At 54.3% G+C, this 57,671-nt stretch carries 51 protein-coding genes (1 of these 51 running past the window's edge); 18 read left to right on the top strand and 33 right to left on the bottom strand.

The features are described from left to right. Positions 1 to 1,375 carry the 5' portion of an RNA polymerase factor sigma-54 gene (gene rpoN, locus VKV29_RS12835; RefSeq protein WP_324201710.1) on the bottom strand. It extends 17 nt beyond the left edge of the window, so only the first 1,375 of its 1,392 coding nucleotides appear in the window; its start codon is at positions 1,373 to 1,375; the stop codon falls past the left edge of the window. Between the two features lie 223 nt (positions 1,376 to 1,598). Beyond that, positions 1,599 to 3,593 (bottom strand): TIGR03960 family B12-binding radical SAM protein, encoded by a 1,995-nt coding sequence (locus VKV29_RS12830; protein WP_324201709.1) that lies wholly within the window; start codon positions 3,591 to 3,593, stop codon positions 1,599 to 1,601. A gap of 173 nt (positions 3,594 to 3,766) precedes the next feature. On the opposite strand from VKV29_RS12830, the gene VKV29_RS12825 reads away from it, so the two are divergent. Further along, positions 3,767 to 4,882: a site-specific DNA-methyltransferase gene (locus VKV29_RS12825; RefSeq protein ID WP_324201708.1), complete on the top strand. Its 1,116-nt coding sequence runs from the start codon at positions 3,767 to 3,769 to the stop codon at positions 4,880 to 4,882. Between the two features lie 57 nt (positions 4,883 to 4,939). Here the strand turns inward: VKV29_RS12825 and VKV29_RS12820 are convergent, their stop codons facing one another. After that, positions 4,940 to 6,223 (bottom strand): alginate export family protein, encoded by a 1,284-nt coding sequence (locus tag VKV29_RS12820; RefSeq protein ID WP_324201707.1) that lies wholly within the window; start codon positions 6,221 to 6,223, stop codon positions 4,940 to 4,942. A gap of 432 nt (positions 6,224 to 6,655) precedes the next feature. On the opposite strand from VKV29_RS12820, the gene VKV29_RS12815 reads away from it, so the two are divergent. From VKV29_RS12815 to VKV29_RS12800, 4 genes are all read left to right on the top strand, one after another. Further along, a complete protein-coding gene (locus tag VKV29_RS12815) occupies positions 6,656 to 8,203 on the top strand; it encodes a circularly permuted type 2 ATP-grasp protein (protein ID WP_324201706.1) in 1,548 nt (515 codons plus the stop codon). Positions 8,204 to 8,205: 2 nt separating this feature from the next. Next, on the top strand, positions 8,206 to 9,162 hold the full coding sequence (locus tag VKV29_RS12810) for an alpha-E domain-containing protein (RefSeq protein WP_324201705.1): 957 nt from the start codon (positions 8,206 to 8,208) through the stop codon (positions 9,160 to 9,162). Positions 9,163 to 9,261: 99 nt separating this feature from the next. Next, positions 9,262 to 10,149: a transglutaminase family protein gene (locus VKV29_RS12805; protein ID WP_324201704.1), complete on the top strand. Its 888-nt coding sequence runs from the start codon at positions 9,262 to 9,264 to the stop codon at positions 10,147 to 10,149. Beyond that, a complete protein-coding gene (locus VKV29_RS12800; protein WP_324201703.1) occupies positions 10,146 to 10,484 on the top strand; it encodes a P-II family nitrogen regulator in 339 nt (112 codons plus the stop codon). The genes VKV29_RS12805 and VKV29_RS12800 overlap by 4 nt, the downstream gene beginning before the upstream one ends. Positions 10,485 to 10,488: 4 nt before the next feature. On the opposite strand, the gene VKV29_RS12795 is transcribed toward VKV29_RS12800, so the two are convergent. After that, a complete protein-coding gene (locus tag VKV29_RS12795; protein ID WP_324201702.1) occupies positions 10,489 to 12,522 on the bottom strand; it encodes a DUF6785 family protein in 2,034 nt (677 codons plus the stop codon). Positions 12,523 to 12,816: 294 nt separating this feature from the next. Here VKV29_RS12795 and VKV29_RS12790 point away from each other — a divergent pair, with 294 nt between their 5' ends. The 7 genes from VKV29_RS12790 (at position 12,817) to mazG (ending at position 18,676) form a co-directional block, all read left to right on the top strand. Beyond that, positions 12,817 to 13,776 (top strand): P-loop NTPase, encoded by a 960-nt coding sequence (locus tag VKV29_RS12790; protein ID WP_324201701.1) that lies wholly within the window; start codon positions 12,817 to 12,819, stop codon positions 13,774 to 13,776. Positions 13,777 to 13,934: 158 nt separating this feature from the next. Further along, positions 13,935 to 14,207, top strand: coding sequence for a hypothetical protein (locus tag VKV29_RS12785; RefSeq protein WP_324201700.1), 273 nt, complete (start codon positions 13,935 to 13,937; stop codon positions 14,205 to 14,207). Positions 14,208 to 14,284: 77 nt separating this feature from the next. After that, a complete protein-coding gene (locus tag VKV29_RS12780; RefSeq protein ID WP_324201699.1) occupies positions 14,285 to 15,055 on the top strand; it encodes a FliA/WhiG family RNA polymerase sigma factor in 771 nt (256 codons plus the stop codon). A 44-nt stretch (positions 15,056 to 15,099) separates the two neighbouring features. Next, positions 15,100 to 15,369, top strand: a complete 270-nt coding sequence (locus VKV29_RS12775) for a hypothetical protein (protein ID WP_324201698.1) — start codon at positions 15,100 to 15,102, stop codon at positions 15,367 to 15,369. 74 nt (positions 15,370 to 15,443) lie between these two features. After that, positions 15,444 to 15,962 (top strand): hypothetical protein, encoded by a 519-nt coding sequence (locus VKV29_RS12770; RefSeq protein ID WP_324201697.1) that lies wholly within the window; start codon positions 15,444 to 15,446, stop codon positions 15,960 to 15,962. A 60-nt stretch (positions 15,963 to 16,022) separates the two neighbouring features. Beyond that, entirely contained in the window at positions 16,023 to 17,141 is a 1,119-nt protein-coding gene (locus VKV29_RS12765) for a peptidylprolyl isomerase (protein WP_324201696.1), read from the top strand. A gap of 11 nt (positions 17,142 to 17,152) precedes the next feature. Then, the gene (gene mazG, locus VKV29_RS12760) at positions 17,153 to 18,676 is read left to right on the top strand and encodes a nucleoside triphosphate pyrophosphohydrolase (protein ID WP_324201695.1); all 1,524 of its coding nucleotides are present in this window, start codon (positions 17,153 to 17,155) and stop codon (positions 18,674 to 18,676) included. Here mazG and VKV29_RS12755 read toward each other — a convergent pair. Further along, a complete protein-coding gene (locus VKV29_RS12755) occupies positions 18,673 to 19,680 on the bottom strand; it encodes a KpsF/GutQ family sugar-phosphate isomerase (RefSeq protein ID WP_324201694.1) in 1,008 nt (335 codons plus the stop codon). The genes mazG and VKV29_RS12755 overlap by 4 nt on opposite strands. A 224-nt stretch (positions 19,681 to 19,904) precedes the next feature. On the opposite strand from VKV29_RS12755, the gene VKV29_RS12750 reads away from it, so the two are divergent. The 5 genes from VKV29_RS12750 to VKV29_RS12730 all read left to right on the top strand — a co-directional run bounded on the left by VKV29_RS12750 (position 19,905) and on the right by VKV29_RS12730 (position 26,294). Beyond that, on the top strand, positions 19,905 to 22,364 hold the full coding sequence (locus tag VKV29_RS12750) for an HDIG domain-containing metalloprotein (protein WP_324201693.1): 2,460 nt from the start codon (positions 19,905 to 19,907) through the stop codon (positions 22,362 to 22,364). Next, the gene (gene ybeY / locus VKV29_RS12745; RefSeq protein ID WP_324201692.1) at positions 22,246 to 22,701 is read left to right on the top strand and encodes an rRNA maturation RNase YbeY; all 456 of its coding nucleotides are present in this window, start codon (positions 22,246 to 22,248) and stop codon (positions 22,699 to 22,701) included. Before VKV29_RS12750 ends, ybeY begins: the two co-directional genes overlap by 119 nt. Further along, positions 22,698 to 23,717: a diacylglycerol kinase gene (locus VKV29_RS12740; protein WP_324201691.1), complete on the top strand. Its 1,020-nt coding sequence runs from the start codon at positions 22,698 to 22,700 to the stop codon at positions 23,715 to 23,717. The genes ybeY and VKV29_RS12740 overlap by 4 nt, the downstream gene beginning before the upstream one ends. An 86-nt stretch (positions 23,718 to 23,803) precedes the next feature. Then, a complete protein-coding gene (locus tag VKV29_RS12735; protein ID WP_324201690.1) occupies positions 23,804 to 25,321 on the top strand; it encodes a hemolysin family protein in 1,518 nt (505 codons plus the stop codon). A gap of 4 nt (positions 25,322 to 25,325) precedes the next feature. Continuing rightward, a complete protein-coding gene (locus VKV29_RS12730) occupies positions 25,326 to 26,294 on the top strand; it encodes a tyrosine recombinase (protein ID WP_324201689.1) in 969 nt (322 codons plus the stop codon). Between the two features lie 69 nt (positions 26,295 to 26,363). Here the strand turns inward: VKV29_RS12730 and VKV29_RS12725 are convergent, their stop codons facing one another. The 18 genes from VKV29_RS12725 to VKV29_RS12640 form a co-directional block, all read right to left on the bottom strand. Continuing rightward, complete coding sequence (locus tag VKV29_RS12725) at positions 26,364 to 27,515, bottom strand: IscS subfamily cysteine desulfurase (RefSeq protein WP_324201688.1); 1,152 nt, start codon at positions 27,513 to 27,515, stop codon at positions 26,364 to 26,366. A gap of 103 nt (positions 27,516 to 27,618) precedes the next feature. Continuing rightward, positions 27,619 to 28,731, bottom strand: coding sequence for a cell division protein FtsZ (ftsZ, locus tag VKV29_RS12720; RefSeq protein WP_324201687.1), 1,113 nt, complete (start codon positions 28,729 to 28,731; stop codon positions 27,619 to 27,621). Between the two features lie 68 nt (positions 28,732 to 28,799). Continuing rightward, positions 28,800 to 30,035 carry a cell division protein FtsA gene (ftsA, locus tag VKV29_RS12715; RefSeq protein WP_324201686.1) on the bottom strand — a complete coding sequence of 412 codons (1,236 nt, stop codon included), beginning with the start codon at positions 30,033 to 30,035 and terminating at the stop codon, positions 28,800 to 28,802. Between the two features lie 25 nt (positions 30,036 to 30,060). Further along, positions 30,061 to 30,519, bottom strand: coding sequence for a small basic family protein (locus VKV29_RS12710; protein ID WP_324201685.1), 459 nt, complete (start codon positions 30,517 to 30,519; stop codon positions 30,061 to 30,063). Further along, a complete protein-coding gene (locus VKV29_RS12705; RefSeq protein WP_324201684.1) occupies positions 30,516 to 31,289 on the bottom strand; it encodes a DUF881 domain-containing protein in 774 nt (257 codons plus the stop codon). Before VKV29_RS12705 ends, VKV29_RS12710 begins: the two co-directional genes overlap by 4 nt. After that, positions 31,286 to 32,134 (bottom strand): cell division protein FtsQ/DivIB, encoded by an 849-nt coding sequence (locus VKV29_RS12700; RefSeq protein WP_324201683.1) that lies wholly within the window; start codon positions 32,132 to 32,134, stop codon positions 31,286 to 31,288. Before VKV29_RS12700 ends, VKV29_RS12705 begins: the two co-directional genes overlap by 4 nt. After that, positions 32,124 to 33,212 carry a D-alanine--D-alanine ligase gene (locus tag VKV29_RS12695; RefSeq protein ID WP_324201682.1) on the bottom strand — a complete coding sequence of 363 codons (1,089 nt, stop codon included), beginning with the start codon at positions 33,210 to 33,212 and terminating at the stop codon, positions 32,124 to 32,126. The genes VKV29_RS12700 and VKV29_RS12695 overlap by 11 nt, the downstream gene beginning before the upstream one ends. After that, entirely contained in the window at positions 33,209 to 34,627 is a 1,419-nt protein-coding gene (gene murC / locus VKV29_RS12690) for a UDP-N-acetylmuramate--L-alanine ligase (protein ID WP_324201681.1), read from the bottom strand. The genes VKV29_RS12695 and murC overlap by 4 nt, the downstream gene beginning before the upstream one ends. Positions 34,628 to 34,640: 13 nt before the next feature. Next, positions 34,641 to 35,786: an undecaprenyldiphospho-muramoylpentapeptide beta-N-acetylglucosaminyltransferase gene (murG, locus tag VKV29_RS12685; protein ID WP_324201680.1), complete on the bottom strand. Its 1,146-nt coding sequence runs from the start codon at positions 35,784 to 35,786 to the stop codon at positions 34,641 to 34,643. Beyond that, positions 35,783 to 36,988, bottom strand: a complete 1,206-nt coding sequence (locus VKV29_RS12680) for a putative peptidoglycan glycosyltransferase FtsW (protein ID WP_324201679.1) — start codon at positions 36,986 to 36,988, stop codon at positions 35,783 to 35,785. Before VKV29_RS12680 ends, murG begins: the two co-directional genes overlap by 4 nt. Further along, the gene (gene murD / locus VKV29_RS12675) at positions 36,985 to 38,412 is read right to left on the bottom strand and encodes a UDP-N-acetylmuramoyl-L-alanine--D-glutamate ligase (RefSeq protein WP_324201678.1); all 1,428 of its coding nucleotides are present in this window, start codon (positions 38,410 to 38,412) and stop codon (positions 36,985 to 36,987) included. The genes VKV29_RS12680 and murD overlap by 4 nt, the downstream gene beginning before the upstream one ends. A 2-nt stretch (positions 38,413 to 38,414) precedes the next feature. Next, positions 38,415 to 39,443 (bottom strand): phospho-N-acetylmuramoyl-pentapeptide-transferase, encoded by a 1,029-nt coding sequence (gene mraY, locus VKV29_RS12670; RefSeq protein WP_324201677.1) that lies wholly within the window; start codon positions 39,441 to 39,443, stop codon positions 38,415 to 38,417. Further along, positions 39,436 to 40,845 (bottom strand): UDP-N-acetylmuramoyl-tripeptide--D-alanyl-D-alanine ligase, encoded by a 1,410-nt coding sequence (locus VKV29_RS12665; RefSeq protein ID WP_324201676.1) that lies wholly within the window; start codon positions 40,843 to 40,845, stop codon positions 39,436 to 39,438. Before VKV29_RS12665 ends, mraY begins: the two co-directional genes overlap by 8 nt. Further along, entirely contained in the window at positions 40,846 to 42,390 is a 1,545-nt protein-coding gene (locus VKV29_RS12660) for a UDP-N-acetylmuramoyl-L-alanyl-D-glutamate--2,6-diaminopimelate ligase (protein ID WP_324201675.1), read from the bottom strand. 136 nt (positions 42,391 to 42,526) lie between these two features. Continuing rightward, entirely contained in the window at positions 42,527 to 44,428 is a 1,902-nt protein-coding gene (locus tag VKV29_RS12655) for a penicillin-binding protein 2 (RefSeq protein WP_324201674.1), read from the bottom strand. Between the two features lie 2 nt (positions 44,429 to 44,430). Then, entirely contained in the window at positions 44,431 to 44,808 is a 378-nt protein-coding gene (locus tag VKV29_RS12650; protein ID WP_324201673.1) for a hypothetical protein, read from the bottom strand. Positions 44,809 to 44,822: 14 nt separating this feature from the next. After that, complete coding sequence (gene rsmH, locus VKV29_RS12645) at positions 44,823 to 45,806, bottom strand: 16S rRNA (cytosine(1402)-N(4))-methyltransferase RsmH (RefSeq protein WP_343217374.1); 984 nt, start codon at positions 45,804 to 45,806, stop codon at positions 44,823 to 44,825. A gap of 7 nt (positions 45,807 to 45,813) precedes the next feature. Further along, positions 45,814 to 46,356, bottom strand: a complete 543-nt coding sequence (locus VKV29_RS12640) for a division/cell wall cluster transcriptional repressor MraZ (protein WP_324201671.1) — start codon at positions 46,354 to 46,356, stop codon at positions 45,814 to 45,816. 202 nt (positions 46,357 to 46,558) lie between these two features. Between VKV29_RS12640 and VKV29_RS12635 the strand changes: the two genes are divergently transcribed. Continuing rightward, positions 46,559 to 46,849, top strand: a complete 291-nt coding sequence (locus VKV29_RS12635; RefSeq protein ID WP_324201670.1) for a hypothetical protein — start codon at positions 46,559 to 46,561, stop codon at positions 46,847 to 46,849. Positions 46,850 to 47,822: 973 nt separating this feature from the next. On the opposite strand, the gene VKV29_RS12630 is transcribed toward VKV29_RS12635, so the two are convergent. The 10 genes from VKV29_RS12630 to VKV29_RS12590 all read right to left on the bottom strand — a co-directional run. Further along, positions 47,823 to 49,121: a hypothetical protein gene (locus tag VKV29_RS12630; RefSeq protein WP_324201669.1), complete on the bottom strand. Its 1,299-nt coding sequence runs from the start codon at positions 49,119 to 49,121 to the stop codon at positions 47,823 to 47,825. Positions 49,122 to 49,421: 300 nt separating this feature from the next. Continuing rightward, on the bottom strand, positions 49,422 to 50,819 hold the full coding sequence (locus VKV29_RS12625) for a hypothetical protein (protein WP_324201668.1): 1,398 nt from the start codon (positions 50,817 to 50,819) through the stop codon (positions 49,422 to 49,424). Between the two features lie 15 nt (positions 50,820 to 50,834). Continuing rightward, positions 50,835 to 51,620: an RHS repeat-associated core domain-containing protein gene (locus VKV29_RS15325; RefSeq protein WP_343217373.1), complete on the bottom strand. Its 786-nt coding sequence runs from the start codon at positions 51,618 to 51,620 to the stop codon at positions 50,835 to 50,837. 28 nt (positions 51,621 to 51,648) lie between these two features. After that, positions 51,649 to 53,070, bottom strand: a complete 1,422-nt coding sequence (locus tag VKV29_RS12620; RefSeq protein WP_324201667.1) for a hypothetical protein — start codon at positions 53,068 to 53,070, stop codon at positions 51,649 to 51,651. Further along, a complete protein-coding gene (locus VKV29_RS12615; RefSeq protein ID WP_324201666.1) occupies positions 53,034 to 53,849 on the bottom strand; it encodes an RHS repeat-associated core domain-containing protein in 816 nt (271 codons plus the stop codon). Before VKV29_RS12615 ends, VKV29_RS12620 begins: the two co-directional genes overlap by 37 nt. Positions 53,850 to 54,017: 168 nt before the next feature. Further along, positions 54,018 to 54,458 (bottom strand): hypothetical protein, encoded by a 441-nt coding sequence (locus tag VKV29_RS12610; RefSeq protein WP_324201665.1) that lies wholly within the window; start codon positions 54,456 to 54,458, stop codon positions 54,018 to 54,020. Positions 54,459 to 54,480: 22 nt separating this feature from the next. Then, complete coding sequence (locus VKV29_RS12605) at positions 54,481 to 55,275, bottom strand: hypothetical protein (RefSeq protein ID WP_324201664.1); 795 nt, start codon at positions 55,273 to 55,275, stop codon at positions 54,481 to 54,483. Positions 55,276 to 55,371: 96 nt separating this feature from the next. Then, positions 55,372 to 55,842, bottom strand: coding sequence for a hypothetical protein (locus VKV29_RS12600; protein WP_324201663.1), 471 nt, complete (start codon positions 55,840 to 55,842; stop codon positions 55,372 to 55,374). Next, entirely contained in the window at positions 55,823 to 56,263 is a 441-nt protein-coding gene (locus tag VKV29_RS12595; RefSeq protein WP_324201662.1) for a hypothetical protein, read from the bottom strand. The genes VKV29_RS12600 and VKV29_RS12595 overlap by 20 nt, the downstream gene beginning before the upstream one ends. Positions 56,264 to 56,767: 504 nt before the next feature. Next, positions 56,768 to 57,671 (bottom strand): RHS repeat-associated core domain-containing protein (locus VKV29_RS12590; protein ID WP_324201661.1); only part of this gene is annotated, 904 nt, incomplete at its 5' end.

Here is a 57,671-nt window from a genome sequence, read left to right as displayed (position 1 = left end):
GAAGATGAGAGGGAAGAATGCGGCACTGCTCTCGGTACTTTACCACGGTTCGACGTGCCACATCGAAGCCCATGGCGCAGAGCTTTTCGGTTAAATCGAGATCGGTTAAGGGTGCCTTTGGGTCTTCCTCGGCAACAAGCTGCCGAAGGGCGGTTTTAACCACGAGGGAGTAGTCGAAGAAGATATTAAAAGGATGGATTTCGAGGTTAGGCAGACGCACGTACTTATTGAAAGTGGCGCGACTGACCACAGAGGGATGTACACCCAGTTTTTCGGCAACCGTGTTGCGGGTGAGAGGGCGTAGAAACTGAATTTGTCCGGTCTCGATGAAGGCGGTTTGGCAAAGGACAAGCTCACGGGTAATGGCGCGCAAAATTTTATGGCAGTTGCGCAGGCTCTCTATGAAGAGGTTGGCCCTCCGAACGTATTCACGCACTTGGTTGATGGGTTCCGATACGATACGATCTCCTTGATACTTCTCATATGCCTCTTGCCAGACCGGGCTAATGCGAAGGTTTTCTGGCGCGTAGCCGGCGATCTCGATTTGGAAACCGGTTTCGGTGCGGTAGATAAGCACATCTGGCCGGATGGTCGCTTCACCGAAGGGGCGGCACCAAAGCGCGCCAAAGCGGGCGGCAGGGTAGGGGGTAAGGCGATTGGTGATAAAATCTATGGCGGCTTGCACCGTTTTGCGTGGAAGAAGCAGGTGACGGCAAATGCGGTGATGGTGATGACCCACAAACTCCTCAAAGCATTCGCTAAGGATGCGATAGGCGGTTTGTGTTGTCTCCCAAGCGGGTGTGTTGGGGGGGGTGTCGGGCAGAATATGCTGTATCTGGAGGAGCAGACACTCTTGTAGGCTTCGTGCGGCGATGCCCGGCGGGTCTAGGGTTTGGAGTTGGGCTAAGACCTTTTCGACCATGCTTTTGGAGACTTTGAGGTCATGGGCGATGCTTTCAATCGGTTCGGTCAGCAGACCGTTGTCGTCAATGTTGCCGATGATGTAGTCGGCCACGGCCTGTTCTTCGGAAGAGAGCGGAAGCAGATGCAGTTGGTTGGTGAGATGGTCGCGTAGTTCGATGGGAGCTTGATGGCTGGCGACGGAGTTTTCGGAATCTTGTAGTGAGAGAAAGGGGTCTATACGCTCTTTCGGGTCAGGTCGGTGAACCTCCTCTTCGGTATAGGGCCTCTCTTCTTCGTTGCCTGTAGGTTCGAGAGATTCTGTAAGTTCGAGGGCAGGGTTTTCCAAAAGCTCGTTCTCGACGCTTAGCAACCGCTCCTGCACATTAAGCTGCAGAAGTTTTTGTGTAAGAAAAACTTTGGGATCGATCTTTTGGGCTTGAACCTGCTTTTGTTCGTTCTGCAAAAACGCCATAACGAGCCTCTCTTCTCCTTTTAGGCAGCTCGGACAGGCAAAAGAAATCACGGTGAATTATCGGACTTTGGTAAGTACGGCTTCAGCGCGTGAACGTTTCGGTTGTGTTGATGAAACACTTATGATTATAGCGCTATGTCGAAAAAATGTAAAGCGCACTGACTTGACAGAATGAAGACCCGCTCTCCTCACCGCAGGAGGTTCACGTGGAGAGCGGGCGCTGCTATCGCGTTGTTAGCGGGATGATGGGTAAGGCATTTGGCACAAACGCTCGGTTCTCTCGCTTTGCCTTGCCACTTTCGATGTAAGACCTGTCGCAGGCGCCACAGAAGGTGCAGGGAGCCGTGTGACAGTCGGCGGTTAGTTGGGCCGAGCGTGCGCGTTTGTCCTCTGCACGTAGATAGGCCTTGGAGACGCCACAATCAATATGGTCCCACGGCAGGGTTTCCTCATAATCTTTGTGCCGGTTCGCGTAGAAACGCAGGTCAATGCCGGCATCTGCAAAGGCCTGCTTCCATCGTTCATAGTCGAGATACTCATCCCAAGCGTCGAACACCTGACCACGCCGCCAGGCCAACTCGATGGCATCGGCCACACGCCGATCTCCTAAGGAGAGCACGGCCTCTAGTTGTGCGCTTGCCGCCTCATTGGGACGATAGGAGATGGCGCGGTCTTTCAGTGAGCGTTTCAGCATGCGCTGTTTTCTATCTATCTCCTCAAGCGAATCTTGCCCATGCCATTGGAAGGGGGTAAAAGGTTTGGGCACAAAAGCCGACACGCCGATAGTGATGGTCGGGTTCTTCACGCCGTTTTTGCGGGCGATCTCGGCACATTTATGGGCTAGTTCCCCGATGGCTAAAACATCCTCATCGGTTTCGGTAGGTAGCGAGATCATGAAATAGAGCTTAATACGCTGCCAGCCGTTTTGGAAGGCCGTCTCGCAGGCAGCGAAGAGGTCTTTTTCGGTAACGCCTTTGTTCACAACGTCGCGCATTCGCTGGGAGCCGGCTTCCGGGGCGAAGGTCAACCCCGTTTTACGAACCTTGTTGATCTCTTGCACCAGCTTTACACAGTCGCGGTCGGCACGCAGAGAAGGCAGCGAGACACCAACCCGGCTACCGGCATACTTATCTATCAGCGACTGAACGACCTCTTCCACACGGCTGTAGTCGGCGGTGGAGAGGGAGACTAGGGAGATATCTTCATGACCGGTGTTCTTTACCAACTCCTCGGCAAGTTGCATCAGCTTTTCTGGGCTTTTTTCGCGCACCGGCCGGGTGATCATGCCGGCTTGACAGAATCGGCAGCCTCGGGTGCAGCCTCGCATGACCTCCAAAGAGATGCGGTCGTGCACCACCTCGATATAGGGGATGATGGGTTTGGTAGGATACTCAAGAGCGTCCACATCCTTTACCCACACTCGTTCAACTTTTGCGGGCACATCTGGGTGCAGGCGTCGGATGGCTAGGAGATGCGGCATGGTGTCACCGAGTCGCTCTGCCTCTTCGGCCGAGAGGCCTTTGCTTTCAAGGCGTGCCAGCCTGGCCTCTTCGCTTTCGTATTCGGGTTCATAGAAGCGCGGCGCATAGCAGCCCGGAATCTGGGCAAGCTGCAGGAGAAGCTCCTCCCGCGAAAGATGGCGATAGCGTTTAAAGCTGGTTACGAGTTGCTGAAGAACCTCTTCCGCCTCTCCGATAACAAAGAGGTCTATAAAGGGGGCCATCGGCTCTGGGTTAAAGGCGCAGTGCCCGCCGGCGATGATGATGGGGTAGGGTTTTCCATTGGGTTGGAGCCTATCTCTGTCGCGAGAACGCACGGGAATGCCGCCGAGGTCCAGCATGTTGAGCACGTTGGTGTAAGAGAGTTCATAGGAGAGGGCAAACCCGATGAAGTCGTAGTCTGAGAGGGGTGTGCGGGTCTCCAAAGTGTAAAGAGGCAGCCCTACCGCACGCATTTCGCGCTCCATGTCGGGCCAAGGGGCGTAGACGCGCTCGCAAACACAGTCCTGCCGTTTATTAAGGAGGTGGTAAATAATACTGCAGGCGAGGTTGCTCATGCCGATTTCGTAGGCGTCGGGGAAGGCAATGGCAAATTTTACGTCAACGGTGCTGTGGTCTTTTACAATGCTGTTCAATTCCCCGCCGGTGTAGCGACCGGGTTTACTGACACGCGGTAAAATATCCTCCAACACGACATCTATCTGCTCGCGAGTCCACATCGCCAAAATCCCTCCTGTGCTCCAACCATTCTACAGGGTGGTTTTAGTATACTATGCGATTCGGATTCTGTCAAAGAAAGGTGTAAGCGCGGTGGATTGCTCGAAAGCGTGTGGTCATCGTGAAATCTATCGCAACATTCTAGGCTACTTTTTGTGCATTCAAGGAGATGGGAATGTCATCTGTTAAGCGGGAAGAGACTATCTCTGCCGACTTGCCCCTTAATCAGGTTCTCTTAGGCGACTGCTTGGAAGTTCTACCGAAATTGCCCCCTCATTCCATAGACCTTATCTTCGCCGATCCGCCTTATAACCTTCAGCTGCGGCAGGAGCTTTGGCGCCCCAATCAGACACCGGTTGCCGGGGTTAACGACGAGTGGGACAGATTTGCCAACTTTGATGATTACGATGCCTTCACAACACAATGGTTAAGTGCGTGTAGGAGGGTACTGAAAGAGACGGGCACCCTTTGGGTGATCGGTTCCTATCATAACATCTACCGTGTTGGCAAGATCATGATGGATTTAGGCTTTTGGATTTTGAACGATGTTATTTGGCACAAAACGAACCCGATGCCGAATTTCCGGGGCGCAAGGTTTCAGAATGCGACCGAAATACTGCTTTGGGCTAAGAGATCGCGGGAAGCACGCGGCTATACGTTTCAGTACCAGGCCATGAAGAATCTGAATGAAGGCAAGCAGATGCAGAATGTATGGCATCTGCCCCTATGTACCGGCGCCGAGCGGTTGCGAACGGAGGGAAAGAAGGCGCACTCGACACAAAAGCCCCAGGCGTTGCTCTACCGAGTGATCTTGGCATCGAGCAGGCCAGGGGATGTTGTGCTAGACCCGTTTTTCGGCACCGGCACAACGGGGGTTGTTGCGAAGCGTCTGGGACGTCACTTTATAGGCATTGAGCGTGACCCAGAGTATGTGAGACTGGCATGGGAGCGCTTAACGAACACGCCCGCCTGCGACGATCGGGAGTTGCTGATAACCCCTTCAAAACGCGCTGCGCCGCGGGTGGCCTTTGGGCAGCTTGTGGAGGCGGGGTACCTTTCGGTGGGAACGTCGCTTTATTCCCAAGATAGAAAGATCGTGGCCTATGTAAAAGCCGATTCGCTGTTGAAATGGGGCGACAAAGAAGGCTCCATTCACCAGATCGCCGCTGCTGCAGAGGGAAAGCCGGCCTGTAACGGATGGGAATATTGGCATTATGAAAACGAAAATGGGGAACTGATAAGTATTGATGCATTACGAGCACGCTACAGAGCTGAAAGCGGGCTGGAATAAAAAAAGACCCTCCTTGGCTTCTTTGGGGGAGCCAAGGAGGGTGAGCTTCTCTGGTTGTTAGAAACGGTAGGTGGGCTGCACGTAGAACCAGTTGACTTCATGAGACTGCGTTGGATCAAGCGTTTTGATGTAGTGCCCTGGCCAGAAGTGGCTGTAGCCGATAGAGAGACCGAGGTAGGCGCTTACCCGATAGTCGGCAACGATATCTACTTCCGAACCGATGTCTCTGCCGGCTGCGCCGGTGGGGCTCCAAAGAGGTTTGCCATTGCTGCCTTTTACCGGTGCGCCGTTCACGCCGTACCAGTAGTCCCGGCCATCGGCGAGGGAGAGAAAGTGGCCATCCACCGAAAGGGTAAGGCGTTTCGTAGCTGCAAACCCCATGCCCATATGCCAATGGCGCATGTTGCGCCAGCCCATGTAGTCTAGAATGCCCGATTTGCCGTGCGTAGAGGGAAAGAGTTGATCGAACGTTTCGTAATGGGCTGGGTCGGTGGGACTGCCACCACTGGCGAAGTCGTGTTCTACAACGAAATGGAGGGCTGCAGGCCCGGGAAAAGTGTAGGTGGCTACAGCGGCGTAAGCCCACGCGCCAATGGCTTTGCCCCCGAAGTGGCCGAACTGAAATGCCGGCTCGATGGTGATGTGCGTGTGGGGAATCAGATCGATGACCGGTCGAGCGCCCAAAGTAAAAACGCTGAGGTTCGCCCCTGCAACGCGATCGTTTTTAAGCAGGACGTAGAGGTCGGAGCTAAGTTTGGGTAGAAACTTCTCCACGCCATAGACCCCGTAGAGCGTAGGCACTGTGGTAACGCCATTAGCAAAACCGGTTTTGCCGAAGAAGAGGTCGGTGGTCTGGCGTGTGCTTTTAAAGGTGAACCGAGCGGCGTCGAAGGTGCGTCCGTAGTTATTCCATTCTGGGGAGGCGATGAGGCGGCCATCACCAAAGGCCAGCACTTGGCGTCCTAATCTCCATTGATAGCGGCCTTTGCCGCCCTGAGCGTAGCCTTGAAAGACGTCGAAGTCGTTGACAACGGCGATATGGCCGCTGTTTGTAGTATTGCCCCAACTATATTGCGGTTGAAGAAAGAGGGTAAGACCGGATGGGTCGCTCCATCCGAAACCGAGGCGAAGGCGGCTGATCCACTCTTGGTTGTAGGCAGTGTTGCCGGTACTGACGATAGCGCTGTTGCTTTCATCGTTGCGGATGCGCCATTCAGGGCTAAAGGAGAATCCGTGTCCATTCGATGGCACTACCGTTTGCGAAGAAGCGTTTATTACAAAAAAATTAGCGACAACTACGGTACAGAGCAGTACAAACATCTTTTGACGAAAAAAACGCATAGAGTCTCTCCTGATGTGAGTTTATTTGGGAATAGATTCGCTTAGAAGACGGGTTACTTCCACGGGCACAAGGCGTTATCGAGTTTGAACCGCGTGGGAGCACCGCCGCCTATTCCATTGTAACACAGTTATAACGGAGTGTCAACGATTTATAGACAATTTTTTGCGCATAGACAGATTGCTTCCTCACCATGTGAGAATTGTATGCGGAAAGCACCTTTCGTGGGCGTGGAGATCATCCAATGAAGACTTTTGTAGAGCGGTGTCTTCCTGCAACAGAAGCAGGAAGTTCGAGGGTAAAGGGTAAAATGATGTCTAGTTTCTGCCCTCTCTTGGTAGTAGAAGAGAAGGTTTGGGCGCGTCACTCATCTGTATATCGGAACTTTGCGGCGCAACGACGGGCCGACGTATGTTGAGGAGATTTTCGGTCCTATGTCGCTCTTTGATGGCTACACAATTGAAGAAGGTTATGACGAGATGTTTGAGCCGGATGGACATCCGCGCTCTCACTATCGGCAGCTCTTTTTGCGTCTTTCCCAAATGTCTTTAGAGGAGTATCGGCGTAGGTGTCGCCTGGCCGAGCGCATTTTTATGGAGCAGGGGATTACCTTTACTGTCTACGGCGATGAGAGCGGTTGCGAACGGCCTTTCCCGCTCGACCTAATCCCGCGAATCATCCCCTCTCAGGAATGGGCGGTACTTGAAAAAGGGCTGACTCAACGCATCGTGGCGCTCAACCTCTTTTTGCAGGATGTATATCACGATCAAAAAATCCTGCATGATCATGTGGTGCCTTGGGAGTTAGTGCTGAGTGCCACCTTTTTTCGCAGGGAGTTTTTAGGAGCTAACCCGCCGGGGGGCATCTACGTACATATCTGCGGTACGGATATCCTTCGCGATGCCGATGGGCGCTATCTTGTACTTGAAGACAATCTTCGTTGTCCGTCGGGTGTCTCCTACGTTTTGCAGAACCGAACCACGCTGACTAGGGTGTTCCCCCAGCTTTTTCAGGATTATGCCGTGCGCTCCATAGACCACTACACTACCCAACTGCTTGAAAACCTTAGGGAACTCGCCCCCGCAGAATGCAAGGAGAACCCGTGTGTGGTTCTTCTGACCCCAGGCCCTTACAACAGCGCCTACTTTGAACATGCTTTCCTTGCGCAGCAGCTAGGGATCGCGTTGGTGGAAGGGCGAGACCTTTTTGTGGAAGATAACTGTGTGTTTATGAAAACCACGCGCGGGCCACAGCGGGTGGATGTGATCTATCGGCGTGTGGATGACGACTTCCTTGACCCGTTGGTTTTCCGACCGGATTCGTTGCTTGGTGTTCCCGGCCTGGTAAATGCTCATCGCGCGGGTAATGTGGCTTTGGCAAACTCGATAGGCACCGGTGTTGCCGACGACAAGGTGATCTATGCTTACGTGCCGCGCATCATTCGCTACTATCTGCAGGAAGACCCGATTCTTCCTAACGTCGAGACCTATGTGGCCTATGAAGACCTACAGCGGAAACATATCCTGGCGCATTTAGACACGCTCGTCGTCAAAGCGGCCAACGAGTCGGGCGGCTACGGCATGCTGATCGGCCCGCAGGCGACTGCGCAGGAGCGAGAGGAGTTTGCACGCAAGATAGAGGCGAACCCGCGTAACTACATTGCCCAGCCTCTGGTGCGTTTTTCAAGTGTGCCTACCTTTATTGATGACCATTTCGAGGGGCGGCATGTGGACTTGCGGCCTTATATTCTCTATGGCCGTAAAGGCGTTACCGTGATTCCGGGAGGCCTCACCCGGGTGGCATTGCGTAAAGGCTCGTTCGTGGTCAACAGCTCGCAAGGCGGAGGCAGTAAGGATACGTGGGTTTTAGCCGGTGAACATCGAGGAGAGAGGCCTCCGGTGGAGGATTTAGGCAGGCCGGCATTTTTAGGCCAACGGCAGCGAGCGTGGTCTTCACCAAAACGGGGCGGGGAGGCGCAGTGACGATGTTGTGTCGAGAGGCGGATGCCTGCTTTTGGATAGGACGCTATGTAGAACGTGCAGAGGCCACGGCACGCATGGTGGATGTGCACTATTCTACCGCTCTAGAGATGAGTTCGCCAACACAGGCTGAGACGCTGCATTGGGAGACCCTGCTGGCCATTGCCGGCAGCACAGAGGCCTACGCAGCCCGATATACCGGGCAGCACGACCGCGACGTGCTGCACTTTTTCGCTTTCGATGTGGAGAATCCCAACTCCATCCTTTCCTGTTGGGAGCGGGCACGCCACAGTGCGCGCGTGGTACGCGAACAGCTCTCCTCCGAGATGTGGGAGAGCCTTAACGCCGCCTATCTTAGAATGCGCGAATGGAATGTGGAGAAACTGCTGGCCGACTCGCCTCACGTCTTCTTTCAGATGGTGAAGGATGCCTCGCACCTCTTTCAGGGCATTTTAAACCGGACGATGCTAATGGATGAAGCGCGTGATTGGCTTGATGCGGGGCGTTTTTTAGAACGTGCCTCCCAAACACCGCGGCTGCTCGATATAAAGTACAAGGAGTTACTTGGAGATCGCTCGCCGACACTAGAAGTGACGCTCGATATCCATCAATGGATCGCCGTGCTGAAGTCGGTAAGCGCTTTTGAGATGTACCGAAAGGTGCACCAGGAGGGCATTCGCCCGGAAGGGGTGGTGGATTTTCTCGTGTTCGACATCCGTTTCCCCGCCTCGGTACGTCATGGCATCGCGCGTGTGGAGGGATGTTTGCGCCGCATTGGTGGGAACCCACAAGCCGAGCCGCGCAATGAAGCCGAGCTGCGTGTAGGGCGCCTCCTTGCCGATCTCACCTATAGTCGCGCTAAAGAGATCGTGGCGGCCGGACTTCATTCCTTTTTGAACGATGTGCAGCGCCGATGTGCCGAGATAGGTGAGGCGATTTCTATGCAGTATCTTGCGTATTAGGACGGGAAAGGAGAGCCTACTGAGAAGTGAGATGAGACACTTAAGGGAAAGCAGACTTTACGGCGAGATATCCGCCTAATCAAAGCCTTTTAGAAAATTATGCAACTGTGTGTACGTCATACTACGCGCTATGCCTATCCGGCGGCGGTGAGAGATAGTTATAACGAGCTTCGGTTGATGCCCGTGAGCGATAACAATCAGACCTGTCGGACCTTCGAGCTTGACATAGAGCCTAAAGCGCGCATTTTTAGCTACGAGCTGCCAAGCGGTACGGTGCACCATTTCAACATCCGTGCCCCACATAACGCGCTGACCATTCGGGCTTATTCAGAAGTTACTACACATATTCAAGACCCTTTTGTAGGGCTTCAGATGCACGAGGATGACAGCGAGTTCTATGCCCGCGAGGGGGTACGGCAGCGTTTTTATGACTATCTGTCACCAACTCCATTAGTTCCTTTGACGCCGGAGACCGATCGCATTGCACAGCTTGCCAGACGACAGGCCGGCGGGCCGGCAACGGCCACCTTTCTTATCGCCCTCATCCGCCTGTTGCATCGGGTGTTAGAGTATGCGCCCGGCTCTACACGTGTTGATACCCCTATTCAACAGGTGCTGCAACAGAAGCGCGGCGTCTGCCAAGACTTTGCTCACCTCATGTTGGCCATATGTCGTCGGCAGCGCATTCCCTCGCGCTATGTGAGCGGCTATATCTATACCGGAAGTGGAACGAAAGAGAGCGGGTGGTCAGAAGAGAAACATCTCATCGGCGGCGATGCTATGCACGCTTGGGTGGAATGCCTTCTGCCCGATGGAGCTTGGCATGGGTTCGACCCAACCAACAACCTGGTGGTGAACGGGCATTACATTAAGGTGCATCATGGTAGAGACTATTACGATGTTTCACCGATACGCGGAGTGTATCATGGGCCGGCCGATCATCAGATGGAGACGAGCGTGCGGGTGTGGTTGGAGGAGGAGAGTTGAAGAGAATAGAGGCCATTATTCGCCCTAGTCGGTTGGATGCGGTGAAGATCGCACTAGGCGAGATTGGGGTTACGGGCATGTCGGTGCAGGATGTGCGCGGGAGCGGACGGCAACAGGGGCACCGTGAGAGCTATAGGGGCGCGGAATACGCCATCCCTTTGCCCATTAAGGTGAAGCTGGAGATCGTTGCCCGTGATGAGGAGGTCGAAACGATTGTGGAGACCATCTTGCGTCACGCCCGTACGGGTGAGCCGGGAGATGGCAAAATTTTTATTCTGCCGGCCGACGATGCGGTGCGTATTCGCACAGAAGAGCGGGGCGAAGAGGCCATCTGATTCACTACGGCCAGGGGAAGGTGGGAGTGGGTGTAAAGCGGTTGAAGATGGCCGGTGCGGTGAAGAGGATGGCCATAATGAACTCGCCCAACACGGCCCCCAGAAAAAGAGGGCGCAGGCGTGCGTAGAGTTTCATGCCTCCATAGCGAATGATAAGCGATTTTAAAACCCACGCCACAAGACACGGAAACCAGAACACCATCATCGTCCAACTGCCGGAGAGCGCGTAGCCAAGGGGATGAAAGGGAAACCAAGGTAGACGGCTGCGCAACGCTACGATCAGCACCGTTACCAAGATTCCTATCCCAAAGTTAAGTATGTCGAAGAACTGAATGTTGGGATTGGTATGGTTCATGGTAGAGGCGGCGTCGGTAAAAGCCCAAACCGGATTACCCTGATATACATAGCTATACATCTGCACAGCACCATAGGTATAAGGCAGATGGATGCTGTAGTAGCCGGAGACGAGCAGCGCTGTGACAAACGCAAGCACGAAAACCGGTACAAGAGTTCGGCGGCGCACATATAAACCATCGGCAAGCTTCATCGAGTCGAGAAAACCGGTGAGAATCAGGCCGCGTTGGTCACGCAGCATAACGGCATCGAGGAAGGCGAGGGAGGTGAGATTAGCCGGGCCTAAGTTGCGTAGGTCGCCTACCATTCGGTAGATGTCGGTGGGACGAAAGCAGGTTTCGGTCATCAACATGCCGGCCTCAGAGGTGCTACGCGCCATGACGAGGGCGATAACGAATATGCCTACTCCCAGCTCAAAAAGAGCGAGCCAATAGCTCATTCCCAGCAGGTGCAGCCATAGTGCAAGCAGCAACACGCTGCCCACGAGGCCGAATGTAGCAAAGCGGTTAGGCAACAGTTCATTCTCTTCGCCCGGCAGACGGGCGGGCCGCTTCCAGGCCCACAAGGCGCCCCAGATGGCTCGAAGATAGGGGCGTGCCGTGTAGATCATATAGCCTACGAGGGTGAGATAACATCCTATAAACTGGTAGCCTTGGTAGGTTTTGCAGCCGTACATGGGCATGGTGGGGAACTGATAGCCGAAGCGGGCACCGAGAACGTCCTCCAGTCGGGTTAGCAGAAAAAAGAACCAGAGGGAAAAGAGCAGGTCGGAGGGCAAGAGGTAGAAAAAGCCGATGGCCATGAACGAGATGTAGACGTGAAAAAAGCCGATGGCGCTGTTGTAAGGCGGCTGAGAAAAGAGCAGGCTGTTGAGATCGATATCGGTGGTGATATCGGGTACAGCGGGGGCGTATTGATGCAGTCCTTTTAGGCCGAACACGAAAGCAGGGATGGCGAAGCCCAGCCACATAAGGCGGTTTTTCAGGAAACTCGGTTGAGTACTACCCCCTATAGTGATATTTTCCCCCCGAATCATCTCTAAGGGAAGTTGCGCCAGTGGGAAGGTGAGACGCTCGTTATCGGTCCATTGGCGCCTTAGGAGGGCAGCGAGACAAAGGAAGGCGGTAAAAAGCAGGCCTACGAATACTCCCCAGGCCACCAGCGGAACGGCCCAAAGCGCCCAAGGAATGTGCTCTCCGGGGCGCAGGCCATCGAAGAAACGGGCGGCAACAAACTGTTTTGGAGGGCCCTTCGGATCCCACGGCACCGCCCATTTCGGAATCCATTTAAAAAACATGTTCGCCCACCCGTTTGTGGGAGAAGCAAAGTAGTTTGGCACCACAAGCAGAGGAATAAGCTTTTCCATAAGGCCGCGCGAGGAAACCATGGAGGCCAGCAACATCATGACATAGATGGTATAGAGTTCATGTTGTGCTAAGCCGAGACGCTCCGAAAATTTGCGGAGAACGGCCTGTAGGCCTAAAATCAGGGCTAACATGCCCACTACGACGGGGGGAAGTTGCAGGTAGCCGATCTGAATTTTCCCGACGACGAGCTCGGCATAGCAAACAAGCACACAGGTAATCCCCACACACACAAGCCCGATGAGAAGCGCTTTCAAGCTAAGGGCACTGCGCGTGGATGTCTCTATGGATTGCGAACGATTGCTTGGCGAAACCGCCATACATTCCTCCAGGAGAGCCGAGTTCTATGTTAGGGGCCGAAGCAGCAACCAAAGGTATGGTCTTGAGCCGTGCTCATTATGTTTCGTATTAGCTGGCTCTGTCAAGTCAAAGCGAAGTCCTCTGGACAGTGCCCTAAAAAAGCTCTCTTGATCCTACATTTCCGCGCCGATAATGCCGATAATTTGGGAAGACTATAGCTTCTTAACGGGCGCCTATACAGGGGCCCGTCATGGGGTTCGGCACCACGTTCAGAAACTCGAACCAGGTAAATTCATCGCAGGAGACGCTCACCTATGCTAGACCAAGCGCATGGACTTCGGGCTTTGGCAAGTCAAAATCGGGATGAGAGAGCGGGGGCTAGAGAGCCATCTCTTACCGAGAAGAGCACCGAGACGTTTGCGCAGGCCGTTGTCACCCCTCCCGCGCGTGTGCGCAAAGCGCGCGTTATCGCGGTGACGAGCGGCAAGGGAGGGGTAGGCAAAACGAACTTCTCCTCCAATCTCTCGCTCGCTTTGGCCGAAACCGGCAATCGCGTGATCGTTGTGGATGCCGATCTCGGCTTGGCTAATCTTCATGTAGTTCTGGGCGTCTATCCGCAATATAATTTAGAGCATGTGACGCATGGCGATCGGTCGTTGCGCGAGGTGCTTTGCCCCGGTCCTAACGGCATTCGGATTGTGGCCGGCGCCTCCGGATTGGCCGAACTCGCCGATCTCGACGCCATTCGTCGCGAAGCGCTGATTGAAAGCCTCGGAGAGCTGGATGCGCTAGCAGACATCGTGCTTATAGACACAGGTGCCGGCTTGGCTCGAAACGTTCTCGCTTTCCTGTGCGCTGCCGGAGAGGTGTTGGTGGTTACCACGCCGGAGCCAACGGCCCTGACCGACGCCTACGCAATTATCAAAACGGTCTATCACGAAAACCCGCAGTCGCGCCTCATGCTGGCAGTCAATATGGCCCAGAACGAAGCGGAAGCCCGTTCCGCACAGGAGCGCCTCGTGACCATCACCCGCCGTTTTCTGGGAACAGAGGTGGTATCTCTTGGAAGCGTTCCCCACGATCCTGCCGTGGGGCAAGCCGTTCGAAACGGCAAGCCGTTTCTGTTGAGCTATCCCTCCTCGCCGGCAGCACGCGCCGTGCGAAAGATAGCGCATCAGCTTACCTACTCTGCCCCGGCACCGACGGAAGTAGAAGGGGTGGGCGGACTTCTGAATCGCATGCAGCGTTTCTTCAGTAAACATCTCGGACGTTAAGCTCGCCGGGTAAGCAGGAGTCCGAACGATTACAAAGAAAAGATTCATAGATACAACCGAATGAAGGGGTATCTATTTCCAAAATTTCATCTACAGGGATAAGGCGTGTGAAGTCGTTGATATCCCAACTACCAACCATATTAGGCGCATTTTCCGCCATGTTAGTCTCTTTTTTAAGTCTGCTAAATGGCACATCACCGGGAACCTGCCTTGCTCGTTCGGCGGCAGCGTTTCTCGTGTTCGCCGGTTTCGGCCTTGTGCTGCGCTATGCGCTCACCGAAGGGACGCGAGATGGGATATTAGGAACCGCTCTGCTCGAGGAAGGGAGGGAGGAGGCGGAGCCTAAGCTCGATGTCATCGTGCCCGGCACGACGGTGGCGGACTTGCTGGGCGTTAAGGCGGAAAATCAGGGGGAAGGAAATTCTAAATAACCGATACAAAAGCGAAGCCGGGGTGCCGTGCGCAGAAGTTCCGACGTAAGCGGCTTCGGAATGAAGGAGTGAACCCGATGAGACCAGAGGATGTTCAAAGAGATTGGTACCGTTTCAAAGAGTTTCAAGATGAAAACGCTCGCGCGCGTTTAATACAGCATTTCGCCTACTTGGTTAAAATCACGGCGGGGCGCGTAATAACGAATCTGCCGCCCAGTCTAGATCGAGAAGACCTTGTGAGCGCGGGAGCTTTAGGCCTTATTAAAGCAGTAGATCAGTACGATCCCTCGCGGCAAGTGAAGTTTGAAACCTATGCCATTGCCCTTATTCGTGGTGCTATTCTCGAAATGCTTCGCGAGGACGACTGGGTGCCGCGTTCGGCCCGTGAGCGCATCAAGATGCTGGAACGAACTTACACCCTTTTAGAAGCACGGCTTGGGCGCCCGGCCACAGAAGAGGAAGTTGCAGCGGAACTGCATATGGAGATGGATGAGTTCCACAAGCTGCTCATCGAGGCGGGGCGATCTTCGTTGCTTTCTTTGGAGGAGGTTCTCGTTGGCAGTGAAAACGGAGAGAACCTTCATCTCTCCGACGTCATCCAAGATGAGCGCCTTTTGCCCTCCGCCGAGGCGGAGTTACAGGAACGCAAGCATATGCTTGGTAAGGCGATAGATCGTCTGCCGGAACGGGAGCGCTTGGTGATATCCCTTTACTACTATGAAGGGTTGACGTTTAAGGAGATCGGGCGTATCCTTTCGATCTCCGAATCCAGGGTTTATCAGCTGCATACCCAGGCGGTCGTGCGATTGCAGGGGTATCTGCAGCGGGATAAGGAGCTTTTTCACTGACTACCACCGTTCTTCTCGGCGGGCGTCGGTGAAGGAGGTAACAAATGGATCAAAGCGATTTACTTTCTATCCACCGCATCGAAAACACAGAAAGCATTCGCGAGGTGGGGCGGGAACCGCGTCAACACCCTTCTCCTGAACAGCATCAGGAGAAACCATCGAAGAAGCAGGAAGAGAATGCTGCAACCGAGGAGGACGTGGTGGAGCTGAGTGCCGATGCGCTTGCGGTAACAGCCGCTGCAACGGATACAACAGTCGTTCAAGAAGAGACCTCTGTTCTTACCGAAACTCCTCATATAGACATCGTCACCTAGTAACCGGCTACAAAAGAGATGTTTTTCGACGCCGTTTTGTGCCATATTATTCGTATTGAGAAAGGATGTGCCATATGGAGTGGCAGGCCCTAGGCTTTGCTCTGCAAATCCTCATGCTCACTGTGGGATGGGTTCTGTTTCAAAAGGCTCGTGCCGAGCTTTCCGTCCGCGCCATCGAGGCTCCTGTGCTTTCAGAGCTGAAGGGCCTACAACGGAATGTGAACCGGCTCATCGAGCAGCTTGAGGAGGCGTCGTTAGAGGCCTCGGTTCGTCTAGAGCGAAGTTGCGAAGAGGCGCGCGAGCTACTAGCCTCCTTAGAACGTCAGATAAAACGGTATGAGGAGCTTGAGGAGCCGATAGCTACTCCGACGCAGAGGAGCGGCAGACCCAAATCTAAAGAAGGAACGGTGAACAACGAACTCAAGAGCGCTTCAACCGAATCGGTGCCAAAGCGCTCTAAAACCGTCTCGCCAAAAGAGGCTATCTATGCCTTAGCGGAAAAGGGTGTCCCACCGGCTGCCATTGCTCGTGAAGTGGGCGTCTCCGAGGGCGAGGTGGAAACGTTGCTAGGGCTGAAACTTGTCCATCGCTGAGAAACCACTCCGAACGGCCATCTTTTTCTAAAAATCCTTTATTAAGGAGACATTCTACCTTTGGCTTCCGTTTCCTTTCGGCAAGGCCAACGCCTTGCGCGTTATGGCCGGCGTCCTTCTCTTCGTCAGGTGGCCGGAACTCTGTGCATCCTTTTGCTACCCCTGTTGGCAGGCTGCCAAGGCGACAGTATTATCGCTCAGGTGGGCAACCAGAGCATTAGCGTGAAACGCTATTACGACACCCTTGAAAATCTCACCCAGGCCGATTTCAGCAACGCTCCCGATCTACAGGCCGGGCCTTTGGCGCTGCTGTATCTCATTCGCGAAACGGCTATTCAACAGCTTGCACAACAAAAGGGGTTCGTTCCGCCGGACGATTTTATAGACCGAATTTTAGAGTATCAACGTGAAAAAGACCCCAACCTCGACGACAACATTCGCCGTGGCTTGATTCCAGAAAATCAGCTAAAAAAGCAGCTCACGCTCCTTTACGAGATTCTCACCATCGGCGCCGATACCGACCATGTGGATGAGGCCCAACTGAAGCAGATGTATAACCGCGAAAAAAGTCAACTCGATCTGCCGGAGCGCTTTGTTGCCCGAATGCTTGTGGTGAAAGATGAGCAGGACGGCATTGAAACACTGAATCGGTTGAAAGCCACAGGGAATTTCGCGGTGGAAGCTCAGCGAGAGCACGCTGCTGCGCCCTTCGATGGCGAAGAGGTAACTTTAAGCGCACAACAGGTGAAGCAACAGCAGCCGCAACTTTATGATGTTCTTGAAAAACTCTCTCCCGGCCAGTTCGCCGACGCGCCGGTTCCTCTCAAACAACCGGGTTCCCCAACACCCCTTTATGTGTTGGTACAGCTTACCCATAAGATGCCCGCCAAGTCCATGAGTTACGAACAGGTGCGCCCGTTGCTGGTGGAACAGTACCTTCAACAGGCCTTCCCTCAATACCAGCAGCATTTTTACCAGGTTCTGACAGACTATCTGAAGGGACTTTTGGCCCAAAATAAGATCATCATCTACAATCAGCGTTATGCCGGCATCGTGCTGGTACGCCTGAATCAAATTCTGAATCAGCCTCCACCTATGCCGAACGCGCCCGTGCCTTCACCGTCGGTTCCTACACCTCAGGCACCAAGGAGCAGTGCTCCACCCCAGAACGCTCCATAGGGGAGCCGAGCATGGTAACCATGGTAACGGTGATCGGTTTGGGGCCGGGCGATCCCGATCTCATCTCGCGCGGGGCCGAACAGGCCCTGCGCGAGGCTGCGGCACAAGGCGCTCTCTATCTGCGTACCGGCCGTCATCCCTGCGTGGCCACTCTAAAGGAGTGGGGGCTTACGTTTGAGACCTTCGATAGCATTTACGATTCGGCTACAAGCTTTGAGGAGGTCTACCAGGCCATTGTCAACAGGCTGTTAGAGCGCGTTCATACAGAGCATGCGGTGGCCTATGCCGTTCCAGGGCATCCGTTGCTTGGTGAAGAGAGCGTGCGCCTGCTGCTCGAACGGCTCGATGCCGAAGGCATCGCCTATCGCATTGTCTCATCCTGCAGCTTCATTGAGGCCGTGTTAGCGGCAGCGCATCTCCCCTTAGCGGAAGGATGCGATGTGCGAGATGCCCTCTCTTTGCAGCTCGATGACGCGGTGAGCCGTGAAGGCTATCCACTAGGGGGACGTATAGACACCTCTCGAGGGCTACTGCTGTTTCAGGTGTTCGATAGGGCCTCTGCCTCTCATGCGAAACTGGCGCTCATGCGCTTCTATCCCGACGATTGGCAGGTATTGCTTGTGCGCAATGCCGGAGTAGCCGCCATGGAGAGCGTTCAGGCCATACCGCTTTATCAACTCGACCGCCTCTCCATCGATCACCTAACTGCCGTCTATGTGCCGCCGCTTCCTCCGCAGTTACGCCCTAAGGACTTCTATGCGCTGGTGGGAGTGATGGCGCGATTGCGGGCACCTGACGGATGCCCTTGGGACCGCGAGCAGACGCACGCTACATTGAAGCGATATTTCGTCGAAGAGACCTATGAGGTGCTTGAAGCAATAGATGCCAACGACCCCAATGCCCTCTGTGAGGAGCTGGGCGACGCCCTACTGCAGGCGGTTTTTCATGCCCAACTCGCCCGTGAAGAGGGGCTATTCACCATTGATGATGTTACGGCCCATGTTGTAGAGAAGCTGGTGCGTCGCCATCCACACGTTTTCGGAACGACGGAGGTCGCCGATAGCGCGGAGGTGCTGCGTAATTGGGAGCGCATTAAGCAGGCGGAAAAAAGTGAGAATGTCTCACAGCCAAACTCTATTCTCGACGGCATTCCCAAAGGGTTGCCGGCCTTAATGTACGCCATGGAGCTGAGCAAGCGAGTTGTAAAAGTGGGGTTTGAATGGCCGAGCCTTGAGGCGGTACTTGAAAAAGTAGATGAAGAGTGGGCCGAGCTAAAGCGGGAGTTGGCAGTTGCAGAACCCGATCGGGCACGGGTAGCTGCCGAGTTAGGCAATCTGCTATTTACCTTGGTGCAGGTGGCGCGTAAACAGAACCTCGATGCCGAAGAGGCACTGCGAACCATGTTGCGACGGTTTGAGACGCGGTTTCGTTATATGGAGCGACGTGCTGCCGAGATGGGCTGCTCGCTGAAAGAGATGACGCTCGACGAACTCGATGCTTTATGGGAAGAGGCAAAACGCCAGGAACCTCTCTAAAGTCCTGCTTTAACGAGATCGTTTACCCGTAATAGCCCGAGGCAGACGCCTTCCGCAGTGAGAACGGGAGCGACCGATATAGGACGGGGCCGCTGGGTCATCTTTTGGAGAGCCTCATAGGCGAGTTGATCGGGGGCAAGGGTTAAAATGGGGTTTGGGTTCATCATGTCCGCTGCCTTTAAGTTGAAACTCTCTTGCTGATGCTTTAAAAAGGCCTGGCGGAAGTCCGATTCGGCGATCAACCCAAGCAGGTGGTTGGTATCATCGAGCACGCACACGGCTCCCATATGCCCTGCGGTAAGCTCGCAGACAACCTCTTGGAACGAGGCGCCTGGTGCCACATGGGGCAGGGCACTGCCGTCGGGGGGCAGCAAATCTTGGACACGTAAGGTGAGGCGACGCCCAAGGCGCCCTCCGGGGTGATTACGAGCGTACTCCTCCGGGCTTAGATGGCGACGACGTTGAAGCGCCATGGCAAGCGCGTCGCTAAGGGCAAGTGCCGCGAGGACACTTGTGGTGGGGGCGAGGTTCAGCGGGCATATCTCGCGCTCCACCGAGGCATCGAGTGCGGCATGCGCATGGCGTGCAAGCGTGGAATGAAGGTTCCCTGTGATGGCGATAAGGGGTATATCGCGTGCTCGCAGCAACGGGAGGAGGGTGAGCAGCTCTTCACTTTCACCACTGTTGCTAAATGCGATCACCACATCTTCATTAGTTACAAGCCCTAAGTCGCCGTGGAGAGCCTCGGTGGGATGGAGAAACACAGCAGGCTGCCCGATGGAGGTGAGCGTGGCGGCAAGTTTGCGGGCGATAATGCCCGATTTACCGACACCGGTGGTGATCACCTTCCCGCGGCAGGTCTCTAGTAGGGAAAGCGCCTGGGCAAAGGCCTCTCCGATGCGGTCGGCAAGGCGGCGCACCGCCTCCGACTCCACATGCAGCGCCTCCCTCGCGAACTGAAGAGCCTCATTCTCTTCCTGTGAAAACCTTTTTTCTCGTTGCATACTCTTCATTGTACCTCGATGCACTGCCCACACGCAGCCACACTTGACGGAATTTGTTGCGCATAGTATAATGCCCTTATGTACGATAGGTGCGATTCGATGCTGCATGCCCGGCCTAGGAGCCGGTTGCTACATCGAGCGACGGGGGCTACCGAAAATAGACGTAGGATGTGCACGTCTTAGCCTTCTGCGAGGGGCGTATAAGTGTATAAGCCCGATTGCCTATGATAAAACCTTTTAAAAAACTACTGCATTCACGGCCGTTTCTCGCGTTTCGTGAGCGCCAAGAGAATCAGGAACGACACCTGACCCGTATCTTCTCGCCCCTCCTGATCGTTGGCACCATCCTCCTTTTGACGCTTCTGCTGGCCTATCAGCCGGGGGCAGGGCATATCTACCTGCGTGTCGGCGAGGTAAGCCCGCGAGAAATACGCGCCGGCCGCAGCGTGTTCTATGTGGATACTACAAAAACGCGTCGTCTCCAGGAGGCGGCGGCGGAAGCCGTTCACCCCGTTTTCGACCCCGACGACAAGGCCAATGTGCAGGCGCTGCGCACGGTTGCCCAGCTCTTTGAACGAATGCAGGCAGAACGCGCTGCTCTTCAAGCACATAGCCCTATTCGTGCCATAGACCTTCATAACGCGGTGGTCTCTTCTCAATTCACCTCCCTACTGCCTCCCGATGCCTTGCGGCGTATGCTTACGCTGCCAGAGCCTGTGTTTCAGCGGCTGCAACAGGTAACAAACCATCTTGTAAGCGCTGCGATGGAGCGAGAGATACGCGACCAAGGGCAGGACTTAAAAGATGCCATTGCGCAGACTAGTGAGGCCCTCGACAACGCTCTGCCCGACGCCCAAGATCGCGTGATAGCCCGCATGGTCATCGAGCACGCTCTTCGGCCCAATCTGCATTTCGACGCGCGCAAAACCGAGCAGGCACGTGAGGCCGCCATACATTCCGTGCGACCTTATATTGACCGCGTTTTCATGGGCGATCGCATTCTGGCGCCGGGCGAGATCGTTACCCAGCAGGCGTTAGATAAGCTCACCGCGCTCGGTTTGGTGAACCCGCGCGAGGAGTTGGCCACGAATGTTGCAATTGCCGTTTTGACAGTCCTCATGGTTCTATCCATTAACTACTATATCGCCGTAAACCTGCCCCAGGTCTACAGGAATCGCAGGCGCATGGCGCTGCTGTGGACGATCGTTGTGCTGGCCGTGTTCGGTTTAAAGGCGGGAGCGGTGCTGTTCGGTATGACCGTGTCGAACGGTCAGCCCGGCTATCTCAGTATCGCCAGCGTAACGGCAATGGGCATGCTGGTCTGTGCCCTTATTGATATGAACTTGGCCGTGTTATTGGTGGCCGTGATGGCGGCGTTGACAGGCATTTTGATGAATCATGAGGTGCGCTTCACGGTGATGACGTTGGTAAGTGGACTGGTTGGAATTATGGGCGTTCAGGTGACGAAGCGCAAAAACCGGCTTCTCATGCTGCTCCTCATATTGGCCATCGTGAACGTGGCCATGGTGTGGTTGTTGGGAATGCTCTTCGACGACGAACCGGCGGATATGCTTCGTGGCACTTTATGGGCGGTTATTTTAACCGCGCCGGTGGCTACCTTCCTCTATTGGATAGGCACGTTGGCCCTTGAAAAACCTTTTGGCCTATTAACCCCTTCCCTCCTCATGGAGCTTTCCTCTACCGATCATCCTCTATTGCAGAAACTTTGTACGTTGGCTCCAGGCACCTATGCCCACAGCATGATGGTCGGTACGTTGGCAGAGGCGGCAGCGAGAGCCATAGGGGCTGACGCTCTGCTGTGTCGGATCGGGGGGTACTATCACGATATCGGAAAAATGGATCACCCCGAGTTCTTCGTGGAGAACCAACGGCGTGAGAACGTTCATAGCCGTTTAAGCCCCTCTTTATCGGCGATTATCATCATAGCCCATGTGCGTGACGGAGTGAAGATCGCTAAAGCGGCAAGGCTTCCGCAGGAGATATGCGACATTATCGAGCAGCATCACGGCACGACGCTCATCAGCTATTTTTATCATCGTGCTCTCATGGACAATGGGGGGGGAGATGAGATGCCTCCCGGTTTCGAAAAACGATTCCGTTACCCAGGCCCCAAACCGCAGACACGAGAGGCCGCCATTGTCATGATGGCGGATTCGGTGGAAGCAGCAGCGCGTAGTCTGGAAAACCCCGACCCAGAACAACTGCATCGACTCGTGGAGGAGATACTCCATAATAAGGCCGAGGACGGGCAGTTCGACGAATGCCCCCTAACCTTTCGGGATATGCGCCTAATTTCCGATGCTTTTTTGAGAATCCTTCAAGCCATTTGTCATCGTCGCGTACCCTATCCCAATCAAGGCTCTGCCCCTGCAAAGCCAGACGCACTCGTAACTTTTGATGCAAACCTTCCCATTGAACAGGAGATCGAGAGAAAGGACGTTAGCTCTTCATTGCTGCTAGAACCCTACATAGATACCGAAGCATCGGTGCTTTCCTCGATCGTCCCTGAAGCAGCGGAGGCCGAACTAGAAACCTATGCCCATCATGATTTGTCGCAACTATCCCAAGAGAGTTCCGACGCTACCGCTTCGACGCGCCGTTCGTCAACTCCTTCAAAGCGAAGGAAGGAGCCGCGCCGAGGTGAGCATTCTGCTGACAAATGATGCAGAAGTGCATCAACTCAACCTCTTGTATCGAGGCAAAGACTCTCCCACCGATGTGCTCTCCTTTGGCCAGCACACCGAGCCTGATCCGACGTCTGTAACATCTGCCGATGATCTTCCTCTGCTGCTAGGCGACGTCGTTATCTCTGTGGATACGGCCCTTCGTCAGGCGCAACAGCATCGTATCGCTCTCGCCGATGAACTAGCGCTCTTGGCAGTGCACGGCACACTTCATCTCCTCGGTTATGAGGACGAAACGGAGCAAGGTGCCGCTATCATGCGCCATAAAGAGCGCGAGATACTGGGGGTCTCCTTAGACCCTGTGGAGAAGTTATGAGCCAGGAAAAAATGGAGACATCGCCGGGGTCTTCTATAGATCGGGAGCTTACCGCACCAAAGCGCCGCTCTCGGCCTAAACGTATAGATGGTTCTGACCAGGTTGAGCCGGTAAAAGAGCCTCTATCGCTTCTGCGATCGCTTCTCAGCTACTTCGAAAGCGATAATAGACCCGTCTCGCAGCGCGCAGGCGCCTTCGTCGGTTTTCGCAATGCACAAGACGGCATTTTGCACTGCTTCCGTACCCAGCGGAACATGCGAATTCACTTTATCGTGCTCGTGGCCGTGCTACTTTCGGGATTGCTGCTTAATTTCGATAACCGCGACATGCTTGTGCTGCTGTTTGCCATTACGCTGGTTATCGTATCGGAGATGTTCAATACCGCCGTCGAGATCATCGTGGATATGGTGACCGAGCACTATAACCCTGCAGCGAAGTTAGCAAAGGATGTGGCCGCCGGGGCGGTGCTGCTGTCTGCTATGAACGCTATCATTGCCGGGGTTCTTATCTTCTTCGGTCAGAAGAAGCTGGTGCAGATTCAGGAACAGATGCGTCAGAACACGGGTCCCGACATCGTACAGGTAGTTGTTATTGGGGTCGTAGCACTCGCGTTATTGGTCATCATCTCCAAGCTGCTAAGTAACACCGGCTCCCCCTGGCATGGAGGTATCATCAGCGGCCACACGGCTCTGGGCTTTCTTCTGGCCATGACCATCTTCTTTACCGCTGCCAACTCCTATATTGCCGTCCTTGCCGTGTTGTTGGCCGTACTCATCGCGCATAGCCGTGTAGAGGCAGGGGTTCATTCCGTGAGAGAGGTCATTCTTGGTGCGGTTATTGCCATTTTTCTTACCTCCCTGGTCTTTCGACTTATGCCGCTCGTTCGTAGCTGGACAATGCATCGGGTAACGTCGTCTACCGCAGCGGTACACAGCGTAGGGAGAGCCTCAGACCAGCTTTCACAGACACCGCACAAAGCAAATGAGCGCGCTTTAGACCCGGCTTCGAGCCATTAACCATGCTTGCCATGAACCGCAAAAAGAGACATCGTTCTAGACGACCATCTGAAACAGAGGGTCCGAGTTCGCAGCCCCGAACCGGCGTGCGCTGGATATGGGGCGTCGTGGTGGGAATGGTGCTTGTAGGGGCAACTCAGGCGCTACTTGCCCGTCCAAATGCTCGTCTTACGGTCTCTTCTTTGCCGGCTGCAACGGCGCCGAGACCCTCACAAATGCTTATTGCGCTTTGTATTGCGTTTCTGCTCATTCTGGTGAACGGCCTGTTTGCCATGGCGGAATACGCTCTCATTATGGTGCGCAAAACCCGGCTGCATCAGCTCGCAGATGAAGGGCTGCGTAGCGCCCAGTTGGCGCTTAAGATGACATCGGGAGAACAGCTCACGCGGCTTATGGCCACCATACAGATCGGGGTTACGGTGGTCGCCACACTCTCCTCCGGCTTGGCCGCCAGTAGCACGGTGGAACCCTTAGCCGCCTGGTTGCGAGCGCATCTGCCTACGATGTTTACCCTATATGCCGGCACCATTGCCCTGTTGGTTGTTACCTTGCCTGTGGCGGTGCTAACGCTCGTTATAGGGGAGGTTGCACCGAAGAGTTTAGGCCTGCAGTATGCGGAGCGCATTGCGCTGGTGGCGGTCTATCCGCTTAGTTGGCTGCAGACTCTGCTTGTGCCAGCCGTCTCATTGCTCACCGCCCTCTCTAACCTTGTGCTAAAGCCCTTTGGTGGGACGGCCAGCTTCTCGCCTCCGGCGATCAACGAAGAGGAGATCAAACTGTTGGTGGAAGCCAGCGAAAAGCAGGGGGTTCTTGAAGCTGAAGAGACCGAGATGATCGAATCGATCCTCGATTTCGGCGATACGCCTGTGCGTAAGGTGATGACCCCACGCATTGACATTACGGCCTTTGAGATAGGAGGATCGCTATCAGAACTTGTTCGCCTTATCGGAGAGTCGGGGCATTCGCGTATTCCGATCTATGAAGGCGATATGGATAACATTATCGGCATCGTGCATGCGAAGGATTTGCTGGGTCTCGCCGTAAGCACGGAGGCAGGTGAGGCGGATATACGGCGCATCATGCGCCCTGCCTATTTCATTCCGGAGACCAAGAAGATAGGTGAGTTGCTATCGGAGTTTCGCAGAAGCCGCCAGCAGATCGCCATTGTGCGCGATGAATATGGGGTCACGTCTGGATTGGTCACCATCGAAGACCTGCTTGAGGAGATTGTGGGCGATATTCAGGATGAGTACGATACGGAAGAGCCGATGGTTACTGAGATTGATAACCGCACCTATCTTCTCGACGGGCGCATGAGCCTGGAAGACATCAACGAGCGGTTCGAGCTTCATCTCCCTGAGGAGGAGGCCGATACCATTGGCGGGTTTGTATTTGCGCTTTTGGGGCGGCAGGCACAGGCGGGCGAAGAGGTGGTTTACGAGGATATTCGATTCTGCGTGGAAGCCACCGATGGGCGACGCATTACCAAAGTGAAAATGGAGCTGCCTATGCCACACCAAGCGGAGCAAGAAGAGGTGGATGACGAGCAGGCAGTGGTGAGCGATAAGACACAGGAAGAAAAACCAAGCGGTTTGGAGAGATAAAGCTATGCCAAATGAGTTGCACAGCTATGTGGAGGATTTTCTGAGCTATATTGCGCGAGAACGTGGCTTTTCGCAAAACACAGTGGCAGGCTATCGTACGGATCTAGGGCAGTTTCTCCTCTTAGCCATGCAACGCGGTGCCCGCACAGTAGGAGATCTCACAGAGACGCACGTGCTAGCCTGGATTGCGCAGATGCTGGAACAAAGGTTTTCTGAAAACAGCATTGCGCGAAAGCTTGGGGCTTTACACTCTTTCGCACGCTATTTGGTGGTAGCCGGTGCCCGCAAAGACGATTTTATGGCCAACATCCCTAGCCGAAAACGCCCGGCACGGTTGCCACGTGCGCTTTCGATGGATAGTGTGGAGCGGTTGCTGCATATTCCAGACCCTCAAGACCCGCGTTCCCTGCGCGATCAGGCGCTTTGTGAACTGCTTTACGCTACCGGCCTAAGGGTATCCGAGCTTTGCGCACTTACCGTTGACGATGTAGACTGGGAGTCGGGCATGATCCGTTGTTACGGAAAGGGGCGCAAGGAGCGACTTGTGCCTATGGGGAAGACGGCGGCCGATTATCTGGCGCTCTATTTGGAAAAGAGACGACAGGTGTTGCAGACCGGCCAAGAGCCTGTTCCTCGCGAGCGTAAACGGGGCCGACCACGCGCTACCGGAATCGGGTTGAAGGAAGCGGCAAGCCCCTACCTTTTTCCGAATCAACGTGGCGGAATGTTAACCCGTGTGCAGGTACGGCTGATATTACGCGAGCGGGCTACCAAAGCGGAGATTCATGAGCCGGTTTCCCCGCATGTTATCCGTCACTCTTTCGCCACGCATCTGTTGTCGCAAGGGGCCGATCTGCGCACCATTCAGGAGCTTTTGGGGCATCGCCAAATCACCACTACCGAAATCTATACCCACGTCAGCAATCTTCGGCTGAAAGAGGTCTACAAGCAGAAGCACCCACGGGCAAAGTAAAAAACTACTTTTTATTGACAAATTCTTCTGCTAATAATAAACGCATAAAAGAAATGGCTCGATAGTTGATCAGTTCCGCCTGAGCCGATGAACAACGGAGAGATAGGCCTCGGCGGCGTGGTCTATCTCGTCTACGGTGTTGTGACGGCCAATGCTAAAGCGAATGCCGCTCGCAGCAAGAGAACGCGGAAGTCCGAGGGCTAGAAGAACGTGAGAAGGCTCGATGGAGCCGGAGGAGCAGGCGGCTCCGCTGGAGACGGCAATGCCGAGACGGTCGAGATTCATCAGCAGGGTTGCACCCTCGATGCCTTCCACGGAAACGTTAAGAAGGCCTGGAAGGCGGTAGTGCCGATGGCCATTTATACGGAGGTCTGGGCACCCCTCCAAGAGTTTCTGTTGGAGCCTATCGCGAAGCGTGGCAATGGCTACAGCATCTTTTTGACGCCGCGCCCTCGCAAGTTCTGCCGCTCTGCCAAAGCCAACAAGGGCCGCTACATTCTCGGTACCGGCTCGTTTTTCCCTTTCCTGTGCCCCGCCATAGAGGATGGGGGTTACTTTAAGCCCCTGACGAATGTAGAGGGCACCGGCTCCTTTAGGGCCGTAGAGCTTGTGGGCGCTAAGGGAAAGGAGGTCGCAATTCAGTTCTCGTACGTGGATGGGCAGAAGCCCCGCTGTTTGTACGGCATCTGTATGGAAAAGCGCTCCCCGCTCATGTGCGATTGCGGCTATCTTGGCAATGGGCTGAATCGTTCCGATCTCGTTATTGGCGTGCATTATGGAGACAAGTGTCGTAGAGTCTGTGATGGCATCGGCGACGGCCTGAGGTTCTACCACCCCATCCGAGTTTACCGGCACCATCGTCACCCGATAGCCTAGCGTCTCCAAAAAGTGAGCGGAATGGAGCACGGCATGGTGTTCAATGGCGGAGACCACAAGATGATTTTTGGAGGGTGGGGCAGCTAACATCGTGCCGATGATGGCCAGGTTGTCGGCCTCGGTGCCGCTTGAGGTGAAGTAGACTTCACTGTAGTCGGCACCGATGAGAGCGGCCACCGAATCGCGGGCCGAATCAAGAGCGGCCCGCGCCTCACGTCCAAGCCGGTGGATGCTAGAGGGGTTGCCAAAGCCCTCTTGAAGCCAAGGCAGCATCGCCTCTAACACCTCCGGCTCGATGGGGGTGGTAGCTGCGTGATCCAGATAGATTGTCTTATTCGTTGCCACAGCAGGTTTCCGGCGATGCTTAAGCGATAACGCCCTTAATCTTTTTCGGGATATACCGATATAACTCTACTCATCGGTGGAGAGAGTTGTTCCCGTGCAGTGGCTAACGCCGCCGGAGAAAGGCGGGAATATCAATGTCTTCGGGCGTAACCCGTTCTGGCTCCTGCGGTTTGGTTGGCTGAGGTGGGGCCGGTTTCTGGGTGGAGGTAGGCTGTTGTCCCGTCGGCTGCTGCGGCCGACTGTCCACGCTGCCAAAGCCGGTGGCTAGTACGGTAATGCGCACAGCGCCCTCCATGCTGGGGTCTGGCACCCATCCGTAGATGATATTCGCATCGCGCTGGTCGCATAGTTGTGCGATCTGGTCGGCAGCCTCATTGAATTCGGAGAGGGTAAGGTCGTTGCCCGATGTCACGTTCACAAGCACACGCGTAGCCCCGTTGATGCTGGTTTCTAGCAGCTGGGAGGAGACGGCCATTTGGGCGGCTTCGACGGCACGATGGTCGCCTTCGGCCATTCCGATGCCCATAAGTGCCGGGCCGGCCCCGGTCATGATGGCTTTCACATCGGCGAAGTCCACATTGATCATGCCGGGGATGGTGATGATGTCGGAGATGCCTTGAACGCCTTGGCGGAGGACATCATCGGCGGTCTTGAAGGCGTCTACCAGCGTCATATGGCGATCGCTTATCGAGAGAAGGCGTTGGTTTGGCACCACGATGATGGTATCCACACGTGCTTTCAAGGTCTCGATGCCCTCTTCGGCGAGGCGTTCGCGTAGAGGGCCTTCAAACTTAAAAGGCTTTGTAACAACGGCCACGGTAAGGGCGCCGATCTCGCGTGCTATTTCGGCGATGATGGGTGCTGCGCCCGTGCCGGTACCACCGCCCATGCCGGCGGTAATGAAGACCATATCGGCCCCATCGAGCACTTTTTTGATCTCGCTTTTGCTCTCTTCGGCGGCCGTGCGCCCCAGATTCGGGTCACCGCCGGCTCCCAAACCGCGTGTGGAGTTTTCACCGAGCTGGAGTTTGCGGTTCGCTTTGGAGATGTTAAGCACCTGGACGTCGGTATTCATTGCAATGAACTCGACGCCCGTAAGGCCGGCCTCGATCATGCGGTTCACCGCGTTGGTGCCACCACCGCCAACACCAACGACTTTGATACGTGCGGAACCGAGGTCGGGCAGATTGCTTCCAATTAGGTTATTATTTATCATCGGCAGGTATATCCCCCTTTAATATTTCGTATGTTGGTTTGCGCCCCTATCCGTTTATACCAGATAAGCTATACATCGAAAATCTTACGAAACCATTTGAGCAGGCCGGGCAGTAGCCCTGTCGCCTTTTGGTAAGAAGCCTGCACCGGTGCTTTTAACTGGCGCTGGGCACCATAGCGCAGAAGCCCTACCGCTGTAGCGTACATGGGGTGGGTTAAAGTCTCACCCAGGCCGCCGAGTCGCGCCGGGGTGCCTAGCCGTACCGGCAATGCCAGCACATCGTGAGCCACCTCTTCACATCCGGCTAAAAGGCTTCCGCCACCGCTTAGCACAAGGCCTGCGGGCACCTGGCCTAACAGGCCTTCCGATTTTAGATCGTCTCGTACCATCTCGAAAAGCTCTTGCATGCGAGGCTCGATAATGTGTACCAGCTCCATGCGAGGAAGTCGCCTCGACTTTTCCCGTCCCAACTGCTGGACTTGCACAAGCTCGTCTTCGATGACGAGTTTTGGCGAGGCGCTGCCGCTTTCGGTTTTGAGTCTTTCCGCCTCTTCTGGTGCGACGGTTAAGCCGTAGGCAAGATCGTTTGTCACGTGATTTCCGCCGATAGGGACAACGGATGAGTGACAGATGGCTCCATTTTGAAACACGGCCACGTCCGATGTACCGCCTCCAATATCCACCAAACAGACGCCAAGTTCCTTCTCCGCTTCCAGCAGAACGGCCTCTGCGGTGGCGATCGGTTCGAGTACCGCCTCGATGACGGCGACCCCTGCCCGCGTTACGCACTTCTCGACGTTTTCCAAAAAGGTTGTAGCCCCGTGTACGATATGCAGACTTACCTCTAGCTGCTTCCCGCTTAGGCCAATGGGGTCGCGAATGCCGCATTGCCCATCTACGGTAAAGCCGCGCGGAATGGCATGAAGAATGCGCCTGTCCGGCGGCAGAGTGATGTTACGAGCCACCTGAATGGCGTGGGCGACATCCGCCGACGTGATCTCATGATTGGGTTGGGCTATGGTGATGCTGCCCTCACTGTTTAAAGAGGCGATATGTTCCCCGGTAACCCCCACATAGGCAGCCTCAATATCGTAACCGGCCTGTTGCACGGCTTTCGAGAGCGCCTGCTCCACCGAACGAGCGGTTGCCTCTAAATCCACAACGACGCCTCGCTTTATCCCCTGAGACGGCTCCAGCCCGATGCCGGTTACCACGATCTCTTGATGACCGTGCAGCTCGGAGATAAGCGCGCATATTTTGGTGGTTCCTATATCAAGTGCGGCTATGATTGGCTTTTTGGGCACGCTATCTGTTCCGTGTCATAAGATTTTAGATTCCTTCACCGATCTCCGATTTTGGGGTGATCGGAGCGGGATTATAGCCGGCTTGCTGGGCGGCGGCCTCTTCCTGCTGGCGTTTTCTTGCCAGTGCAAGATTATTGAGGTAATAGCGTCGGATGAGGGAGAGATTGTTGAACACCCGCGCTCCGAGGACGAGAACGGCCACAAAGGCTAGGTTAATGCCAAGATGATCGCCGATCCAGGCGAGCAGAGCGGCCAGTAGGGTATTAAGGATGAATCCGCTTGTAAAGATATCGTTTTGGAAACGGCCTTCGATGCCGGCACGTATGCCTCCGAATACAGTATCTAGCCCGGCGAGGGCGGCCAGCGATAGATAGGGGGCCAGCTGAGGAGGGACTTGCCATTTGAACAGGGAAAAGGCCTCCGTTCCCATAGCAGCACCGGCAATGAGACCGGTTACCGGTAAAAGGACTTGCCAAGATTTCATTTTGTTGTCTCGTTTACATCAGAAGATGCTGGTACACGACCGTAACGCATTTGAGTACTGCCTGCATAGGCAGGAATATGAAGTTTCTGAACTCGTTCTACCTTAACCATGGCAGGACTAACTGCGCGAAGTTGTTGCAAAAGGCCTCCCGGCAGATTTAAGCCACCCCAAAGTGCATTGGGGTCCCCAATAGCCTGGATGACATAGGGAGGGGTGGTCGGCACTCCGTTTACCTGGATAACAGGCCCCACGCAGCGAATGGCGCTTGTGGCCACAATGCGCTGACCGTTCACGGCAATGGCTTCGGCACCGGAGGCGCGCAGTTCGTTAACGACCTCTTCAATGTCTGTATCATGAATAAGGTTTTGCATGGTGTAAGGTTCATTTGCGGAGACCGACTGCTTTTTGTTGTCGTTGAGGATCACCTCGACGCCCGGGCCAACAAGATCGGTTAGCCCTGCAAATTTGCGGGCGTCCTTTAGTTCTTGATTGATGGTGTCGGCGCCGCCCTTTCTACGGGCAAGCTCATCGTTGAGTTTTTGGTTTTCATCACGAAGGTGCTTAATTTCGCTTTGGTAGTCCTCAAGTTTTTTGGCCGTATCCATGCTACTACCGTAGACGAACCCTTCGCGCTGGGGGCCTGTACCGGCGCGTGAGAACTGGGTAACCACCCGCCAAGTGGCCGAAAGAATAAGCCCTAAAATGAAGCAGAGCGCCGTGAGCTGCCAAATAAAGGACCGGTGACTTATGTTAGAGGTAAAAATGTTCATCCTTGGATTTTGCTCCGTCCGTTTCTTGGCGACAACAGTATGGAATGGGCTGTGCTCGACGCCTCCGGTTGGGAGGTCGCTTTCAGATAAGCGACCCGTGGGATGCCCGCCGGATGTGATGGACACGTAAGATTGACAACAGAAAGTAGTTTTGCAACATTGGGTTGTAGTTCATAAATCCGATTCAGGAGAGCGATTTTCTTTTCTATTTCCTCCGCTTGGCCGAAGAGCACGCGCATACCATCTGACATATTTAAGCATATATTTCGCTCAGAATCAACCTCCACGTCTGCAATGGCAGGATGATTTTCTATTCGACTCTGTTTGAGAATGGTAAGCAAAGCGCCGATCTCTATGTCATCGAGCGGTCTGCCGCAAACCACGGCCTCTTGCGGCAGACGGACAGTGGGTAAGGTAGGCAGAGGGCTGCGCGCTAAGCGAATGGGCACGCCTTCGTCGTCCATTTCGTAGGTTGTCAAGCCGACAACGAGGCGGCAAAAGGGCTGACGTGTGCCGATGACCAGCTGCAGGGTGTGCGGGAAATGGCGGACAATATGCACCGAACGTACCCACGGCAAGTTGTGCAATGCTCGGCGAACCGAACTTGTGGGTGCCAAAAACCAGTTATGTCTCAACAGCTTGGCGGCAGTTTGTTGGGTTTGAGCGATCTCTTGGGGGGATAGGCCGGAAAGCCCCTTGAGAGCCACGTTGCGTACGCGCAAATAGGGTGAGGTGAAGAGGGCACAAGCAACCTCGATGAAGAGCAGAAGAGACAGCAGGCCTACCACACGCCGACGTTTCTGTGCTGTAGAACGATAGCTCTTTGGAGGAAGATCAGCCATCATAAGCCGTGGTCGTCTCCTGTTTTGGGGTAGCTGCCTGACGGAGGGCACAGCGGATGAGCCGTTCGACCAGTTCGGTAAACGAAATTCCGGCAAAGGCCGCAGCGTCGGGCAAGAGGCTTGTAGGCGTCATGCCCGGAATCGTGTTCACTTCTAAGACCAACGGTTCCTGGTTCTTGACGATCATGTCGGTGCGGGACATGCCACGACATCCCAATAGCTCATGGCAGCGTCGCGCAACCTGCTGGGCTTTCGAGAGCACCTCGAAAGGGAGCCGCGCCGGAATGATATGCTCGCTACCGCCGATAGTATATTTGCTATTATAATCATAATAAGTCGCTCTCGGAACGATTTCCACAACTGGCAACGCTTCCAATTCGCCAGACTCCGGGTGTTCCAGAACGCCGACCGTTATCTCGGTTCCGGATACATACGGTTCAATAAGTGCCAAAGTATCGTAGCAGAGGGCGGTTTCGATGGCGGTCTCAAGCTGTTCCGGGCGTTCCACGAGAGTACATCCCACGCTGGAGCCTTCTTCGTTGGGCTTTACGAACACAGGAAGGCCGCCCCATTGCGACGTGATGTTTTCCAATAAAGAAGTTAGCGGCGGGATTTTTCCGCGTGCCACGGCGATGTCGGGGACGGTCGGCAGGCCGTCGGCCCGAAAGAGTTGTTTGGAGATATGCTTGTTCATTGCCAAAGCGCTGGCCAAAACGCCTGAACCCGTGTAGGGTATGCCGAGTAGATCGAGGAGGCCTTGAACTCTACCATCTTCACCGTTTCGCCCATGCAAAGCGATGAAAACGACATCGGGACGCTGGGCGGTTTGGGCAGGCAAAATGCGATGAAGTTGTTTTTCTAACCATTCGGCGCCAGGCAGCGGTTTTCCTGCTTCCGACAGGCTAACTAAATGCTCCACGGCTAAACGAAACAGAGCATCCATGTCGGCTCCTGTGGCCTCGTAGCGCGACGGATCGAGCGCTTCGAGAATCATCTTGCCACTCGACAGAGAGACGGCTCGCTCGGAGGAGCTGCCGCCCATTAAAACCAGTACCCTGCATTTTCTATCGGTCGGGGTCATTCGGCAAGCCCTGCCTTTTGGAGAAGATGGAAGAAGGAGACGGCCTCATCACGAATATCGCCGGCTCCAAGAAACAGCACGACATCGCCGGGTTGGGCTAAGGCGTGTAGCATTTTGGGAGCGTCGGTTTTATTGGGCAGAAAGATGGCCGGAATTGAGGGTTTTAGGCGTACAACGCCATGCACGATATCGGCTGTACGCACGCCGGGGATGGGACGTTCACGTGCCGGATAGATATCGGTAACGATAACCGCATCGGCTTCAGCAAGCGCTGCAGCAAACTCGTTGAGAAAGTCGCGGGTTCGACTGTAGAGATGGGGTTGAAATACCACAAGAAGACGAGAATGGGGATGGGCTTGACGTTGGGCTGCAAGGGTGGCATGGATTTCCGTTGGGTGGTGGGCGTAGTCATCTATAATCTGGATGGTGCCGTTCGGCAGGCTCACCGTACCGATCGGCTCCTGTCGGCGTTCCACACCGGTAAATGCGGCCAGTCCTTGTGCGATCTGTGTCTCGGTAAGACCAAAGAGCTGACCGGCTAAAGCGGCCGCAAGGGCATTGAGCAGATTATGTCGGCCAGGAAGGGAAAGGGTTATTGTTAGCTCACGCCCTCCGTGGTTCCAAAGGAAGCGGGTGTGTTGACCCTCCTCTAAAATTTTAACATCGTTGAGACTATAGGTGTAGAGGGCGCAAGACGGGTGGAAGGTTTTGAGAAGCTGTTGCACCCCCGGATCATCTCGGCACACGATCAGCGCGCCCTCGGCAGAGCGGATTTGGGCTGCAAAGTTGCGAAAGCTGCTCACCACGTTTTCAGAAGTCTGATAGTAGTCCAAATGATCGGCCTCGATGTTGGTGATCACGGCATAGTGGGGATGAAGATGCAGAAAAGAGCCGTAGGCTTCGCAAGCTTCGGTAACGAAGGGAGCCGATGGCGCGCCGATACGGGCGTTCCCACCCAGCTGAGGCACTTCGGCGCCAACGAAAACAGTGGGGTCTTTACCGGCCTGTTGCAGCATAACGCCGATCATCGCCGTGGTGGTGGTTTTGCCGTGTGTGCCGGCTACGGCTAGGGTGGGGCCGGGGTGATCATCCATTAGGGCACCGAGAAAGGCCGCTCGCGTAAGGACGGGCAGTCCTCTACGATAGGCCTCTTGCAACTCTGGGTTGTCTTCTGGAACGGCAGCTGAAGCAACCACCATTTCAACGGATGGCGCGAGGTTTTCACGGGCATGAAAATCGAATATCACGGCGCCCTCCTTTAAAAGCCTGGCCACGGCCGGGTTGGAGTCGGCCTGCGCATGAGGGTCGGACCCGCTCACCTTTATACCTCTGGACAATGCCGCCTGGGCGAGGGCACTCATCCCCACACCGGCAACGCCGATGAAATGAATATGTTTTGGCAGCTCTTTGAGCATAGCGATAATGTTCCTACTTTAAAGAAGCTATTTTACCCTGTTGGGCCTCGACGATGGAGAGAATTTCGTTGGCGACCGATTCGGCGGCGTCGGGGCGGCCCAAAGCCAGGGCGGCATAGTGCATCTGCTCACGCCGAGTCGCTTCGTTCTTTAGCTCCAAAACAAGTTGTGTCAGCCGCTCTGGTGTTAACGAAGCTTGGGGAAGCAACAGGGCGGCTCCGGCCTGCTCTAAAGCGCGGGCATTATGGGTTTGGTGGTCGGCATAAGCTGTCGGCAGGGGCACTACAATGGAGGGGAGTCCATTAGCTAAAATCTCTGAAAGGCTAGAGACGCCGCCACGACACAGCACGAGATCGGCAGCACGGTAGGCGTAGGCCATCTCTTCCATTGCTAGGAATGCAAACGAATGGTAGCCCTCTCTGTTTGCCAGGTCACGCCTTTCGAGCAGGGTCGAAAACTCGGAGAAGTCGCGCTTTCCTATCTGATGGAGAACCTGCACCCCGGCCCCCAGCAAAACGGAGGCCGATTCCGCAACCACCTGATTAATGGCGCGCGCGCCTTGGCTTCCACCCAGCACCAGCAGGGTGAAGCGATTGGGGGACAGACCGGGAAAGTGTTGTCTTGCCTCTTGAGGCGTGATCTGTTTCGGAGCGATGATGCCTTTTCGTAGCGGCAAACCCGTAAGCACCACGCGGCCCGGCGGAAAGTAAGCGGCGGAAGCGGGAAAAGCGATGCAGATGCGCTGTGCCCATCGGGCAAGGAGGCGATTGGTGCGGCCTGGCACAACATCGGGGGAACAGATAACGGACGGAATGCCCTCACGTGCGGCCGCCAATACGGCCGCCGCGGCCACATAACCGCCGGTGCCGAGCACCGCTTCGGCCCGAAACCTCCGAAGATAGATTCGCGCCTCCTTGTAACCGTTCCAAAGCGACCAGAGAACCAACAAGGTTGAAGGGGAAAGCAGTTTGCGAAGTTTGCGGGCGGCGATAGGCTGAAAAGGCCAACCGTATTCTGGAACGAGCTGGGCTTCCATGCCGTTAGCGCTGCCGATATAGAGCACCTCCGCTTCGGGGCGAAGTTGAGTAAGGCTTTCGGCCACGGCCAGAGCGGGAAAGATATGGCCACCGGTTCCTCCTCCGGTCACCACCACTCTCACGGCGAACCCTCCCATGTTGGAGATGAAGAAATTTTCTCTGTAGCCGGCCGCTTGGAAAGGACGGCCTGGTGGGCGATGTTCATAAGCAGACCGATAGCAGCCAACATAAGAACAAGAGATGTCGAACCATAGCTGATGAAGGGCAGAGGAACGCCCGTTGCCGGAATCGAGTCGGAAGCCACGGCAACATTAACGATGGCCTGCCAGGTGATGAGGGCGGTTAAGCCGGCAGCAAGAAGCGCCCCAAAACGGTCGGACGTGTAGCGTGCAATGGCGAAGCCGCGCCAGCTAATGATGCCAAAAAGCAGCAATAAGACGCAGACCCCTACCAGGCCTGTTTCTTCGGCATAGGTTGCAAAAACGAAATCCGAATCGGCCTGTGGAAGGTAGTATTTCTCCCTTCCGTTGCCCAGCCCCAGCCCTGTCCATTCTCCAGAGCCTACGGCCAAGCGGGCATGATAGATTTGATAGCCGATGCCCTGAAGGTCTTTTTGAGGATGCAGAAAGGCGAGAATCCGCTCTTGTCTATTTCCGCCAGCTCTCCCAAAAAGGCTTGTGATAAGCACCAAGAAGGCGATCATGCCGGCGAAAAGCAGAAGGTGCCGTTTACGCACACCGGCCAGAAAGAGTTGGGTAAGCAAGGTAAGGAACAACACAAAGGCGGTGCCGAGGTCTGGCTGTCTCTCAATGAGCATGAGATAGAGGAGGCTCAGCAGAAAAACCGGCGCTAAATGCTCGATTGAGACAACCGTTTTTGGTCGGCGCGAACGTGTCAACTCTTTTGAACCCTCGATACGGGGCACCGAGAGGCGGGCGGCTACATAGAGGATGAGGCAGAGCTTGGCAACTTCGGAGGGTTGAAAGCTGAGTGGGCCAAGGTGTATCCAGCGAGCGGCGCCGTTCATTCGGATGCCTATGTGGGGAAGATGAACCGCTATGAGCAGCCCAATCCCTACAAGCAGCGCGGGGATGGCGGCGACACGCAACCGGCGATAGTCGGTGTAGAGAAGCAGGCCAAGCACACAGAAGCCGATGAAAGCGCCGATCGCCTGTCGTTTTACAAAGAAGAACGGATCGTGCGCTAAGTGCATGTTATAGAGCGTTTGGGCATAACTGGTATCTAGGACCATCCAAAGCCCAATCACCGTAAGGACAACAGCGGTAACGAAAAGCCCTAGCTCCGGTTGGCGCGATGTGCTCATCGTTTTGGCTCCTTGAGAAGGGTTTTAACAGCGGAGCGGAAAGCGGCACCACGAGCTTCAAAATTGGCAAACATGTCGAAACTTGCACAAGCAGGCGATAGAATGACGATATCTCCCGGCGAGGCGAGAGCGCGTGCCATGCGGACCGCTTCATCCAGCGAAGCCGCGCGATAGATGGCCTGAAACCCTCCTTTTCTAAAGGTCTGCTCCATACGTTCGGCTGCCTCACCGATAAGCACAAGGGCTTTTGCATGGCGCACAAGCGCCGGCGTGAGCGGCGCAAAGTCCAAGTTTTTCTCTGCTCCGCCGGCAATAACGATGGCCGGCTGCGAGAGCGCTTCCAACGAGCGCACGGCGGCGGCGATGTTGGTGCACATGCTGTTATTGATATAGATAACTCCCTCGCTCTCGGCAACAAGCTCCATGCGATGGGGTACCCCTTTGAAACGCCGGACGGCCTCCACGACGGCTTCCGGGTTGGCTCCAAGCAGCAGAGCTGTGATGGCGGCGGCCAACACGTTCTCGACGCTGTGAATGCCGGGCAGGGATTTTGGAAAATCCGCTAAAGACAAGAGACGGATGGTTGCAGTCGAAGGGGAGCGATAGAAAAGCCAATCCCCATTGCGCCACGCAGCGATGGGGCCTGCCGGCTCTCTATAAGCGCTAAACCAGCAGAGTTGCGCGCGAAAGTCGCTGATATTCAGCGTTTGCGTGACGGGGTCATCGGCATTAAGAACGGCGAAATCCTCGGCTGTTTGATAGGCGAAGAGCCGCGCTTTTGTTTGGGCGTACTCCTCTAGGCTTGCATACCTATCCAAGTGGTCGGCGGTGATGTTGGTAAGCACGCCTATTTTCGGTCGAAAACTCTGCGTCCATTCGAGCTGAAAACTCGACACTTCCGCTACGAGCACCATCGCTTTGGCGGCATCTCGTTGCATTGCCGCCTCCACCAACGTTTTTTTGATCTCATCGGCGCTGATGTTGCCGCAGGGGGCGGCCGGGATGTTGCCAGCATCGAGCATGGCCGCAACGAGCAGGGTGGTGGTGGTTTTGCCGTTGGTGCCGGTTATGGCCACAATGGGTAGGTCGGTAAGACGATAGGCCAGCTCTATCTCCGACCAGATGGGAATACCCCTTTGGAGGGCGTGCTGAAGCAGGGGATTCTGCTTTGGTACTCCGGGGCTGGTAACGACGAGCTGTGTATCCGGATAGAAGGCGTTCTCTGGGTTGGCCGGCGCGAATAGGGGCACTCCCATCTCCCTCAATTTCGCTATCGTTGTTGCCGGCATCTGTTCGGGCGGTTTTTGATCGGCCACCAACACCTCTGCACCGAGTTGGTGCAACACCTCGGCGGCGGCGAGGCCACTTCTTCCGGCACCCACCACGGTAATCTGTTTGCCTTTCCAGTTGCCGATGGGTTGCATCTCTAGTATCTCCAAAGCAGCGCGAGCGCCGCACATACGAGGCCTGCCAGCCAAAAGCGAAGTACCACCTGAGTCTCGGGCCAACCTAGCTCCTCAAAGTGATGATGGAGCGGCGTGCGAAGAAACACGCGGTGGGTTTTTGCGTAGTCTAGCCCACGGCGCCTACGGCGATATTTGAAAACGAGCACCTGGATGATGACGGAGACCAGTTCGGCCCAGCAGACGAGAGAGGCCACTAAAAACCCCACCTCTTGTTTCCCCATAATCGCCGCACCGGCCAGGCCGGCACCGATGGCTAAAGAGGCCGTGTCGCCCATAAAAACGCGCGCAGGGTGGGCATTCCACCAAAGAAAACCGGCCAGCGAACCCGCTAGCGCAATGCAGAAGAAAGCGACGTTTGGCTCGGGGGAGGAGACCAGCACGGCCAGCGCCAACGCTGTTATGAGGTTTAGTCCTGCAGAGAGGCCATCGAGACCATCTGCGAAATTAGTTGCGTTGGAAAACCCCACGATCAGCAGGAGGCAGAACAGATAGTAGAAACCGTAGAGGGCAATGGGGCTGTAGTAACCGAGCTGCACCGGAGCGATGTTGACCAGAGTGGTGCCAGGGGCCGAGTTAAGCGCCAGCCAAAGGACGAAGAGAGCGGCGACAAGGCACTGCGCCAGGAACTTTTCGCGTGCACGTAGTCCGAGGTTCTTTCCCCTTTTAAGACTAAGATAGTCGTCCAGAAAACCGATGGCGCCAAAGGCCAGAGTGAGGAGCAGGAGAGGAAGGAGCTTGAGATCGCCGATGAGATGTCGGTGCATGTCCCATTGAAAAAAGCCAATATAGGCCAACATAACAAGCGTAAGCCCAAAATGGATGAGAAGGCCTCCCATGGTGGGCGTGCCCTGCTTTTTAGTATGGGTTTGCGGTGCATCCTCGCTGATGTTTTGCCCGATTTGCAAGGCCCTCAGACGTGCGATCAGTCTTCGCCCAGGCAGAGAGGCAAGAAGAAAAGCCGCAATGAATCCGAAGATGAACTTAGGCATGCGTCTCTCCTATCGGTGTGCCTGTTAGGGCGCTCACGATCTGCTCCATCTGCATGGCACGTGAGCCTTTAATCAGCACCGTGTCGGATGGCCGAACATACATGCAAATGTTTTTCGCCGCCTCTTCGGAAGTTGTGAAGTGCTGATGCAAGAGGGTGGCGCCTGCTTGAAGATTCCGCCTTGCCTCCTCGGCGATCTGTTGGGCAAGATTGCCAACGGTAATGAGAAGGCGCACACCTATTTTGGCGACGGCTTGCCCCACCATCCGATGGGCTTCTGGCGCAAAGTCGCCCAACTCCTTCATATCGCCTAAAACGGCAACGCGGTATTCCGGGCCTGTGAGGGTCGAGAGCGTTTGCAGGGCGGCCAGCATACTTTCAACGCCGGCATTATAGCAGTCGTCGAGAATGCATGCCCCGTTTTGTGCGCGGCGTGAGGTCATGCGGCCCTCCGCTCCTGACCAGCGCGATAGAGCCGTTAACGCCTCTTCGAGAGGAACTTCCAAGGCAAGGGCCACCGCCAAAGCCGCCGCGGCATTGTGCGCCTGGTGGGCCCCCAGGGCCGTCATCTGCACCATATGGCGCTGACCATGCAAGTCTAAGGCTAATCGCGGACATCCACTATCACCGACTTCAAGCGGTTTTACCGAGACGTCGGCAGGGGCGCCTGTGCCGGAAAAGGTGATGATGCGGCAGGTGGAAGGAACACGGCTGCGAAGATAGGGGAGAAAATCGCATTCCGTCGGCAAAACGGCGATGCCCTCTGCAGGCAGCCGCGTGAGTAGTTCCGATTTTGCCTCGGCGATCTTTTCTCTAGAGCCTAGCAGTTCGATGTGTGCGTAGCCGATTCTAGTGATGACGCCGATGGTGGGAGAGGCGATCTCGGCAAGTCGGTCAATTTGGCCTAGTCCACGCATCCCCATCTCTAAGACAGCTACCTCATGGTGAGGTGTAAGTTGGAAGAGGGTAAGCGGAACACCGATCTCGGTGTTGAGGTTTTTAGGGTTGGAAAGGGTTGCATATCGAGCGCGAAGTAAGGCCGCCGTCAGCTCTTTGGTGGATGTTTTTCCCACGCTGCCGGTGATGCCTACCAGCGGGATGGGAAAGCGGCGACGATAGTGGGCGGCCAGATCGCCCAGAGCGCGAAGCGTTTCAGGCACCACGATCTGTGGGATGGGGAGATCGTCCGAGGGAGTTTTGACTACGGCAGCCACGGCGCCGCGCTCGGCGGCCTGCTGCAGAAAACGATGTCCATCCGTATGCTCGCCTGTAAGGGCAAAAAAGAGGGCACCCGGCTGAAGGGTGCGGGTATCTATGCTTACGCTTTCGACGACGGTGTCGGGGCTACCGATAAGCTGCGCACTAAGAACTTCGACTGCCCATTGAACGGAAAAGAGCGGCATTTAGGGCATTCCTCCTTGCAGCGCCTCGCGGGCTACCTGCCGATCGTCAAAGGGAAACTTGGTATCGCCTATAATCTGGTAATCTTCATGGCCTTTGCCGGCAATAAGCACCATATCGCCGGGTTGTGCAAGCGCTACGGCTTTATAGATGGCAGCGCGTCTATCCGGCTCTACGATGATCTGCGCCTTAATATGGGGGTCGTGCTCCGGGTCTATGCCGGCCAGAATCTCTTGAATGATGGCATTGGGGTCTTCATGGCGTGGGTTATCGGAGGTGATGATGGCGATGTCGCTCATGGTGGCGGCCAAATGGCCCATGATAGGTCGTTTGCCTCTATCACGATTACCTCCGCATCCAAAGACACAGAGAAGCCGTTTGGGTTGGAGCCGAAGGGCGGACTGCAGCAGGTTCTGCAGCCCGTCAGGCGTATGGGCATAGTCTACAATGACGCTGAAGCCCTTATCGGCTGTGGGTACCGGCTCGAAGCGACCGGGGACGGGCGGTAGTGTGGCTAAACCCTGCACAATGGTTTGCCTATCTACGCCGAGCCGAAGACAGGTGGCAATGGCTGCGAGGGCGTTTCCCACTTGGAAGGCGCCTCCAAGCGGCACGCTGATGGGCAGCTCGAACCGCTCGGTGCCGGAATCGTAGCTGGCGACAAACCGCGTGGAGGTTGCTGAGAGCGTGATCGATTCCGGGCGAAGCACGGCAGGGTCGGCAGCATCTACGGAGTAGGTGATGATGTCGCCCCGTGCCAAAGTCACCAACTCTCTGCCCTCCCATTGAGAGACGTTGATGACGGAGATAAACTCGGCTCTGTCGGGACGTGGATAGAGTACCGGATATTCTGTAAAGAGACGTGCCTTCGCGTGGAAGTAGGCCTCCATGGTTTTGTGAAAATCGAGGTGATCTTGGGTTAGGTTGGTGAACACTCCCACCCGAAAGGCGATGCCATCGGTACGATAGAGGGCCAGCGCATGGGAGGAGACCTCCATCACCACCGAATCGGCGCCTTGATCGCGCATGGTGGCCAGAAGTTCTTGCAGCTGGTCGGCCTCTGGGGTGGTATGCTCACTGGGCAGGGCTGCGCCATCGAGTTCGGCGCCGAGCGTGCCGATGGTGCCCACGCGTTCTCCTGCGGTGCGTAAAATGTTGGCGATCATACGGGTTGTTGTGGTCTTGCCGTTTGTGCCCGTAACCCCGATCACCTTCAGCGCATGCGAAGGATCGTCGTAAAAGGCGCAGGCGAGCAGAGGAAACGCCTTGCGCGTATCCGGCACCTCAACGATGGGGATGTGTGGGGGCAGCGTAATGCCAAGCGTTTCAAGAGCGTTCTGCTGTGCCACCACTGCAGCCGCCCCCTGTTCAACGGCTTGGGGAGCGAAGCGATGGCCGTCGAAGTTTTGGCCGATGAGGCATACGAAAAGCCATCCGGGGCCAACCGCACGGGAATCGTGGGTAATTCCGGCAATGGGTGGGTTGTTTGTTGAGGAGACGGCGGCATTCGGCAGTCTTGCTATCAAGTTATGCAATGGCTTGGACATCGGCTTGTTTTCCAAATCGCGAGATATTTCTATTTTAGTATAGAACGCCGAACCGGTTTCCTGCTATCCCCTCTTCGCGCGGTCTCTATTCGGTATACGGCTCGCCGAATCGCGGGCCGAAATGGCGTGGTATGGCCTAGTTTCTGTTTGTTTTGAGCGACTGGGCCGATGGCAGAAGGGCGACTTTTGGAAGCTGCCCGGCGGCGATGGCCTGCGTGTTTTGAGGGTCATCTTGTGGAACGCGCCAGAGGGCCATCAATCGCTCGGCGATATTGTGAAAGGCCGGGGCGGCCACCTCGGCTCCATAGTAGCGACCGGTGGTCGGTTGGTTCACCATTACCAGGATCACGGCACGAGGCACGGTGTTTGGGTCGGCAGGCACCATGCCGATAAAAGAGCCGATGTAGGCGCCGGGGCGATATTTGGTGGCGGTGCCGGTTTTGCCGGCCACGATATAGCCCGGAATGGCAGCCGGTTGGCCGGTGCCTGAGGTAACGACACCGCATAGCATTTGGCGCACCTCTTTGGCAACGTCGGGAGAGACTACTTGACGCACTGGCGTGGGAGGGATGCGCTCCACGACACGGCCATCGCCGGCTACAAGCTCGGTAACGAGGCGCGGCTGCATAAGGAGGCCATTATTGGCGATGGCCGCATAGGCCATCGCCAGACCGAGAGGAGTGACCATAACGGACTGGCCAAAGGCCGCGCGCGCGGTTTTTGCCGCGCAGTAGGGGGCCTCGTACTTATCAAGCGACCAGTGCCCTCGTGCAACGCCGGGCAGAGGGAGGTCGGGGCGGGTAAAAAGTCCAAAGCGGGCATAGATCGCTTTTAGGCGTTGACCGCCAAGCCGCAGGCCGATTTGGGCCGCCCCAATGTTGCAAGAAACACGCAGAATTTTAGCCACATCCTCGTCGCCGTGAACTTCTCCATGGGCACAATGGATGGTACGTCGTTGCACCCGAAACTCGCCGCTACAGTGAAAATAGGTTTGCGGGGTAATGACTCCCTCTTGCAAGGCCCCACAGACCAGCAGGGGCTTAATGGTGGACCCGGGTTCATAGCAGTAAGCCGTGCAGCGATCATAGATGGAATCTGGAGGTATAGGCGAACGTTTTTGTGGGGCATTTGGCGGGGGATTTGGGTTGAAGCTGGGCAGGCTGACCAAGGCGCGAATGTCGCCGGATCGAGGGTCTACAATAACCACAGAGACGCCATGTGGGTGAAACTGATTCCATATGCGCAAGGCCTCTTCGGAGGCGATATGTTGCGCGTCGGCATCGAGGGTGGTATAGAGGTTAAGCCCGTTATTGGCCAGGCGTAGTTGATGCAGGGTGTTTGGTATCTCGCGGCGGTGGGCATCAAGCTCCACTTCGGCATAGCCATCGGAGCCTTTAAGCCACCGGTTGCAGCCCTGTTCCAAACCTAGCACACCCTGTCCGTTGGCATTAACGAAGCCGACCACCTGCGCCGCATCGGCACCGCAGAGATAGCGTCGCACGTGACTATCTTGAACGCCGAAGCCGCAGAGGTGAGCCGCTTTAAAGAGTTGCGCTTGTGTTTGGGTAAGACCATATCTTAGCGGATAAAAACCGTGCTCGGCATAGTGCCCTTCCGCCAGGCGTTGTTGATAGGCTGCAACGGCCTGTTGTATTTGGGTATTCAGCTGAGATAGGGGGATACCTAGGAGCATAGCCGCACGCGGGAGGTCGTTTGCTAAGCGCTGTTGAAGCCGTTTGCGGGTGGCGCTATCCATAAATGGATTGGCCAGAACGGCCGGGTCGAAGCCCACGGTGCCGCTGTAGGTATCTATGGCGAGGGGGCGGTCTTCGGCGTCGAAGATGGCCCCACGACGGGCTTTACTGGGGATATCCTCGATACGGCTTTGAAAGGCAGCCGCGCGAATTTTTCGGCCCTGAATCCCCTGTAGATAGGTTAGACGTGCCATAAGTCCCAGGTAGGTAAGGGTAATAAGGCCGCCGGCCAATAAGAGGCGCCGTTGCAACAAGACCTCACCTTTCCTCGTTGTGCGTTTCATGTTCAGGGGGTGACTCCCAGCGTGATGGTTTTTCTTGGGTCGGCCGGAGTGAGGCCAAGTTGGGTGGCTTCCTTTTCGATGCGCGATGTCGAGCGCATCTGAGCCAAAGCGCGCTCTAGCTGTACCGAGCGCTCCTTTTCAATGCGGATTTGGGCGAGGAGCCGGTCTCGCCGAAAGCCCTCCTGGTTAAGCCAGGCGCAGCAGCCGAAGTAGAGAAGTCCGAGGGCGCATGTGGGCAGTGCCACAAGCAGAACGAGATAGAGTTGAACCCCGATGGGAACCGGTGCGGTTTTCGCCGGTGCCGGAACAGGCCGTTTCGCGGAGGGGATGCTATGACGTGGAACTTGTGGCCTGACGAGTGGGCTTCTGGCTGTTGGCATTTCACGCTCCTTGCTTAAGGTAGTGGCGGCAGGCGTCGTGCGGCACGTAAACGTCCACTACGTGCACGTGGATTACGACGCAACTCCTCATCGGAGGGGCGTACCGGTTTCTTCGTAAGGATTTCGAGTACGGGGGGCCGAGAGGAGGAAGTAGAAGCGACGGATAATGCGGCGTCGAGGCCCACATGCTTACCGGCTTTATAGGCGAAGAGGCGTTTCACGATGCGATCTTCTAAGGAGTGAAAGCTAATGACAACGATACGACCGCGGGGGTTCAGACGTTCGATGGCTGCGGCAAGGCCGGTTTGCAGTTGTTTTAGCTCGTCGTTAACGGCGATGCGTAGGGCTTGGAAGGTGCGGGTGGCCACGTGGATGGAGCGCGGCCAGGCGCGTCGAGGCACGGTGCATTCCACCAGCGCCGCCAACTGACCGGTGGTTTGAATGGGGTGTCCTTTCTTTAGTTCGGCATGAATGGCACGCGCGATGAGCCGTGCCCAGGGTTCTTCACCGTATTCTTTAAGAATCCGCTCCAGTTCCGTTTCCGAAACTCTTCGCAGCAGTTGCGCGGCTGTTTCGCCCGTGCTTCTATCCATGCGCATATCGAGCGGCTCGTCACGGCGAAAGCTAAACCCGCGCGGGGCATCGAGCTGATAGGAAGAGACGCCAAGGTCGAAGAGTATGCCGTCGAATGTCGCCGGTGCGCCGAAGGTGGTGTCGAGAATTTGGGCAAGGTGACCGAAGTCGCCATGAAGCAGGAGAATACGATTTTGTGACGAAAACTGTTTTAGGGTACGTTGGGCAGCGGCAAGCGCATCGGCATCTCGATCAAGCCCGACGAGTGTTCCACCGGGGCTTATATGTTCCGCAATGACGAGGCTATGGCCGCCTCCTCCAACGGTGGCGTCGAGGAAAGTTTCGCCTGGGCGCGGGTCGAGAAATTGCAATGTCTCCTGGAGGAGCACGGGTTGGTGGTTATAGCGTTCAATCGAGTTAGCCATCATCATATCAAGCGGTACCCTCCTGTGTCGGCACGGTTTCGCCTGTGGTGGGGCGAGTTGGGGCGGTGGACCCTCCGGCAACGGGCTGTAAGCTCAAGCGATTGCGTGAGGCGATGCCCGCCTCTTGTTCGGTGAGGTGTTCGCTCCATGCGCGCCATCCGGCGCGGCTCCATATTTCGAGGCGCGTTCCGCTGCCGATAATAACCACAATGTCGCCCTCTTCCATTCCGGCCCACTCTCGGAAGTGGCGGGGTATGGAGAGGCGAAACTCGCGATCGGGACTGACGAATTCGCAGTTTCCGAACATGCGTTGTAGAAAGATAAGGTCGGGATCAAGCTCATCGTAGAGAGAGGCACTGATCAGTTGGTTTTCGAGGGCTTCCCAAACCGGCATCGGGTAGGCACGGATATGGTGGTCGGGGCCGATGGTCAGCACGAACTTACTCCCCAGCGTTTCGCGGAAGCGCTGTGGGATGATCACACGCCCTTTATCATCAAGTGCGTGCTCGAAGCGCCCCCACATTCGCAAAGCGGGAGAGTCGATCAACATGGCGCTCTGTCCTCATTCCCCACCAGAGGAAGCCCTTGTTCTGGAAATTTGGGATAGGAACACCACTGTGTTCCCACCAAGTCCCTACTAAGTTACCACTCTGTCCCACAATTCTACCAGGTTCGCAACTGCCTGTCAATAGGCTAGCAGGAAAATTTTCTTTTTTGGGGAACGTAAAAAGAAGAGGAGGGTTGGAGATACCATGTTTGAATCGTTATGGATGCCGAACTATGGGTTTCGGACGGCCGGAAACATTTTTGGAGGGCGAACACCGGCGGCCATTCTCGCGCGGTGGGATGCCTATGCCTACTCTTCTTATTTGATTGCCAAATACGAGCTTACGCTATGGTTTGAACCGGAATGGAAAGTAGCCAGGGCTTTGGCGCGTCGTTTCCCATACTGCACGGTGCTCTCTATCCCGGAGGAGTCGGTCACGCCCTCCCTCTTCCGCGTGCCGGGGTGGCGTCCAAAGCGGCCTCCCGCCGTGCTTTAATCGGTTGAGGTTACCTACTTGGTGTTTGGGTTGTGGAAACACGCTTTGGAACGATGGTTCCATGGCGCTCTCCTTTTCTGCTTGGATGGTCTGTACACCCTTTATGTGCTCCGCTCCTGCGCCCTTCAATCGCATTATTTGACCTCTTAGCTCTTCTAACAAAGCTTTTGTCTGCGCATCTACTTTCCGCTTTTTAAGAATCCTCTCGATTTGACCTAGAATATCATCAAAGGAGGAGGCTTTCAGAGCAGGAGTTTCCGTTTGTTCAGAGAGAGACCGCGTTATCCTCTGGACGGCCGCACGCGCCGCCGTAGGAAATAGAGAATAATCGCTTAAACCGATATCGCCCGAATCGGTATCCCCTAAGGAGCCTGCATTTTCCGCTAGAAACAGCAGAAGCGGCACGAACAGCAGGATGGCTAGTCCCCATTCGAGATAGTTGGAAAGAGTGTCCGATTTTTGCATGAGCTGCAGAAGAAAGGAAGCACTGCTAAAGAACCACTTGGAAGGACTTCAACAAGCAACCGTTCCAAACGTAGCGACCACTGTAAATAGAGTTGAAACAAGATAGTGACTACGGCAGGCAGGAGAGCTTCGTTGCCCAAGGCGATAGCGCGTTCACCCGGCGGTCTAACAAAAGCGTCCACAACCAAAGCCCACATGTTGGCAACGTGTTCGACGGCGAAGGTCACTTGGCTAAGTCTTGGAAAGAGAAGGCTAATCAGTGGCAGCAGAAGAGCCATTCCCATGCCAAAAGCGGTTAGCCGAAACTTGTGTTGCCTTAGCCAGGCACCTCAGCGCGCCATCACGGCAAACGAATGCGGCAGTAGTTGCCGTGTCGGCATCGCTTTATCCTGAATAGTTCTTTCGTAACTACCAATTTAATATTACCACTAAAATACAGTGCCATATAGGTACCCTATCTAGCTCTCTATTCCGTTACCGCACTCCTCCCTAATCTAAACCAAGCGCTTTACAATGTCGGATTCTGATCTTCCTCTATCGAGGCCGAAGTAGGCCGTAGCAGTTGCTCCTCCATTGAGGTCGGAGCAGACCGTAGCAGTTGGCGTTTTTCCGTCCGCTGCCTCTGACGTTCCAGAAGGTTATGGATGGCCTCTTCGAGTTGAAGCCCTATAGACCGATCAGGTGGTTCTTGAAGGCGCCGATGCAGACGCTGCTGCCAATGCTGCAGATAGGCGATGTACTTGCTGCTACCGTAACGTCCTATCACTGCAAGAATAGCCCGAATCAGCATTCGTTCCTCGTCGGTTATCTCCGTGGTGTTCCTGCTACGGCTTAGCCGGATAAAGTAGCTCCCTAAAAAATCCTCTAGCCGACGCCAACCTTCGAGGCTCAAGTAGGCAGCCTCAAGGCCAGTACTGGGGTCCGCAGCAAATCGCAAGATTTTCTGGGGCAGGGCGTCCTTCCCCTCAAGGCCGACGCCCTCCCCCTCATCCTCTATTAAGCTCTGCAACCGCTTTGTCACCACCTCCATAACCGCCACCTGCCCGCACTCCACCACAGCCTGCCAACGGCGTAGCCGATGGCTCCAAGAGCAACCAAAAGGAAGGCGACAGGAACCGAACGAGCGTGTAGAGAAAGGCATGAGCGCTTGCAGCCAAATCTCTAGCGGATACGTCGTGCCGTGTTCTCTGTCAATCCTAACACATGCGTTACGCAGTTGCATTGCCTGTGGGCTAGGGCTCCACTGCCGTCTTCCATAAAGAAAAAATCTCGTTCCCAGCGTCGCCAAACAGATGCCGAGTAAACCCGAATAAAGGGATGACCAGGCCGGCCTTATGCCATCCAAAAGACAACTCACGATACCACAGAAAAAAGAGCCACCGATGACGAGGCTGAACATACTGAAAAAACAAACAAGCAGCATAATCGGAGTTGCGACGGCTCGGTACAACCTACTGAGCCGTGCCAGTTGCAAAAGCACTTTCGTATCCTCTTCGGGTCTCTCCGGCACCGAGTGTTCTACGGCATGAAGCAACTCGTCATCTAGGAAACATCGTACCGTTCCGGAGACGAGGAGGGTGGTCGCTTGCGTATAAAGGCGTTCCGCATAGTGTCTTGCTGTTGGCCTATCGTAACAGCGCAGAAAAGCAAGGATTTTCAACTGAAGCGCGTTGTGCTCTTCTTCTCCCTTCCCCAGGAGGGGGTTGAGTGCCAGGCCAACTTCTGCCAACTCTCTATCTAGAAAGGGCTCAGGCGAATGGTGAATAGGGTCTTTAAGTATCCTATCGAGTTGTTGGTAGAGTGTCAAAGCAGCTCTATGTCTAAGCGATGACCAAGGACAAGTACATAGAGTGTACAAAGCCTTTTTATTTTCTGGAAAGAGACTGTTGTGCTGCCTTTCGCCAGGTTTGGTAGTGACGAAGGTAGCTTAAGGTGCATGGGAGGAGAGGAAGTAGTCCCAAAGCTAATGCGACGTATGTGCTCTTCAGCATCGGAAAGTTTGTTCTCGCGATAAAACTTCCCACCAGACAGAGGAGCGCTATATAGAGCAGAAATGCCCTCATCACGCGATGTGTAAGAACCATTACCTAATACCTCTGCTATCACCTTACGGTTCATTAAGTTCGGATGGGTGACTTGACCGCAAAAGTTTATCTGGCTCAATATCTCCGTCGCAGGCAGAACGTAATAACTGTTCTCTACTTTTCTCCTTCTTTGCTTGCGCCTCGAGCAGATGAAGACATCTTGCAGCCTCTTCCAGTATTTCCCTTCCCATCCGGCGATGCTTCTCTACGTCACTACGAAGCAAAAAAGAGACCCACTTGCCTCCCGCAACTAGCTCACGAAGTATAGGGAGTGCCGATAGAAGGTTGCAGGAAACAGAAGCCCGTACCAACTGCAGGTGCATTTGGCTATATAGATCGAATTGCTGCTCGGCATAGGAGTCCAGTAGAATTGCTTTACTCAGACGCAATCTCCGGATAAATTGTCCTCTCCATGAGGGTGTCTTTTTTATGACGAAGCCCTGCGAAAGACATTGAACCCAAAGGGCTTGCGTCCGAGTATCTAGAGCCGTCGAACCCGTTTTCTCTTTGCGTTCTAGCCGGTGGAGAATACCTTTAAGGAGGGCGGCCGATGGAACTGTGCCCGAAGAAATATGCCTAACATACAGCCCTAGCAGTTCTGATAGTGGGTACTTCTGCTCATTCCATAATAAATCGCCTAGCCACCTTCCCCTCTGACGGTCACAAAACCCGAAAATCCAAAGGCTGCTAAGACCGCTCCCCATGAGACATAACTCGGCCATCATATAGCCATAAAGGCGCGGCGCTAGTGCAGAATTAAAAGATGCTAGGAGAAATAGGGCAAGCCCAACTAAGATTAAGCTAGGAACGACGACATACAGCTTTTCACTGAGAGGAATGGCGTCGGCCTTGAGCAGTCTTAAAAGGTATCGGGGCACCTGAGCAAACTTTGCGCAGTTGAGGCCTTTTTGTTGTGGTTTCTCTGTAGTTATAGACCTCGCACCGGAATTATGCTGTATAAAGGATCGAAGTTCCATAATGACCTTATCGTAACCTTCATCTGTGGAATAGAAGAGTAGGTTTTCATGCTCATCCGTTACCACACAACAGGCTACAATCCGGCTGCCCCAGCGTGCCTGAAGATCAAAAAACATCTCCATCCTAAGAGCGCTGCCCAGCACAATTTCTTGCGTCACAGGGGGTATTGTAAGCCTTAGCTTGCCCTTTTCCTGTACGACACGCCGACTTTGATGATAAAACTTTTCTAACAGAGTAACGAGCCAGGTTGTTAGGAAGACAGTCATGATGAGTATCAGAAAAATAATGAGGATCGTACTGGACACAGAGGTAGCAGCACGTAACTTTAGAAGGAATGGGTGTAAGCCGAGTCCCAATACTAGCAACAGCCCACAGCCAAGTACATAAGCAACATAGGGCTTTAAGGATGCAAATAGTCTGAGCGCCCCATTCTTAGGTAACATCAGAACGAATCCTCCCTAACTTAAACCAAGTACTTTACAAAGTTGATTTCCTAATCCACCTAACACTGTTCCTATTCCCCAGCGACATACTGGCTGCCAGAAGCCACCGGGTATCGGACATATCCCCCCACCGAGGCAGTTTGCGAGAGCATTCGTTAATAGCTGGCAGGGAGAAGGTGGAGTTTCATGCGACATGGTGCAAGGATCATGACAATATATTTGTGTTAGCAAGGTGCTAAGAAGGTTGCATGCTATACCAATTAAGCATGAAATATCTGGTAGTGCACACACTTCCACTTCTATCATTAGACAAATAGCGGCACGACAAAGTCCTCCCCCTATACACGCAAATAAGGTGGTACAGAACAAGTAGGGCGGGAAATAGGGGCAGCTTCTATCATCTTCTAGATGCTTGATAATGTTGGTTACAGCACTTAGAGAACAACCAATGAATCCACCTGCTACCGGACCTGTAGGGAAGCCGGATGAACCCGGAACAGGTACTGCACTTGCAACTGTACCTGAAGCATCATGCAGCGTCAAAGGCGAATTGTGCACATACTCATATAAGTTTATCCCACCCTCAAACCCTATCGGGTCTCGCGTCAAAAAACGACCGGCCAACACATCATAGTACCTAAAACCCAATAAACTTAAACCCGTCTCCCAATCCGTATAGTAACCCGCTAAACCCCCGTAACCACTGTAGGGGTCTTGAGGCGCCGTTGGGTCACTGCTCGCTACCTTCCGCACACCATACCCGTCAAACAGGTAACTCGCTACCACATTCCCACTCCTCATCTGCTACCGAACAATTCTCCGCCGCTCCTTACATCTCAATCTCATCCTCATCTCCCGCCCCCTCTATCGCCCTTAACAAGCTGCCCCTATCCTCTTCCTCGCTCGCTGTTGCAGGACGGACTAAAGTGTTCTCGTCTTGCTCTAAGGCACCTGACGAACGCAACAGAATCTTTTGTGAGCTTTCCGCCTCTTTTACCCGTTCTAGTATCTGCTGAGCCAACGCACAAGCAGCACTATCCTTCTCACGAGATACACGCCGCACAGATGAAAGAAAATCCTGAATGAGAGATGCATCCTTATAGTGTCTTAGCAAGATCGCTAGCAGAATCCTGCGTAGACCTCTTGCGCACTTATCTTGCCCTGACCGTAAGAGAATAGTGTGGCAAAAAGACCTATTTCTTCTCAAGAACTCTATTTCTTCTTCTTGAGACAGTCGGGTCAGAACGACACTGAGTACTTCGCAAGCAAGCTCGTATTGTGGATGCCGTTCCATGCTAAAGTAGCTTTCTAACGTCGGCATGTTCCGTCCATCCGAATCAAAGTCGTTTGCTATTTTGGCTCGAATGGTGTGAAGAAGAAAATTGATGTATTTGGTACATTCTTGAGGCCTATCTGCAGCTAGGGACATAAGCTGACAAAGAAAATCCAACCTTATTTCTTCAAATGTGGCCTCTAGGCTGCCCAACAAGAACAAACTCACAAACAAGCCAGCCGTATTGACCAGTAAACTCCGCCATAAGAGTGTCGTCCAAGAATTCAACAGCAAATGTGCTGCTATCAAAGACATTCCTCCAAACCAAGCATTCATACCTATGCATCCCGCACGATTTAGGTGAACAAGCTTGTCAAACTGACGATCTATCTGACCCAGCCTCTGGATTTCCTGGTGTTGCTCGTCAGATGCTTCTTCCCTCGTAGAGCTCGAACCTTTTAGCAGAGCAATAGCCTCTGCTAACTCCACACAATTGGGAACGACGATGCCTTGTCCCTCTCCGAGGACGACAAAAGATGAACTTGTTTTAATTACTTTTTCAATTCTATCTAGTTTTATTTCATATCTTTTTTTGCCTCGGCACTGAATCAGTCTATCTGGCTTGAGATAGAAGCACCGAGGATAGAGAATGGTACCTAGGGAGGAAACAGACCGCCGCCATGTCATCAGGGGCAGAACGACAGTAAGCACATAAAAGAAAACAACCGGGAGAAAAACTAACTTCTCATGCGGCGGTAGAGATTGCCACCATTTTGTTGCGTCTATATTGCCCAGAAGTTCAATAACTGCCGTTCCCACATAAACGGCATAGGAAAAGCAGTACCCCTCTATAGCAGCAGAAACAGTGGCAGCAATCTCTCGCGAACAACCTGCTTTGAGAGGCCTAGAAGGTACTCCATCAACTTGCTGCTTTTGCCTTTTCAATGGGCAGCACCAGTCGCGGCGGCGGCAGAACATGTCATGTTTATCCCAAAACCTAGGAACGCCAGATGGGCCATTATGTAAGTCCTAACCCAACTTGGCAAATCATAAGTCTGCCCTCCCACTTCGATTGCACCTCCTAGAATACCGCCTAGGACATTTACTGCACAACTTACAGCGGCATTGATAATAAGGCATATTGCATTTTGTTCGACCCATTTCCACCACTTCTCCGGACAACCGCCCGCCTCACAAATCTCGCTAATAACGCTCCCTATAAGGCTACAAAGAGCCCCGATAACACATGACAAAATTATCAGCGTGCCATTCGCCAGTTGCAAACTGAGCGTGCATTTTACGATACTGCTACAGGCTGTACCCAAAACACATGCACTCGCTACTGCACACCATGCTGATTTATCGTGATGAATGAGTTTAATAATAGCAGTACTACATTTCATCAAAAGATTCGTAACCCAACCAGGCAAATTTATCAAGCATTTCCAATTAACCAATCCTGCACTGTCTTGATTCATCGTTGGGCAATTCCCCACATACTCATATAAGTTTATCCCCCCTTCAAACCCTATCGGGTCTCGAGTCAAAAAACGACCTGCCAACACATCGTAGTACCTAAAACCCAATAAACACAAACCCGTTTCCCAATCCGTATAGTAACCTGCCAACCCCCCATAGCCACTGTAGGGGTCTTGAGGCGCCGTCGGGTCATTGCTCGCTACCTTCCGCACACCATACCCGTCAAACAGGTAACTCGCTACCACACTTCCAGCATCTATCTGCGAACTTACGTCCATGCTCCAAACTCCGTAAGCCACTCCCCTATAACCTACACTCCGGCTGCTCCTATTTCGCATCTACTAGGAAGAACGGCTTCATAGTGCGCCTTTTGTGAGTTGATCTATTCATCATCCTCTGCTACACCAAGGAAGGGCACCGTTACATTCCCGTTCTCCTTTTTGTCTCTATCTCTCTTCTTCCCCGCTCGTTTGTTGCCCCGTAGTTCCTTCTCCGCTGCTTCGCAACAGCTCCTCAGCTCTTGCTCTATTCCACTCCTCTGGAATGCGCGGTAACGTTCTGTATGGGCGAACGGCAAACCGCTTCAAGCTCTCCTGTCCCTCCCTGGTCAGTCGCTTTAACTCGGTCGGACACGCTATGTGGCGCCCACGTTCCAAGAAAATCTCTAAGACCGGAATCGCCTTCACCTCCCCGGCTCGCACCAAGCAAGAGATAATCGCCTCTTGTAGTTCTCTATCCCCCTCCATGTCCAAAAGATACTTCATCAGGCGCTTGCGCTGTCTGTTTGTTAGTCGGCTGTAGACCTGTCTATCCGACCTCAAAAGCAGCTGGCTCAACCGCTTTCGCACCACCTTATCCCTGCCTATCCGCTCCACCAGCCAACCCAAACATTCAAAACCCTTCTTGTCATCAAAAACCCTCTTCCTCTTGGAGGGCCTGCTCGCAAGCTCGCTCCCGCGCTTGGTTATACCAAAGCAATCCCCCCGTCGCTCCCGTTACTATCCAAAACAGCACAGACACCATCCAAAACGAATGAGCCTTAACGACGCTACCGTATAATAGGAAAGCTGCCAGAGCCAAGCCGTCAATCCCCAACAGCAGATTCCTCACGGTCGCTGAGAGCAACCAGGGAGCCTCTCTTCTCGGTTCATCCAAGCGATCTGCCCCAGATGTAACGATTCCCTCATGTGTAAGGAGGTCGAGAAGCTCTTCTCTCAGAGCTACTTCACGAGGCGTCTCCGGTGGCAGTTCACACACAAAGAGACGTTCGTTATGAAGGCGCAGTACCGCTATTATCTCTTCCGGCACCGGTAATGGGAGAAGGAGGCGTTCTCCCATCCCACGAACAAGCAAGGCCTTTACCGAAGTTGTCCATAAAGGAGAGGGCGTCTTAACAACGGTTACCGCAAAGAGCTTTTCCAGAGGGATTGCCGTGGTGCCAAATAGGGTTTTCTCTGAAAGAGATGTAGAGGTCAACCGAATGCGTGTAGTTAGGCCACGTAATATCGCCCTCCATAGATATACTAGAAGAATCGCCAGTATAGCCCAGTTGACCAATAACGGAGGGGAGATGGTTTTAAGAGCAAACGCATTTTTCAAAAGATAGCCGGTGAGAAAGAGCAACCCAAACAAATCTCTCCAAGCGTGCCCACGCCATGAAAAATATTCAAAAGGAAGGTGCAGTTTCGGTGCCTGTTGGTTCATACGAACTCACCAATTTATCCAAGGGTTAGTTCTTATTGATTACCACTCCGCCCATTCCGTGATCGCATCGGCCCTAATAAAGAAGAAATGAAAACTCTATTCCTCCTTATCTTCTTCCGGATATTGGGCCGAGTATACTCGCTCTTGTATGTAAGCCACCACACCGTCGAAATCTTTGGTCGCTCCTGGGCTTAACTCAATGGTATCGCTAACCCCCTCAATACGAAACAACACACCCCCCTTTCCTAGCTCTTCATAATTCGTCGCTATAACCTCTTCGTAAGGAATGAAAATTCGCCGTCCCCATTGTAACGAGATGCGTTCTATCCCTCTCTCATTGATAGTATAGCGTGCCCGTCCGAGATAACCGACAACGATGAGCATCAATAACAAAACGACTACCACCCACATCCACTTCCCGATCTCATGAAGAGAGCCCTGGGTAAAAAAGTACATCACAGCACTTGCTAAAGCGAGCAACCCGCTAAGAAATAAACCGGCTATAGTCGCCTCGCTGCTCGGATGCACAAAAGTAAATCCCTCCTGATTATTCTCCGTGCTGGTCATCCGGGAAAACCTCCTTATCGCATTTGGAAGCGCTACTAGGTTGTTGTATCTCTTGAACAAAGCCCTCTCTCTCATCCTTTTCAGAAGGACGTACTAGTTCCATGCCAGAGCGCGCCAAATTCGATGGACTTCTTAAGAGTTCCCGTGTATCTGACCGTCTTTGATCGGCTGCATGTGTACGTGCGCGTATGCGTTCGACCACCTCGCGCGCTTGGAGCCAAACCCAATCAGAGGGTATGGAATGAACCCGTAAAATATTCTCTAATCTTGCGGCCATGAATCGGCTCCCATATAAGGCCACTGCATTCGCCAGCTCGATAAGACATTCTCTATCCTCTATGACCATCAGCTCGCTGCTGCTGCCGGCAAAGAGCCAGCTAGCAACCCCGAAGTGCCGGCTCTCTCGCAAGTGCTGTTGCACTAAGTAACACCTTACCAGAGAACAGTAGAGCTTGCCAACAAGAGCGACCTCCTCTTTACTCAACGGTCTTGAATGCGTCTTACGAACCCATTCACAAACTATCGGCAGCCACAGCCTGTCCTCTGAAACGTGCCCGTATGTGTAATTTTTCAGCAAGTAGTTTACCAGTATGGCGCGTACGTTTGTATCCTGCATGAGGCGAGAATATTTGGTGATCAATTCTGTTTCTTTCTTGGTAAAGTAGGTTCGCTCATATCTTTTAAAAAATGCTAGGAGCCTCATGGAACCAATCCAAAGCAATATTGCGCTTAGCGTCATGGTTAGCAAAAATACCGTCGTTAGTAATCTGTATAGAGAATAGAACAAAGACAACCAGAGAGTGAATAAAACAACTAGGTTAGCACCTAGATACAAGCAAGTATGCCACCATCGCAAACGCTCAACATGGGCTAACTCGGCTTTCAGATTTGAAACTGCCTCTTCACTTTGATTCATATGGCTCTCTCAATTACTAAGCAGTTTGCACGCCTCACCCGCGTCATAATTCATCAAGCCTAAGTCCACCAGTAAACCGATGATAATACCCTCCATGCCATCTTTCATTGCATCTTTTTCCGGGTCTGTCGTTATTCCACCGATACCTGATAAGCAAGCAGCAATGGCATCTAATACCCATTGCAGAATCTGGCAAGCAGAAGGTGTGCGCTCTGCTGAACACTTTGGCTCGCTACATAGATAGTTCAGATAGTCGGTGACCACACTGCTGATAAGCCCGGCGAGGCATCCATCGAGCAGGGATGCAGCTCCATTTGAAAGTGCGTTGAGAGCCCCTCCAATGAAAGCAGTTAGGAAGCCTGATAAGCACGAAGGGGTTAGCTGACAAATAATATCTTTAATGGGAGGATAGTCTCCTTGCAGTAATCCTGGCACGAGAGTGCCTAGCATTCCCAAGCCACCATCGGCCATATTAACAAGACACTGGAGGATAGGATTTTGCTTGATAACATTAGGGCCGAGATCATGGAGAAAATCTCCTAGGCTGCGGGTACCCGTCCGGTCACCTCCTGTGAGAGGGCAATTCCCCACATACTCATACAGGTTTATCCCACCCGCAAACCCTATCGGGTCGCGCGTCAAAAAACGACCTGCCAACACATCATAGTACCTAAAACCCAATAAACTTAAACCCGTCTCCCAATCCGTATAGTAGCCCTCTAAACCCCCATAACCACTGTAGGGGTCTTGAGAGGCTGTCGGGTCACTGCTTGCTACCTTCCGCACACCATACCCGTCAAATAGGTAACTCGCTACTACATTCCCACTCCCTGCATCTACCTGCTGGCTCACGTTCCCCTGTCCATCCGGCGTGTACAACAACACCCTGCCCCCACTGCTTCGGGCTAACGGT

Origin of the sequence: Chthonomonas sp. (assembly GCF_035294165.1) — a bacterium.
Taxonomy (GTDB): Bacteria; Armatimonadota; Chthonomonadetes; order Chthonomonadales; family Chthonomonadaceae; genus Chthonomonas.
Note: the sequence above shows the minus strand (reverse complement) of the source record. Positions and strands in the feature narration are given on the sequence as shown.

Bases quoted from the DNA above. Each gene is read 5' to 3' on its own strand.
- VKV29_RS12830 (WP_324201709.1), bottom strand. From the start codon at position 3,593: ATGTGGACTCGCGAGCAGATAGATGTCGTGTTGGAGGATATTTTACCG.
- VKV29_RS12825 (WP_324201708.1), top strand. From the start codon at position 3,767: ATGTCATCTGTTAAGCGGGAAGAGACTATCTCTGCCGACTTGCCCCTT.
- VKV29_RS12820 (WP_324201707.1), bottom strand. From the start codon at position 6,223: ATGCGTTTTTTTCGTCAAAAGATGTTTGTACTGCTCTGTACCGTAGTT.
- VKV29_RS12815 (WP_324201706.1), top strand. From the start codon at position 6,656: ATGTCGCTCTTTGATGGCTACACAATTGAAGAAGGTTATGACGAGATG.
- VKV29_RS12810 (WP_324201705.1), top strand. From the start codon at position 8,206: ATGTTGTGTCGAGAGGCGGATGCCTGCTTTTGGATAGGACGCTATGTA.
- VKV29_RS12805 (WP_324201704.1), top strand. From the start codon at position 9,262: ATGCAACTGTGTGTACGTCATACTACGCGCTATGCCTATCCGGCGGCG.
- VKV29_RS12795 (WP_324201702.1), bottom strand. From the start codon at position 12,522: ATGGCGGTTTCGCCAAGCAATCGTTCGCAATCCATAGAGACATCCACG.
- VKV29_RS12790 (WP_324201701.1), top strand. From the start codon at position 12,817: ATGCTAGACCAAGCGCATGGACTTCGGGCTTTGGCAAGTCAAAATCGG.
- VKV29_RS12785 (WP_324201700.1), top strand. From the start codon at position 13,935: ATGTTAGTCTCTTTTTTAAGTCTGCTAAATGGCACATCACCGGGAACC.
- VKV29_RS12780 (WP_324201699.1), top strand. From the start codon at position 14,285: ATGAGACCAGAGGATGTTCAAAGAGATTGGTACCGTTTCAAAGAGTTT.
- VKV29_RS12775 (WP_324201698.1), top strand. From the start codon at position 15,100: ATGGATCAAAGCGATTTACTTTCTATCCACCGCATCGAAAACACAGAA.
- VKV29_RS12770 (WP_324201697.1), top strand. From the start codon at position 15,444: ATGGAGTGGCAGGCCCTAGGCTTTGCTCTGCAAATCCTCATGCTCACT.
- mazG (WP_324201695.1), top strand. From the start codon at position 17,153: ATGGTAACCATGGTAACGGTGATCGGTTTGGGGCCGGGCGATCCCGAT.
- VKV29_RS12755 (WP_324201694.1), bottom strand. From the start codon at position 19,680: ATGCAACGAGAAAAAAGGTTTTCACAGGAAGAGAATGAGGCTCTTCAG.
- VKV29_RS12750 (WP_324201693.1), top strand. From the start codon at position 19,905: ATGATAAAACCTTTTAAAAAACTACTGCATTCACGGCCGTTTCTCGCG.
- ybeY (WP_324201692.1), top strand. From the start codon at position 22,246: ATGATTTGTCGCAACTATCCCAAGAGAGTTCCGACGCTACCGCTTCGA.
- VKV29_RS12740 (WP_324201691.1), top strand. From the start codon at position 22,698: ATGAGCCAGGAAAAAATGGAGACATCGCCGGGGTCTTCTATAGATCGG.
- VKV29_RS12730 (WP_324201689.1), top strand. From the start codon at position 25,326: ATGCCAAATGAGTTGCACAGCTATGTGGAGGATTTTCTGAGCTATATT.
- ftsZ (WP_324201687.1), bottom strand. From the start codon at position 28,731: ATGATAAATAATAACCTAATTGGAAGCAATCTGCCCGACCTCGGTTCC.
- VKV29_RS12710 (WP_324201685.1), bottom strand. From the start codon at position 30,519: ATGAAATCTTGGCAAGTCCTTTTACCGGTAACCGGTCTCATTGCCGGT.
- VKV29_RS12705 (WP_324201684.1), bottom strand. From the start codon at position 31,289: ATGAACATTTTTACCTCTAACATAAGTCACCGGTCCTTTATTTGGCAG.
- VKV29_RS12700 (WP_324201683.1), bottom strand. From the start codon at position 32,134: ATGATGGCTGATCTTCCTCCAAAGAGCTATCGTTCTACAGCACAGAAA.
- VKV29_RS12695 (WP_324201682.1), bottom strand. From the start codon at position 33,212: ATGACCCCGACCGATAGAAAATGCAGGGTACTGGTTTTAATGGGCGGC.
- murC (WP_324201681.1), bottom strand. From the start codon at position 34,627: ATGCTCAAAGAGCTGCCAAAACATATTCATTTCATCGGCGTTGCCGGT.
- VKV29_RS12680 (WP_324201679.1), bottom strand. From the start codon at position 36,988: ATGAGCACATCGCGCCAACCGGAGCTAGGGCTTTTCGTTACCGCTGTT.
- murD (WP_324201678.1), bottom strand. From the start codon at position 38,412: ATGCAACCCATCGGCAACTGGAAAGGCAAACAGATTACCGTGGTGGGT.
- mraY (WP_324201677.1), bottom strand. From the start codon at position 39,443: ATGCCTAAGTTCATCTTCGGATTCATTGCGGCTTTTCTTCTTGCCTCT.
- VKV29_RS12665 (WP_324201676.1), bottom strand. From the start codon at position 40,845: ATGCCGCTCTTTTCCGTTCAATGGGCAGTCGAAGTTCTTAGTGCGCAG.
- VKV29_RS12660 (WP_324201675.1), bottom strand. From the start codon at position 42,390: ATGTCCAAGCCATTGCATAACTTGATAGCAAGACTGCCGAATGCCGCC.
- VKV29_RS12655 (WP_324201674.1), bottom strand. From the start codon at position 44,428: ATGAAACGCACAACGAGGAAAGGTGAGGTCTTGTTGCAACGGCGCCTC.
- VKV29_RS12650 (WP_324201673.1), bottom strand. From the start codon at position 44,808: ATGCCAACAGCCAGAAGCCCACTCGTCAGGCCACAAGTTCCACGTCAT.
- rsmH (WP_343217374.1), bottom strand. From the start codon at position 45,806: ATGGCTAACTCGATTGAACGCTATAACCACCAACCCGTGCTCCTCCAG.
- VKV29_RS12640 (WP_324201671.1), bottom strand. From the start codon at position 46,356: ATGTTGATCGACTCTCCCGCTTTGCGAATGTGGGGGCGCTTCGAGCAC.
- VKV29_RS12635 (WP_324201670.1), top strand. From the start codon at position 46,559: ATGTTTGAATCGTTATGGATGCCGAACTATGGGTTTCGGACGGCCGGA.
- VKV29_RS12625 (WP_324201668.1), bottom strand. From the start codon at position 50,819: ATGTTACCTAAGAATGGGGCGCTCAGACTATTTGCATCCTTAAAGCCC.
- VKV29_RS15325 (WP_343217373.1), bottom strand. From the start codon at position 51,620: ATGAGGAGTGGGAATGTGGTAGCGAGTTACCTGTTTGACGGGTATGGT.
- VKV29_RS12620 (WP_324201667.1), bottom strand. From the start codon at position 53,070: ATGTTCTGCCGCCGCCGCGACTGGTGCTGCCCATTGAAAAGGCAAAAG.
- VKV29_RS12615 (WP_324201666.1), bottom strand. From the start codon at position 53,849: ATGGACGTAAGTTCGCAGATAGATGCTGGAAGTGTGGTAGCGAGTTAC.
- VKV29_RS12605 (WP_324201664.1), bottom strand. From the start codon at position 55,275: ATGAACCAACAGGCACCGAAACTGCACCTTCCTTTTGAATATTTTTCA.
- VKV29_RS12600 (WP_324201663.1), bottom strand. From the start codon at position 55,842: ATGACCAGCACGGAGAATAATCAGGAGGGATTTACTTTTGTGCATCCG.